Raw genomic sequence first — 57,313 nt, forward strand, 5'->3', positions numbered from 1 at the left:
GAGCTTCTGCCAGAGTTAGGCTGCCGCGCGGAACGGCAGCGGGTTGAAGTAAGCTTGATCCGGGGTGCCGCGGTCAAGGCTCGAGTGGGGGCGCCGGCCATTGTAAAAGTCGAGGTATCGGCCGATCGAGGCGCGGGCGTCGGACACGGTGTCGTAGGCGCGCAGATAGGCCTCCTCATATTTGACACTGCGCCACAGCCGCTCGACGAACACATTGTCGCGCCAGGCGCCCCGGCCGTCCATGCTGATGGCGATGCCCTGACTGGCGAGCACGCCGGTGAACGCGGCGCCCGTGAACTGCGAGCCTTGGTCGGTGTTGAAGATTTCCGGCTTGCCGTGGCAAGCAAGAGCATCCTCCAGCGTCTCGACGCAGAATGCGGCTTCCATCGTGATCGAGACGCGCCACGACAGCACCCTGCGGCTGAACCAGTCAAGCACCACCGCGAGATAGACGAAGCCGCGCGCCATCGGGATGTAGGTGATGTCCATTGCCCAGACCTGGTTCGGTCGTGTGATCTCGATCCCGCGCAGCAGATACGGATAGATCTTGTGCCCGGGTTCGGGTTTGGTGGTGCGCGGACGGCGGTAGAGCGCCTCTATCCCCATCCGCCGCATCAGCGTTTTGACATGCCGGCGGCCGATCTTGCACCCCTCGGCAGCCAGCAGGTCTCGCAACATTCGCGAACCGGCGAAAGGAAACTCCAGGTGCAGCCGGTCGAGCCGGCGCATGATCGCGAGGTCGGCGGGCGACACCGGACGTGGTAGATAATAGACACTGCCACGGCTGATCTTCAAAACTTCCGCCTGTTTCGTGATCGGCAGGCCGTGCTCACGGTCGATCATCGCTTTGCGCTCAGCAGACCGGCTTTGCTGAGCGCGCCTTCTAAAAAATCGTTCTCCAGCGTCAGCTCCCCGATCTTGGCGTGCAGCGTTTTCACGTCCACCGCCGGCTCGCTCGTTCTGTTGCCACCGCCAGCACCAAATACCTCGGCCGCCGCTTCCTGAAGCTGGGACTTCCACTGCGTGATCTGGTTCGGGTGCACGTCGAAATGCTCAGCCAGCTGGGCCAGCGTCATCTCGCCCTTGATTGCGGCTAACGCTACCTTGGCCTTGAATGCCGGTGCGTGGTGCCGGCGGGCTCGTCTGCTCATCGTCTCTCCTGATTCGCGGGACAATCTTGCCCGCCGTCAGGCAGAAACTCCACTTATCGCCCTGTCCAGATTTCCGGAGCCAGCTCTTGCCTTCAAAACCAATCTCGAGGTACATGTCTCGGTTTTGACCAGAACGAACCACCGTCGCCATATGCGAGTGTGAGTCCGGTCAACTACCAATCTTGGCAATTGATCGAGAGGGCAGGCCGGTGTCACGGTCCCAGACCATTTGGCGGACCTGGGCTGAAGAGCGTGTCAATCGATGGATCAAGCACCGCTTATCTTGACGGATGCCGCGTCAGGTCGCGTCTCAGGCAACCGGTGATTCTCGCCAACAAACGGCAAGCTCGGAGAATGCCAGCGTGAATAGAGCGGTCGCGATCGATGCTGTTATTCCACCTGCCGATATCGTCAAGCGCGCAGGGCGCATCGGCGCCGAAATCAGGAACATCAAGCTTTCGGGGGCTTTGCCGGACCAGACGATCGCCGCGATCAACACCTTACTGATCTCACACAAGGTCATTTTCTTTCGCGACCAGGGGCATCTCGACGACGTCGAACATGAGCGATTCGCTCATCGTTTCGGAAAGCTTGTCCCGCATCCGACGCTCGGTGCCATCAAAGGAACAACGTCGATCATCGAACTTGACTCCACCCGCGCCGCGAGCCGGGCCGATCTGTGGCACAGCGATGGAACCTTCCTTGACGCCTATCCCAAGATCGCGGTGCTGCGGGGCGTCGTGATGCCCTCATTCGGGGGCGATACGATCTGGTCGAACACGGCAGCCGCTTATCTCGATATGCCGCCGCCGCTGCGCAGGCTTGCCGACGAGCTCTGGGCCGTTCACACCAACGCCTTCGACTATGCCGTAATGGCCCGCGCCAGCCAGGAAGACAAGAAGCATTTCGATGAAGTCTTCACTCGAACGATCTATGAGACCGAGCACCCGGTTGTACGCGTTCACCCAGAGACTGGCGAACGTACACTGGTTCTTGGTGACGTGGTGAAGCGGTTCGTTGGGATCCCGAAATATGATGGCCAAAAACTATTCGATCTATTTCAGTCCCACATCACCGCTCCCGAGAACACGGTGCGCTGGAGCTGGAAAGAGGGCGACGTAGCGATGTGGGACAACCGCGCCACGCAACACTTTGCAGTCAATGATTACAATGGCCAGCACCGGGTCGTGCGCCGGGCAGCGATCGAGGGAGAGGTCCCGGTCAGTATCGACGGTCGGCCCAGTGTCACGCGGACAAAAGTCACCAAGCAACTGCTTGCGGCGGACGCCTAGCAGCTTTGCGCTGCGGCTGCATTTACTCCCTTCGCTTGTCCCACTGATCTGGCTCGGCGCCCAACGAGCCGTCCGCTCCGTGCGCTGGACCGCTGTCGATGTCCTTTCTTCCGGCAGGTCCGGATCTGTACCAATCCGCGTCACGACGGCAGATCGGCCAATGATACCCTGTCGCGAATCGCGAATTCGGAGCGGCTTGATCCAGCTTCGGAGATTGAGAGTGCTTTTCCGGAAGCGCAATTCTATGGAACACGACGCGTCTCGGCAGCCACTTCGCTCCCGCCTTCTTGGGTAAGCGATGGCGGCGGCAATCTCGACCGCCCGCTTTGTGCGGCCGCGTATCCGTCGCAAAGCCCATGTCCTGTCCATTCATCCCGCCACGTACTTCGGGGTAAGAGCCCTCGCACATCGCACCAGCTGAACTTGGCAGGCAAAGCAAGCTCAATCCGTCGCGTGCTGCCCGCTGCGAACGCCTGGCGGGCGCCAACGACCTCAGCCGCACGCAGCGAGACTCAGCCCCGCGGACCTCGTCAACTACCAACCTCGGCAATTGATGAACGAGGCGGCACATGACAGTCGTGGGCCCATGAATAGCGAGCCGCTCGGGCGCTGCGTTCGTTCGCAAGCGGTACAAATCTGGGCGTCAATCGCTCCTGTCCTGTCGAACATGCGGTCTCTTGAATCGGATGATCAGAATGAGCGAAATCTTTAGGCCGACGACTGAGATGGGTCGCTCCCGTTCATGAACGGCGAACACGTTCGGGTCGCCGTCCATGTCTCTCGCGCGGAAGTACTTATCGAGCGATCGACATATGCGCTCATGCGCATGTCCCGGCTCCAGTAGCCGATAGAGCGCGAAAACCGTGAACGAGTATGGGTCGGATAGACGGGGCTGGTGCCTTGAGCGTCGCCGGCGTGACCTCCTGACAATCAGACGCTCCGGACCGATTTGCTGGAGGGCCTGGTCCAGTAAAGCTGAGAAAAGGGAAGCGGGGTTCACCATGTACGGTTGCGTGGTCGCGGCATCGATGCGGATACATTCGGCAGCGGCGACGCTTTGGAGCATCGGAACAGCCAAGCAGGATCGATCGCTTGCCATCGCACTTTCTCTTGCCGCGAGCCTTGGCGTCAATTCGGCGCCGGCACAAGGCACCAGCGTGTCTCAAAGGATCGATACTCCCGATGAGCTTTCCGAGAGCAGGGTTCGAAAGAAGCCGGCTGGCGGGGCGAAAGTCCGCGTCCGAGAGCTTAGACGAGCAGCGAGCGTCGTCGGCGGCTGTGCGTCGGCGCAAGCTGTTAATCGCTCGTCTCCGCAATGCTCCAGCACAAACGAGGTGACCAACTACCAAACTCGAAAACCCGCCGACCCATTCGCCAAGTTCGAGGCTCTTCGTGAAAGGGGAATGTGGCTCAACATTCCTGGTCCTGCCGACACTATCGATCAGGATAGCGGCGGCGTGAGATCTGCATTAGCAGAGGTGGGAATAGGCTATGTTGGCTGGACCCAAAACACTTTCATAGACAATCAACTGCCCAATGCGGCTAGAAGCACCATCGCTGATCAGCGTTATATGGGACAAAACCCGACGTTTAACACCGCGAATTTCTTGATCGTGACCTACGATCTGAGCCGGTTTGGAATTCCCGATGGTCAGATTATTGTGGGAGCCGAGCAGCAATACTGGACATGGAAGCCGGGTGGGCCAGATCGGGTGGGCATCAATACGATTGCCTACTATCAGACGTTTTTCGACAGGAGGGTCGAACTCAAGCTGGGTTATCTCAGAAATCAAAATGAGTTCGCCGGCACAGTGGTTGGCGGCAATGCCGGAGTCAATGTTTTTGGACCCTCATCGAACATCCTATACCAGGCAGGAATGAGCAACAATCCGGCGCCCACGCCGGCTCTCAATGTGAAGTACAATTTTGATGATCGCATCTATAACAAGTTTTCAATCCAGCGCTCGCTGAACCCCGACGGTCAAGCGGCGCAGATAGCCGAAAATCCTACAGGTCTAAACTGGAGTACGACTAACGCCGGTATCCTTCTGCTTGACGAGTCTGGTTACAAGAACAAAGCGGCTCCCGGCGCGCCTGAGACATGGTTGCGGGCCGGCCTCGGCTTGAACAACAGCAGCTACACGAATTTGCAATATCCGGGTCAGCCGAGAAACAACGCGAACAGCGTCTACTACGTCGCTGCGGACAGGCAGCTCTGGCAGCTCGATATGGAAACCTCGCCATCTCGCGGTATCTATGGCGGGTTCTCTGCAATGTACGCTCCGCCCGACCTGAACAAGGTCAGCCAGTATTACGAAGTCCGTCTTTATGCAAAGGGGTTATTTGACAGCCGCCCGCATGATCAAATGGCAATTGTTGCCACCAACACCGCGTGGAGTGCTTTTGCAGTTAACGCTGCGCTCGCTGGAGGGCATCTTGCGCATCGCGATAGTACTGCGATATCGGGGACGTATACCGCGCATGTGGCGCCCGGAATTTACACAAGTATTGGACTGACCTATATCAACAATCCGACGAGCATCACATACACACGTCAAACCGGCCACGCCTTGAATCTGTTGGTATCGACGTCAATGTTCTTCTAGGGCGCGTATCCCATAAATCACGGCGTACCTGATGCCAGCTGTGCTCCCGACAGCAGTGGTGAAGCGGATGCCGCCTGACTTCGCTTGTGGGCCAGGAGCTGCCGAGCGTGCATCTTCAGTCCAGATAAATCCGTCTTCATGCGCTCAGCTCGCCGGCGACGTCCACCAGCGATGTGGAGGTTGGAGGAGCGTCATCATGCACTGTCATTGGGTACTTGCTGCTTTGTAGCGCCGGCTCCGCCCAAGCGAAAAGGGTTGCACCGTCGGGGACGGGTAACTGTCAATTCTGGAAACCGCGCCAAAGATCCTGGGCCCGCGCAATGGTGTCGTCGTGCCCCGCGGTCCGAGGAACTGAGTTTCGAACAAGTCTGCGTCGCAACCGTGCTGCAACGGCCATCATCAAGCGGAACTTCTCGGCCGCTGAGAACGTGCTGACGGCCGGCAGCAGCTCCGCGCAGATGGGAAAAGGTACTGCGTTTGTGGCGTCGTCTTCATGGAAGTAATTGTTTTCGCTGTAGATTTTTAGTGCTTGACGGTTTTGAGATTGGTAAAAGCGACTTGGTGCATAAATAGGCCACTAAGACGTTTTTGCTCTATTTACGGATCATGAAATCTTGCAATAGAATTCTGTCCGCCCTATATAGTTGCCATAAAGTCATTTTACGATCTATTTATGAACCAGAGGTACGACCATGGCCAAGGTCCGTCACCCGATATCCCCCTATGCAGCGGACGCTACGATGCTGCTTGGACAGCTCCTGCGAAAGTCTCGCATCGAGCGGAAGATGAGCACACTCAATGTTGCCGAGCGGGCAGGGATCTCGCGCGGCCTCTTGCGCCGTATTGAGGCGGGAGATCCGCGCTGCACGATCGGTGCGGTCTTCGAGGTTGCCGCGATTGTTGGTGTCAAACTATTCGACGCGGAACGCGGAGCCATGTCTCGCGCGATCGAGACCAATCGTGAGGTGATGACGCTGCTGCCCAAGGCCGTTCGCGCCCGCCGAATGCAAGAGGTCAAGGATGACTTCTGATCCTGCCCATGCCGAGGCTTATGTTTGGACATGGCTGCCGGGCCAGACGAAGCCCATCGTTGCGGGACTTTTGTCCAGGAATGGCGAACAACTCGTCTTCAATTACGGCCGGAGCTATCTCGAGCGTAACGATGCCCATTCCCTCTATGAGCCCGAATTACCCCTGCGGAGCGGCGTCCTTCCGCTCCTGGAGGGGCTCAGCATGCCCAATTGCCTTCGCGATGCGGCCCCCGACGCGTGGGGCCGGCGCGTCATTCTCAACCGAAAGTTCGGTGTGCGCGGCAAGGAGATCGACGCGGGAAGTCTCGATGAGCTGACCTTTCTCCTGGAGTCCAGCTCGGATCGTATTGGCGCTCTTGATTTCCAGGCGTCGCCCTCGGTCTACGTCCCGCGGGAGGGCGAGGGCGCATCCTTGAACGAGCTCTTGAATGCGGCAACGCTCGTTGAGCAAGGTACGCCGCTGACGCCTGAACTCGACCGCGCACTCTTCCATGGTAGCTCCATCGGCGGCGCTCGCCCGAAAGCAGCCATCACGTCTGATCACAAGAAATTCATTGCGAAGTTTTCCTCGCAAACCGACCTGTATAGCGTCGTCAAAGCGGAGTTCATCGCGATGCGCCTTGCGGCGGAGGCTGGACTGCGCGTCGCCCCCGTAAGCCTCCAGCGTGTTGCGGGAAAGGACGTCCTGTTGATCGAACGGTTCGATCGCGAGAAAGTCACGGGCGGCTGGGCCCGCAAGGCCATGGTTTCGGCGCTGACGCTGCTGGCATTGGATGAACTGATGGCGCGCTATGCCAGCTACGAACAGCTCGCAACCATTATCCGTCATCGTTTCGCGGAGCCGAGGGAAGCGCTGCGCGAGCTCTTTTCACGTCTCGTTTTCAACGTGCTCTGCGGTAATACCGATGATCACGCTCGCAACCATGCCGCGTTCTGGAATGGTAAGGATCTCGCGCTCACATCTGCCTACGATATTTGTCCGCAGGGCCGCGCAGGCGGCGAGGCGACGCAAGCGATGCTTATTCTCGGGCAGGACCGGCACAGCCAGATTGCGCTCTGTCTCAAAGCCGCGCCTTCCTTTCTTCTCAACGAAGCGGAAGCCGTCGCCATTGCGGTCTCACAGATCAAGACCATCAAGGAACGTTGGTCCAGCATCTGCGACGAAGCGGCGCTTGCAGAAGTGGACCGTAACCTGTTCTGGCGGCGTCAGTTCCTCAATCCTTATGCGTTTATCGGCGCGCCGCAGCCGATCGTCGACCTGGTTGGATAGGTTGGATTTTGGTGCGAACGGCCGACCGGAGGGACGTATGAAAAGAACACCACTCGGCGGTCCCTTCACTAAGGTCAACCTCTGCTGATTTCCACGTCCCAGGCGCGCCCCGTCGCTTGTTCAAGGCGACGGGCCGGCGCTCGTTCGCTTTGGTTCCTCGAACATGGCGTCGACGATCTGATAAAAGGCCATCGGGCTGTTGGCGACTTCCCACACCGCGAGAATGACGTAGTAGCCGGTGCGCTTCGGCAGCTCACACACGTGAACGGTAGGCGCGCTGGGCATCAGGTTTGCATTCGGGTCCCAATAGGGCTGACCTTCGTTCTGGATCGTGCAGAACGGCCTTACATCGAACTGGGCGCGTGTGAGCGGAGCGGATGGATTCCAGCTTATCCGGGTGATGAAATAGTTCCAGCGCCGGGTCAGGTGAACTGCGCCGTATTCCCATTTGAACGTTTGCTTGGCGCCGGAGTGCAGGCGAATCTTCGTCCAGCGCGTCGGCGTCTGCTCATCGAGCAAGGGGACATTCCCGCGCACACTGCTGCCGGCGATGTGACCGTCCTGTGGCGGCACCGCGCTCTGGATATCAGTCGGCGCCGTCATATCCAGCAGCCCGCCCTTGACTGCAGGGAAGAACTTCCCGCTCTCCATCGCGTTGGCCCTCCACAGGTCAATTGGACAGTCCATATTCCTGTGTTCGGTACATAGAACGACGCGTGAAGCGGGCTCGGTGAGGCGCCCTTGCGCATGAGCGCCTGCAACGACGACCAGCGAGGCTGCTCCGCCGAACAACGCGCTGAACCCGTATCGAAACCTATAGGGGATGTACATCTCGCAAATTCCGGTTGGGTATTGGAAGAGTGCTCCGACCCCACAGATTTAGTCCGTGACTTGCTAGCTCTTGCAATCGACATGCCGTAAGCGGAGCCGCCCAGCCTCCGATGGCGCTGAGACGACGTGCTGCGAGGGTTTTCAAATAAGCGAAATCATTTGGTTGCCCGGACACTGCGGAATGCGGCGGAGCAGGATGTTTGTCCAAAAGCCTACATCGGCCAATCGCAACGCTGCGAACGCGTCGCAAAGCCGACGTCCAACAATGAAATTCCGCAGGGCTTAGCTTACGAGAACTGGCTCAGTTTCTGCATGACCGCAGGCATTCACGTAGCGGAGATGCGTTTTAACAAACCGATTAGCAACGCAAATGAAATCGGTGGCGGGCATCGAGAGAATCGGGGGCCTCACATGATGCGCAAGGTATCTGTTGCCAGCATTCTGGCGCTAGTCTCATCGCAGGCTATCGCGCGAGACGATCTGATGATGTCCGCCAGGCAGATTTTCAGACCCATTCCCAAGGTCCTGCCCGCCATTAGGGACAATCCGGTCACTCCCGAGAAAGTCGAACTCGGCAAGAAGCTGTTCTTCGATCCTCGCATCTCGGTGAGTGGAATTATTAGCTGTAATACATGCCATAATCTTGGCACCGGCGGCGTCGATGCCGGTCCAACCTCGGTTGGTCACGGCTGGCAAAAAGGACCGCGCCGGGCCCCAACCGTTTACAACTCGGTCTTCAACGTCGCCCAATTCTGGGACGGACGCGCGCCAGATCTCAAGGCTCAAGCTAAGGGCCCCGTTCAGGCCAGCGCCGAAATGAACGCAACTCCGGACCACGTGACGAAAACGTTGAACTCCATGGATGACTATGTCGGTATGTTCAAGCAAGCCTTCCCCCGCGATACGCCGTCAGTCAGCTTCGATAACTTTGCGAAGGCAATAGAGGCGTTTGAATCAACCCTCACCACGCCGGCTGCCCCCTTCGATCAGTACCTGAACGGCAATGCCAGCGCTCTGAACGACCAGCAAAAGGCAGGATTGAAGCTGTTCATGGACAAGGGGTGCTCCTCTTGCCACAGGGGGATCAACATTGGTGGGCAGGACTACTTCCCGTTTGGCGTGGTCGGAAAGCCGGATGCAAAACTGCTTCCCACAGCCGATAAGGGCCGGTTCGTCGTGACTAACGCTGTCGGCGATGAATACGTGTTCCGGGTAGCTCCCCTTCGAAACGTAGCCTTGCGCGCTCCGTATTTCCATTCGGGTCAAGTGTGGAGCCTCGAGGAAGCCGTCGGCATTATGGGGGAAGTCCAACTCGGGACAAAGCTCGACGACAAGGAAAGAAGTGATATTGCCGCATTTCTGAATGCATTGACGGGGCATCTACCCAACATCGAGTACCCGATGCTGCCAACTCGTACAAACGAGACGCCCCCACCGTCTTTAGGGCGATAGGATTATTCTGCCGCGAATAGAACTCTCCAGGTCGTTATAGTTCGCATTCGTCGCGACCTTCGCTCTTCAGGCACTGAGCGCGTCTGGACTGACATGGTGGTGGTCCGGACTTCCGAAACCTGCCCGGTTAGCTAGCACGCAGGTACGTGCGATTTGGCGGCCAAGCGAAATGTGATCGGTAGAACGCGATCCTGCACCGCTTCGCGTGAGCTGTGCGGGCAGCGCGATCGCCATGATCTCGCCAGGCAGGGCTCAAACGTCGTTCCAAGACCCGCCTGATTGAGGATGAACAAGTATGATCGACTCAGTGCTTGCTAGAATGCCGCCATCGCCGTCGAACAGAGACGACGCGGAGCGGCAAGCTGTTGCTGATAGCAGGCTGTTGCGAGAGCAGTCGCAGACGTCTGGCTCCCGCGGGGGCTTGTTCGGCGCCCCGTAAGCGTGTTTTCCTTGATTTCGTTTCCCGTGACGAACTCTCCGTTGAAAAAAAGGTGAGAGACTCATCCGCACCGAGCAGCCGAGCTTTTTTGGCTAACAAACTTGCCGACTGAAAATCCGCCCTCGTCTATTGCAGGTCAACGGGCGGCAAACGGAGAGAAAGAGCGGTGCTGTGAGATATCAAACGAGCGCACCCTTTGAGTTGAAGATGTCGGTCGTCACCGGGCCTGGCTGACGGCGAAAACGACTTCATTTGCCATGGATTTCCGAGGCTTCCTCAAGCGTTCGGACGAGGTTGTCGACGGTATCGTAGTCGGATCTGCCTGCGCTGGGGCTGAAGTGAACTGTCGTCCGTACTAATAGTCGTCCGCGTTCAACGAGCGTCAATGTAGCCTTCCTCACTGACAGTCCATATTGCCATTCGACTTGCAGCTGTCCATTGGAAGCCTCGGAAGCTTGCGTCCGGGCGATGCCCCAATCGCAGTTGTTCGGACGACATTTCCCCCACGCATGAACGAGCGCTTTGTCGAATTGCTGATCGATAGATATGCGCGTGATCATACCCGTGTTTTGATTCTCGTTCGACCACGTGCCGGCAAAGTCCGCCATTGTTGAGGAGCCTAGATCGCACGGCCCCGGAGTTTCCGGTGTTGCCTCCTCGCCAAACGCTGGTTGGAGAAGCACGAGCACAAGCAGCGTGAGTGCACGTAATCGGAGCATTGCCGTCCTCCTGTTGGCTTGACAATCAGGAAGTTGGCAACAACCGTGCCAGCCAGTTGGAATGGGAAATGAGCGCCGCCTTTACAGTAAATGCCGAGGCGCGGCCTCGCATACGTTCGTCGCGAGCCCGACAGTTCAGCGCAGCTATAGGCGTGCGCGTTGGATTCCTTACATTTGCCTTTCGACTCGAATGCGTGCTTCGTTGCGAAGCTGCTCATCTGATTGCTGGACTTGTCGCTCCAGCCATCACGCGGCCCGCGCCCGCCGATCATCGCAAAGGAGGGAGTCATATCGCTGCAATATCTTTCGCCATAGAAGCAAGGAATACCCGAATGTCCGACGGCAGGCCCAATATCGATCCGCATCCGCTCAGCGCTTATGTAGCTTGGGCGGGCAACCGCAATAAGGACGCGATCTTGAAAGCGTTCGAAGAACTCTTTCCCACGAAGGGTGATGCGCTTGAAGTGGCTACTGGCGCTGGATTGCATATCAATTACTTCGCCCCGTATTTTCCGAACGTTCGATTTCAGCCTTCCGACTATGATCAAGGTACTTTTGAGGCAATCAAAAGGAAGCGTGTCGAAGGCGACAACAATAACGTTGCTGATCCCATTCTGATCGATCTCACTGCTCCGGCGACCTGGCCGGATACCGATGAGCGGCTCTACGACGTCATCTTCGCCATCAACATCTTCCAAGTTGCCCCCATCTCGATCGCGGACGGCATTGCTGCGCTTGCCGCAAGGCTGCTGAAACCAGCCGGTTTCATCGCAATCTATGGTCCCTTCAAACTTGACGGGAAATTCACCACACGATCGAATGAGGCATTCGACAGGGAGATCCGTGCGGCCGGCATGCCCGAATGGGGTCTCAAAGACGTGCGGGATCTTGAAAGGGAGGCCAGGAAGCATGGGTTGGCGCTCAAACGGCAATTGGATTTGCCGGCCAGTAACTTCATTCTGCTCTTCGCTAGGTCCTGAACGGCGGCTCAACCTTTCCAGTATATGACGCTGGGAGTCTCGCCATTTCGCACTCGTGGCGCGTTCTAAACCTAACGAGTGCCAGACGCTTGGCGATGAATGACCACCCGGCCGAGAGTTCGCGACGAGCACAGGGCGCGCGCCAGGCCCAGGCGTTTGGCCGTCATAGTAGGTGTTGGCGCTTCAACAGAACCGGGAGCGACGCTAGCTAGCCGCTTAGCGCGGAGAATGACCCCGTGGCTCCTCGCCGGCCGAACCGGATCCAGGCTGGAACACTGGCAGCGGTAACCCGAGTTGACGGACCACGCGGAACCGGGCCAACCGACGTGACCAGAGAAAAAGCTGCTGCCGCTCACCAACGCCGGCAGCACTAGCGAAAGTCGACCGTCTCTATCGCCACTAACATTTTAAGGTCGGTCTGTAACGCAATCATCGGACACGCCGAAGAGTCGGCGGTACCGTCGAAAGCGTCAGGTCCGGTCCCGGGAATAAGCATTTCGCGATTGTAGCGCCACCTCATGATCGGGGGCTGACGAGAGAGACATTCGCGGCGCGCGTCGACGCTTCTCATGCGCGAATGTCTTGTCTGACGATAGCCGCTCGACGGCTTCCTTCCGGTTCACGCGCGGTGCGAAAAGCACGCAATGATGCACCGGTCAGATCAAGCACAGCGCAGTTGAGGAAGGAAAATCAGTCGATCCTGGGAAAACGCGCCATGCCGCTCAGGAAGATGGTGGGCGCGGCTGCTCGGATTTCCGAAGCTTTAGAGCCCGCCGCTTCATCGTTGCGGTCATTTTTTTGATCTTTGGTCGACGGGGTATTTTGAATGCGGCGCCGTTGCCTGTGAGATCCGCCACACCATCCGTTTTGACTTGCTTCATAGACATTTCCCAACGAAGAGATTGATGCGGCATTCGAGCTGCGACAACCACCTTCCTATCAGCTCGCCACGTACGGCGCGCTTAGCAGTGGCAGAAGAGCGCGATCTTTGTTTGAAGGCACGACCGGTCGGTTGCCTGTCCGACCTAAATGTCTCGTCGGGCAGGCGGCCTCCCGCCTCAGAACAATATCAATCAGTAAAAATCAGAGAGACGTACACAACTATACGCCCTTTCAAGAGTCACGTTCCTCGTTAGAGCGCAGATAAATCGCAAGTTTGCACAATGGACCTGATGAAATCCGTCGAAAACGCCACTCGAACACAGAATTTGAGCGTCGAGCTAGGGCTTGTGGCACGTGCGGTGCCGGCATATCCCTATTGCACGAGTTGCATTTGTGACGACCGATTGCAAGCGCGGCGCTGCCAATGACTAAGCTGCACGCACGCCGAGGAGGAAGGAGAGAGGAGCAAGAAAGCCGCTCGAGGTCGCTGCGGGACGGGGCGGGCGACTAGAAACTGATTTTTGGAATCTCCGGTTGATCGAGCAATATGAATTCAGCAATGTGAGGCGTGTTATCGTCCTTGATCATGGGGGAGATTTCCAAAGTTTGGACGTGGCTGCTGCCACACCAACGCCTGCGATCCTCAATGAGGTCTGCGCGAATTGTTGGAGGTAAGTCCGGCATCCGCGTAGATGTCACCGGCGGAGCCTGGGAGACGGCAAGGCCGAAGGGAAACGCGAGTGCCTCAAACGGATCGGCGTCGATGCGACTTGCCGGGCGCCTACTAAGTAGCCTGAGGCGACAGGCTGTCGTGTCGCTCAGATGAACTTCCAGGTCACAGTCTTGAAAATCCTGGTAAGCTATCCAGGCGGGTTCGCTCCCTTGGCGGAGCTGAAACGGGACATGGCTATCCTGGCAACGAGCGGCCGCGATTGGGCAGAGCGCACCAAGAGAATGGCAACCCGTGCGCCGGATCTGGACATCTTCTCCCAGCGTCTCATCGAACGCGTAAATGGAGGATGGCGCATCACGGAGAAGGGGCGAGCTGTGCTCAATGTGATGGAGGCGCGCTCGATACCTACGGAGATGCAGCCGGAGATGATCGCGCCCGCTTCAGAACCGGCAAAGCCGACGCCAGCTGATACACTCCCCGTCAGAGTAGCTCCTCGACCGAGTGAGCGGCGCCGGCGACGTCGCGTCTCCGGAAGCGGATCGCGAGCGAATCGGGCTTAAGTCTCGTTCTTCCTCCAGTGCGCAAGGCCTGCAAGGCTGACACCGCCCGTCGGAAAAGCAGGCGATGAGCGTGATGCCGGGAGAGGCACTAGCGAGGTCGCTCGCTGTCCCCGCGTCGAAAACGATCAAACAAGGCGTCAGGACGCGGAATTTAAGCGCGAGCGCCGCGCTAGTTGCACGAAATTGTGCAGCCCAGATGGTTAGTATCCCAAACGTCGCAATGTTTTGACGAGCCGGCCGTTTCAACCAAGCCCGATCGAGAGAAGGGCCGTTGATCTGGCTGCAGGACGACCAGAGGCGCTTTCGACCCGAGCGCCGGCACTTGGTGCGGTTCGCGGGATCGTTCGTTCAGGGCCACAACCAGCGAGGCGCGATGGCCCTCAACGGCAGATATTTGTGCGTGTCGACCCTGATGCTTGCGAGCGCCGCGACAGCGTTGATCGCAGCTGCCCCGCCGGAAAGTGCGCCCGCTTGTGCGCGCAAGGATGCGCTCGGTACCTCACGCGTCCTCGCCATCGATGCCAGGACCTATCCGCGGGTTGGGCTCAACAGCTTTCCGCAGTCGCTGCCGCTCGCCGACCACGAGGTCGTGCTGACCTTCGATGACGGCCCCCAGCCGCCCTACACGCAAGAGGTGCTGGCCGCGCTCGCCCATGAGTGTGTGCGCGCCACGTTCTTCCTCGTCGGCAAGTCGTCAGCCGCCTTTCCCGAGCTCGTGCGGGGCGTGGCCGCACAAGGCCACACCATCGCGCATCACACCTGGTCCCATCCGATGCTCTCGAAGATCAGCGTCGCGCAGGCGAAAGAGGACATTGACCTGGGCATCGCGGCCGATGAAATGGCACTCAATGGCGCGTCGAGGACGACGCCCTCGACCCCGTTCTTTCGCTTCCACTATTTCGCCTCGACGCCTGCGACGCTCGATCTTCTGCAATCACGCGGGATCATCGTGTTTGGGGCGGACGTATGGGCCAGCGACTGGGAGGAGATGACCGCGGATCAGGAGCTCAAACTCGTCACCAAGCGCCTGGATGAGTCGGGCAAAGGCATCATCCTATTCCACGATCCCAAGGCGCATACGGCCGCCATGATGCCTGCCTTCCTGCGGTACCTGCATGACAGCGGCTATCGCGTCGTCCACATCGTCCCGGCGGCGACGCCGCAAAGAAACGCCGATATACATTGATGGCGAAAGGTGACCTCGCCAAGGAAGGGGTGATTTCGAGACAACTCCCAATGGGTCCGGGGCCGCTTTGATGCCTCTAGCCGGCGCACGGGAGGGGCTGGCCGCGCCAATGGCGAAGACGAACCAAACCAGCCCGGGCGGACGAGATCGCCCGTGTCGCTGGGATGTCTGTCGACCAAACACCGAATTGCGGGGTCTTTCCGAGTCGCACAGCCGAGTTTTGGTCGCTCAACAGATCTCTCGAGCAAGCACCAGCGCGTAAGAGCCCTAGACCTTGCCAGATCCTTGCGCGACAGAAAGGGAAGGGCGCGGTAGTGGGCGCGGGCCAGTGCCAGTGAGTGGTGGCGCGCATTTCGCGTCATATCTGTCGGCCAATTGCAGCAGACGGGCCCTTGTGAACGGATCCGCCGTATCTGCCATGGCCCGAACGCGTACCGCCATGCCCCTGTAGAATTCCTGCTCCATGACGCAACTCCACACCACTGAGAGTACATTTCAGTACGTCGAAACACACTCGTCAAGCGGCCCCCAACCGGCTTATCGCCTTCGCTCGAAGCAATTTTTGTCGATACGCTTGCCGCGGCCCCCAAGATGAAACTATCTTTCCGGGCAGGGAAATCCGACATGTCGCTACTCCACCCGATCCGAAAGGTCTGTCCCGCATGCGGTAAGCCGATGAAGCTGGTCCCGGGGAAGCCTGGGAAGGGTAAGGCTGGGACGGGCAAGGATCGGTATGGCTGCACGGAATGCGAGGGGGATCCAATGGAAAACCCAACCGCCCGAAAATGGCTCGAAAGCGCTTTGAAGCCGCCAAGCAAATCGTAAACGATCTACCGCGCCCTCCGCGCAGAGAGGTCTCGTCGACGCGGGTTCATCCGATGGAGCGCCGGGGAGCGTATCGAATCCATCAAGAGCTTGTGCAACTGGCTGATAGCCGTTTCGCCGGCAGCTGCCTCGACCAGGTCGTCATCTCGCAGACCGAGAACGAAGCCTTCATCCGGTCGGACGCAGCTAAGCGCGGAATTAGCCCCAACGTCGCCATGGCTGCGGCGAAGAGCGAGGGCTTCGACGAGTTCACCGGCGATAACAGCGCATCCTTCGGGCATTCCAGCTGCACGTCACTCCCAGCGACCGCGGCAGAGCCGTGGGGGACCCAGTCTGGTCGGTAACAGGGCTCGACCAGTCAGACCCGGCGAATGAGCGGCCCACGATCATCTTTGCTCTAGAGAATGGGCGCACAATAAGGAAGACAGGCACGCGTGCGCCGCGCTGGCAAATTACTACAACAAGATAGACGGTCTTGAGAAGATCGATTGGAAGATACTGCGAAACAGCGATTTCAGCAGAGACAACGACGATCCCGACAAGACGAACAGGTACATGGCAGAAGCGTTGGTACATAAACACATGCCAATCGACGCTCTTCTCTACGTGGCATGTTGTGATGAAAAGCAAAATCGTGGGCGAACGAGTTGGTGTCTAAGCGCAGGCTAAACCTAGAAGTCCACACCAAACGAGAATGGTACTTCTGATGATTACCTTCACTGAGGGTAACCTGCTCAAGGCTAACACTGAGGCCTTGGTCAACACTGTGAATACGGTCGGCGTGATGGGAAAGGGAATTGCCTTGATGTTCAAGGAAGCATTCCCCGAGAACTTTCGCGCGTATTCGGCTGCCTGCGAGAAGCAGCAGATCAAGGTCGGTCAGATATTCGCGACTGAGCGAAAAGATCTGATGGGAGGACCGAGGTGGATCATAAACTTCCCCACTAAGCAGCATTGGCGCAATCCTTCCAAGATTGAGTGGATCAAGGAGGGGCTGCAAGATTTGGTGCGGTTTCTTGGCGAGCATAAAATCAAATCGATTGCTCTCCCGCCACTTGGGAGTGGCAACGGAGGCTTGGATTGGAAGAGCGTTCGGCCGCTGATTGAAGCGGCAATGGGTAATCTTGACGTGCAGGTCGTCGTTTACGAGCCGACAGCGCGCTACCAAAATGTCGCAAAGCCTTCGAGAGTCGAGAAACTGACCTCTGCGCGGGCGTTAGTTGCAGAGTTGGTTCGCCGTTATTCTGTCCTGGGATTTGAATGTACGCTCCTGGAAATTCAGAAGCTCGCCTATCTTCTTCAAAGAAAGATAGTGGCAAGTGGGCTGGTGAGCCCGCTTAGGCTTGAATTCCAAGCCGACAAGTTTGGCCCGTACGCTCCGACTTTGGGTCATCTGCTAAATAGCTTGGATGGTAGCTATCTTCACTGCGAGAAGCGGATGGCTGACGCAAGCATTCTCGATACGATCTGGTTCGAGAATGCAAAGAAAGATGTGGTAGCCACCTATCTCAAGGCAACAGAGGCGAAAGAATTCGCCAGTGCCCTGGATGAAACAACGGACCTGATTGACGGTTTCGAGTACCCGCTCGGGATGGAGCTATTGGCTACTGTCGATTGGTTGCTCAACCACGATAAGGTCGAGCCAACACTAGATGGTGTGAAAAATGGGCTCGCCAAATGGCTCGGAGGCGGTGAGGCGTCAGAGCGTAAGTTGAGGCTTTTCGAGGACTCGATGATTGAGCTGGCCCTTACGCGCCTCAAGAACTGATCCGATAAAGCGTGCTCGTTCTGAGTGAGCGCGCCCCCTCGATTGAAGTGTCCTCGACTGAGGTCTACGACCCGCGCTGCATCGCGAATCTGATGCTCGATGAGAGTGCTCGGATTGGCCAGCACTTGACCAACTTGGCGCTTCAGAAGCTTCTGTGCACGCGATGTTTTTGATCGAACAAGGCCGGCCATTGGTCTCCGGCTACTTCGAAGCGTGGGGGCGGACCCGTTCATCCGATCGTCGGGTCGTCGCAGCGCCGCAGGCGGCGGCCTGTTCTCCTAATCTGCTGTATCGTCGCGTTCGGCTTTACGTCACGTCCACAACAAGTGCTCGCGGCCGAGATCACGATGGTGGGTGGCCCGCGCGTCTAAGTGCGCTCAGCAATAGTCGCATGCTCGGGCCGTAACTTCCCCATTTCTCGGGGCTCGCGTTAATTCGCACTCTAAAGCCAATCTAATGGCGCCGAGGTAGGCTGGCTGCCGCGCGAAAGATGCCTCTCAGATCGGCACAGCCTGACCGCCCGTTCGTTCATAAGCGCGAGCACATGGTGTTTCCGTGCCCACCAATAAGGCGTTTCCCAAGCATCTTTGTCTGTACCGCAATTCAGTTGCTCGAATTCGGCCCATAGTTGCTTGAAGAGCGGACGGACCATCTTAAGATATACGCCCCGTTTTAGTTTTCCGCTCAAGAATCTGCCCTTCACGCCAACTTCCCAGTAGAAAGTGCAGGCAAATGCATCGTCCCGATTGAGGAAGGTCGCACAGTAATGGTTCAGACCTTGATCAATGTTGTCCAGCCCGCGCACCACTACGTAAATGCCGGCCGCTAGTGTCAGAAGCGTTTTTGGATCGCTCATGAAGCCGATGTTGTATGTATTTGTAACCGTGAATACGCCAATGACGACTTCGACGAAACCGTAGATAGATCGTTGAAATACTCTCAAGATGAAAAACGCCCATGCGACTGGCAAGGCAATGAGCGCGAACCAACCTAGTCCAATCACTGGATAGGCATTGATGAGAAGTCGACCTGCCCAGACTACGGCCGTGGCAATGATCAATAGCGAAAGTAGGGGCCCTAAAATGCCTTGGACCTTATCATAGGTTGTTCGTGCTTCTAAGTCAGTAACTTGCGGTGGTTGTGCGCTCATTTGAAGACCTTCGAAGATTCAGAACGCGGGTCAACTCGCCAATGGCACGCAGAAGCCTGGAGGACTTTCTCGGAACGAACGAAGCTGCAGTCCCCGCGGACAGCCGATTATAGCATGTACAAGCATTCGCCCGCGAGGTCAGCGATAGTCTCCGCAGACTGAAAGCGGCAAGCCTGGAGGCGGAGACCGGCAGGCGGGCATACGAGCTTTGGGAGAACGTGGGACGACCCGAGTGCATGGGCCTTGAATTCTGGTTGCGGGCGGAGCGAGAGGTGGCGATGCGTCCCTAGTGCGAGAGGGTAAATTGATTTCATGGCGCCACTAAAACTGGGGCTTTGAATTTGCTCGAAACCTTCCGGGGAAGTTTTCGATGATGCGACCGTGCGATAGCTCGCAAATCAGAAAGAGCGGAGCATGGCCGCGCTAAAGCTTCGCGGATCAATCTGGCGGGCGCGAGGATCGCGACCGCATTAGATGAATGGCTCTCTTGATCCGAGTCAGGAGGTAAGCGCTCCAAATGACAAACATATCCGCGACACAATCTGCTGATCGCGCGAAATGGACTGCTAGGGCGCGTTGACCGGGGGCATGGAGGCGGTCGGTCGCAGCACAAAGTCATCCCGGTGCTGGCCGCGTGCCGCCAAGATGATTGCTAAGACCACCAGGAGGATAAGGGATCCGCGCATGCCGGAAGATTACTCCAGAAGCCGTGTCGTAATTATGATGGGGCTCACATCCGGTGCGTTCGAAGTCATCGCAGGCGGCCGCACCGCAAGTGTCCTGCCATTGGTCGAGCCTGCCACCTCGCCATTGCAGGTGACGAAGGACTAACCAACCCTGCTCGCCGCAACACCGCAAGGTATCGCGAGATCCTGCTGGAAAAATGCGTTCTGTCCCGACAACAGCAGAATTTGTGCGCCCGTTTTGAATAATGATTTATGGATGGCCGGCGAGCCGAAGCTGCGACCGTTGCTCTATTTCACGCCAAATTGAGGCCGTCATGCGCAATCACGATCTCGTCTCCAGCAGCTTCCTGGGACTGACCGCGGCCGGAGTCGCGCTGCTCTGCTCAAGTCTGCTTGCCTTTATATTCATTTAATACCATCGCAGCAGAGATGCTGTTGCGCCCTGTGAAAAGCGATCGGTCGCTTCGGCTTTTCCCGAGCCGCGCGCGCCGGCCAGTCGCTGCACGAACTGACGAATTGTCGGCCTCTCGCGATCGACGATGTCGACCACCAGCTTGAAGCGGGTGGCAACTCGGAGCGCGCTGCCGGTGTCGATCTGATGACGCGGAAAAGGGCCGTCGATCGAACCCACATGATTTCCCTATGGCTGCTCGCCTTCGCTGCTGCGCTACGCGTTAAACAAACGGATACGATGCCGGAACACGTCGGATCGATCCTTGCGTTTTGGCTTCCGATAGGTTTTAAGCCCGTCACTTCATGACCTCAGCGTGAACGGATGCGATTCGTGCGGTTTTGCCGCGCTCGAACAAAAGTAGTGGAATCGGCGTAGTTCACGCATTTGAATCGTTCTGCGCCTCTTAAAGGAATCCATCATGGCCAAGATGACCAAGAACCAACTAATTGACGCGCTTGCTGAAGGAACGCAGATTTCCAAGACTGACGTAAAGGCCGTCATCGAGCAACTGGCGACGGTAGGCTATAAGGAGTTGAACCAGTCCGGTGAGTTCGTCATTCCCGGCTTCGTCAAAATGTCCGTTGTGAACAAGCCCGCTACTGAAGCCCGCAGCGGAGTAAATCCTTTCACGAAGGAGCCGATGGAATTCGCGGCAAAGCCGGCCAGCAAATCGGTTAAAGCGTCACCGCTCAAGGTTGCTAAAGACGCAGTGGCGGTATGACGAGGTCGCTGCTCTCGGTGGATAAATTGCAACCGGGCTAGACGGCGTGGGTCCTCGGCGCATTAAGGTCGAGGCAACTCTCGAGAGAGCCAAACGGTTACAGACCAAAAGGCGAGCAAGTCCGACATACCGACATCGTTCTTCAGCATCGCAAAGTGCAATTTGACGCTGTGGAGGAGAGTTTAGGCCTCAGGTGGTGGTATCTCGCCGCGGCATAGTTGGCTGCGCTGCACGCCTTTGGCGGCCAGTGAAGCGGGCCGGACGTTTCTCCTGAAACGACGTAAAGCCCTCTCGGTAGTCAGCGCTCTGATTGAGTTGTGGCTGAACCATCAACTCATAATCAAGGAAGTCCTCGAAGCTCGGGACGAGCGCAAAATCCAAGAATTTCTTAGCCATGGCGAGCGCAAAGGTTCGATCTCGATGCGCTTGCCAATGCCATCGCCGCCCTTTCGCGCTTCATGGCGGCGCAGGGCGACGAAGTGGAGAGCGTCGAGATCAATCCCTTCATTGCTTTGCCGGAGGGCGGCGTCGGGGGTGGACGCACTGATCCCATGTGAAGTCCGACTCCGCCGGTACAGCGTCGCCTGTTCCAGCCCGGTAGCCGCCGGAGAAGAGCCACGCTGCGCCACCGTTCCAACCGATTGGCCCTTCGCCCGGACCGAGAAAGAGATCTTCAAGGGGAGCGGGCCGTCTTATTTGCCGCTCTATCAGTGGAGAGATCGGTCGCTCTAGTCTTGTACAGACTGTAAAGATTGGATTCGAAGGTGGCCTCCGCCACCCTGAACCATGTCACGATATCATCGCGAAACTTGAGCCACTCGCGGTAGATCCTGCGGAATTCGGGATTCTTCTCGGCTTCCTCCCCGTAGAGGCCGAAGGCCGCACGATATCCGCCTTCCATGATCTCGCGCGAGAACGGCCTGAGCTCGGTACCGCCCGCGATCAGCCGGCGCAGCGGAGCCATGTTGCTTGAGTCGTAGTGCGCGAGCATGTCCCAAGATGCTTCCGCTGCTGCCACTTCGAACGCGCGTTGGTAGTGTGCCGGCAGCGCAGACCATGCCTTGGCGCCGACATAGAAGGCCAACTGACCGGTGCAATCCCACCAGCCGGGGTAGTAGTAGTATTTGGCGACCTTGTTGAAGCCAAGTTTCTCATCATCGTATGGTCCGACCCATTCGACGGCGTCGATCGTGCCGCGTTCCAGCGCCGGATAGGTGTCGCCGCCGGCAATGTTCTGGGGGACGACGCCGAGTCTGGCGACGACATCGCCGGAAATCCCGGGGATGCGCATCTTGAGGCCCTTGAGATCATCGAGAGTATTGACCTCGCGGCGAAACCAGCCGCCCATCTGAACGCCAGTGCTGCCGCCGGGAAAGTTCACGATGCCGTAAGCCTTGAAGAACTCCCTGAAGAGCTCGAGCCCGCCACCGCGATACATCCATGACAGGTGCTGGCGCGGTGTCATGCCGAACGGCAGTCCGGTGTCGATCGCGAAGGCCCGATTTTTGCCGCTGTAGTAGATCGACGCCGTATGTCCCATCTCGACCGTTTCGTTCTGCACAGCATCGAGCACCTGCAGGCCGGGTGCGATCTCGCCGGGACCGAACACCTGGATTTGCAGGCCGCCCTCGGTCATCTCGGCAACGTGCTTTGCGAGACGAACGGCGATGCCGTGGATCGTGTCGAGGTTCTTGGGATAGCTGGAGGCAAGGCGCCAGCGGATCGTGGCCTTCTCGGCCCGGACGACGGACGGCGCTGCGAGCGGCAAGATGCCGAGCGCGGCGCCTGCAAGGACAGCGCGGCGAGTTTTCATGATTTCCACCCGGATTTGTTTTTGAATTGAGTGCAGTCAGTACAGCGCGTTCAGTCCATTGTTGCGTTCGGCATTGTTCATGAGCGCGGTTGCGTGGGCATCTAGAGCTCCCGCTCCATCACCGCATCGAAATTGGTTACGGGCGGAAATGCTTCCTTGTCGATCACGACGTCGATGACGAACGGATCGGATGCCTTCATCGCCGTCGCCATCGCTGTTGCGAATTCCTCGCGATTGGTCGCGCGCGCGCCTCTGGAGCCGAGCGCGATACCGGTGGCGGCAAAGTCCACCCGCCCGAAGTCGTTGGCCTGAGCGACCACGTTTCCGTTCCAGCGATATTTCTGCTCATGGTATTCGAAAGCGAGCGCGCTGTTGTTCATGATGATGATGACGACGGGGAGGCGGTATCGTACCGCCGTCTCGATGTCGGCCAAATGATAGCCGGCGCCGCCGTCACCGGTCACGCACACCACCTTTTCGGCTCGCGCCATCTGAACGCCGAGCGAGGCGGGCAGCGCCCAGCCGAGCGAGCCGACAGCACGGAAGAACGAGTCGTAACGCAGGCTCGGATACAGCACCCCAGTCCAGGCCGCCATGTAGCCGGTGTCCGCGACGAGGGTGATCTCGCCGGCATAGCGGGAGAGCTCGTCTAGGACCGAAAGCGGCGAAAGCACGGCATTGCCGGACGCCGCGGCAGTCAGCTCGCGGTGGCGCGCGGTCCATCTGTCGGCATCGGCGCGGCAGCGCGCGAGCCAATCGGGCGCGGCCTTGACGCTCTCGCGCTTGGCGAGGTTGAGCAGATCCGTGAGGAAGACCCTGATGTCGGCGAGAATTCCGAGACGAGGCGCGTAGGTATTGATGAGAGCGACGGGGGCGTGATCGATCTGGATCACGGTCGCCCGGCGATTGGGCAGCGTATAGCCGTTGGTCGCGAGGCCACCCAGTCTGCTGCCGAGCGCCAGGATGCAATCGGCCTCTGCCACGAGGCTGTTGGCGGTCACGGACGAATAGCGGCCGACAATGCCGCAGAAGTTCGGATGCGAGGCCAGAATGGCGGGCTTGCCGCCGGCCGTGGCCACTAGCGGGATGCCGGCGAGCTCCGACAGGAGCGCAAGCTCCGCCCACGCGCCTGCCAGTCTCACGCCTTCTCCCACGAACAGCACCGGTCGCTCTGCTGTCCTCAGCAGATCCAGCGCCGACGCGAGGTCGGACTGATGTGGCGCTGCCTTGTTCGCCGCATGTGCGGGACGCCGGTCGGGCGGATTCGGAATCTGCGAGGCGCCGGGCAGGGCGAAGAAATTCTTCGGCACGTCGAGATGTGTCGGCCCGCAGGTCGGCGTCGCCGCAATCTGCAGCGCCTGCGACACGAGGCTGCCGGTCATCTCGGGCGCGGCGACAGCGCCGTTCCATTTGGTGACCGGCTGGAAGATCACGTGCTGGTCGAGATCCTGATACTCATTCATGTGCAAGGCTTGCGTGGCCGTCGCGCCGGTCAAGGCGAAGACTGGCGATTGCGCCCAGACCGCGTCCGCAAGCGCCGCGGCGACATTTGCCGCACCCGGCCCGGCCTGTCCGTAGGCGGGCGCCACGCGGCCGCTCGCGCGGGCATAGCCGTCGGCCATGTAGACCGCGCTGGCTTCGCTGCGTGCCACCACCATGCGGATGCCGGCATCGCGAAGCGCGATCCACAAAGGCTGGTCGCCGCCGGTCAGGAGAAAGAATTTTTCGACGCCGGCACTCTTGAGTGCGACGGCGATGTCGGTGGCTACGTTCCTCGTCATTTCTGCTCCCGGCCTGCAGGGCTTTGTCATTCGCCCTGCTATAAAATTATGTAATACCGTATTATGATGGGTGGCTATTTGTCAAACCGACAGGTTGAGCCTGAGGCCGTAGGCAGCCCGTTTTCGAAATCGCTCGACGATCATAAAAAATAGCTAATACGATAATACTAGATGGATTGATTTATTTACCGGCGACGAGGTGCTCATGAAGAAGTATCAGATGTACATCGGGGGGAAGTGGGAGGATCCAGCCTCGGGCGAGTGGTTCGAGACTCTCAATCCCTACACCGCCGAGCCGTGGGCTCTGATCCCGCGCGGCAATGCCGAGGACGCTGCGCGCGCGGTTCAGGCCGCGCATCGCGCGATGCATGTCGGCCCGTGGCCGAAGCTCAATGCCACCCAGCGCGGCGCCCTGATGCGAAAGCTGGGCGATCTCATCGCGGCCAATGCGGAGCGGCTGGCCGAGATCGAGGTGAAGGATAACGGCAAGCTGATCAGCGAGATGCGCGGCCAGCTCAACTACATTCCGCAGTGGTACTATTACTTCGGCGGCCTCGCCGACAAGATTCAGGGCTCGGTCATCCCGATCGACAAGCCCAACATGTTCACCTACACAAAGCACGAGCCGATGGGGGTCGTGGTCGGAATCATCCCCTGGAATTCCCCGTTGATGCTGGTTGCGTGGAAGCTCGCTCCGGCGCTCGCGGCGGGAAATACCTTGGTGCTCAAGCCATCGGAGTTCACCTCGGCGTCACTCCTCGAAATGATGTCGCTGGTGGAGGAGGCGGGCTTCCCGCCCGGCGTCATCAACGTCGTCACCGGCTTGGGCAACGAGGTTGGACCAGCGCTGGTCGAGCATCCCCAGGTCGCCAAGGTCGCGTTCACCGGCTCCGACGCCACCGGCCAGAAGATCTACGAAGGCGCCGCGCGCGGGCTGAAACGCGTCAGCCTCGAGCTCGGCGGCAAGTCGCCCAACATCGTCTTCGATGATGCCAATCTCGACAATGCGGTCAATGGCGCGATCGCCGGGATATTCGCGGCCGTCGGCCAGGCCTGCATTGCCGGATCGCGGATGCTGGTGCAGGAATCGGTTCACGACGCCTTCGTCGAAAAGCTCCTGAAGGCAGCGTCCACGATCAAGATGGGCGACCCCATGCGCGACGACACCCAGGTCGGGCCCGTCGCCAACCTGCCGCAGTTCGACAAGGTGCTCGCCTATATGGAGATCGCCAGAAAGGACGGAGCCCATCTGGCCCTGGGAGGCGATCGTGCCCGCCGGCCGGAATGCGGCAAGGGTTTGTTCGTCGAGCCCACGGTGTTTACCGGCGTCAGGAACAACATGAGGATTGCGCAGGAAGAGGTGTTCGGTCCGATTCTCTCCGTGATCCCGTTCCGGGACGAGGAAGATGCCATCGAGATCGGCAACGATATCCTGTTCGGTCTCGCAGCTGGCGTCTGGACGCAGAACATGCAGCGCGCCCATGTGATGGCCGACCGGCTGAAGGCGGGCATGGTATGGGTCAACACCTACCGCATGGTGAGCTACATGGCTCCTTTCGGCGGCTACAAGCGCAGCGGCCTCGGCCGCGAGAACGGCATTGAAGCCATCAATGAATACATGCAGCCCAAGACCGTCTGGATGAGCAGCGGCGACGAGCCCTATCCGTTCGTTCTCAGATAGGCCGTCCGAGCGCCATGATGCTGGCGCGACGCGCCAGGATCAATTGCCAAATATCCGTATTAGATACGATCAAAATTAATGACCGCTTGGATCAACCCGGCGGCGCCAAAAGGGAGTGGAACCCATCATGAGAGCCGCATCGGCCGTTGCCTTGGCCATTTCGGGCCTGTTTCTGTCTATACCCGCTCAGGCGCAAAACAAGGACGTCTCAAAGCCCGTCGTCCTGACTGGCGCCACGCTGATCGACGGACTGGGTGGCAAGCCGGTCGCGGATTCCATTCTCGTCATCGAGGACGGCCGCATCTCGGCGGTTGGCGATGCGAAGTCGGTGAAAGCGCCGGCCGGCGCGGAGGTCATTGACCTCAAGGGCAAGACGATCATGCCCGGCATGATCTCCGACCATTCCCACATCGGAATCGTCCGGGGACTCAAGGCGAGTCCCGATAACTACAATCGCGACTACATCCTGTCGCAACTTCGGCAATGGGAAGCCTACGGCGTCACCACGATCACGTCGTTAGGCTTGAACGCGCCGGAGTTCTACGACCTGCGCGCCGAGCTGCATGCGGGCAACGTGCCCGGCGCGGATATTTTCGGTGCCGACCGCGGCATTGGCGTCGCCATGGGCGCGCCACCGGTGGCGATCGTCCCGGTCGGTCCGAACCAGATCTACCGCCCGGATACGCCGGAGGCGGCGCGGGAGGCCGTGCGGGAGATGGCGGGGCGCAAGACCGACCTGATCAAGCTCTGGCTCGACGATTTCGGCAAGCTGCTGCCGGTCAAGGTCAAGCCGGAAGTCTACACGGCTGCCGTCGACGAGGCCCACAAGAACAAGCTTCGTGTCGCCTTCCACATCAATGATCTGGAAGATGCCCAGGCGGCCTTGAAGGCCGGCGCGGATATCCTGGCCCACGGCATCCGGGACAAGGAGATCGATCCGCCAACGATCGACCTCATGAAGACGGGCGCTGCCTGGTACGTGCCGACCCTGGCGCTCGACGATTCCAATTTCATCTTTGCGGACAAGCCGCAGGTCACCGCCGATCCGTTCGTGAACAGGGCGCTCGATCCTGCTGTCAAGACGCAGCTGGAAGATCCGGCATGGCAGCAGAAGGTTCATGATGCTCCCGGATCGGAGCGCGCCCGGAAGGCACTGGCGATGAACCAGAAGAACCTGATGACGCTCTATCGAGCCGGCATCAATATCGGGTTCGGATCCGATTCCGGCGTAGGCCTTCGCTTCCCCGGCGTTGCCGAGCATCGTGAGCTCGATCTCATGGTCGAGGCAGGTCTCACGCCGCTTCAGGCGTTGACGATTGCGACTAGCGGCGCTGCGAAGCTGCTCAAGCTGGAGGACCGCGGGGTGTTGCAGGCGGGCAAGCTCGCCGATCTCGTCGTGCTCGATGCCGATCCTTCGGTCGACATCGCCAACGCCCACAAGATCTCGGCCGTCTGGCATCGCGGACGGCCGGTTGCCGGGGCGATCGCGACATTCGCGCAACGATAACGATCATGGATGGCGGCGATCGGACGTGTGTTCCGGTTGTCGTCTTCGGTTCGGCCGCGACCCGAGCAGGCCTCGGCCGGACACGCTGCTCTTGATAATAATCCGGGGAGAGACGCATGGGAAAGCTCACTCGACGTGCCATCGTTGCGGCGGCGCTCGCCGCGCCGTTTGCGGCCAGAGCCCAGGAATGGCCCGCGGGCCAGATGAAATTCATCGTGCCGTTTCCCGCCGGCGGAACGCTTGATGCGATCGCGAGGCTGGTCCAGCCGGGCTTGCAGCAGCGGCTTGGCACCACGATCATCATCGAGAACCGTGCGGGAGCCGCGGGCAGCATTGGCGGCGCGGCGGTCGCAAAATCGCCGCCGGACGGCCGCACCTGGCTGTTCGTGTTCGATACCCACGCCACCAATCCGGTGACCCAGCCGAGCCTGCCGTACAATTCCGAGACGGACCTCGATCCGGTGATGCTCGTGGGTACGGCGCCGAACATCATCGCCTGCCAGCCTTCACGGCCGTATCAGACGCTGGCCGAGCTGATCGCGGCGTCGAAGGCGAAGCCGGGCGGATTCGGATTTGCGTCGGCCGGCACTGCGAGCCTTGGCCACCTGACCATGCTGCTTCTCGCCAAACGCTCCGGCGCGCAGTGGGTGCACGTGGCCTATAAAGGGGCCGCTCCCGCCGTCAACGACGCGATCGCCGGACATATCGACCTGATCATCGCCGCAACCACGGTGCTCAACAGCCAGATAGAGGCCAAGCTGCTACGCCCGCTCGCCCAAACTGGCTCGACACGGCACCCGACCCTGCCCGATGTGCCGACGCTCGTGGAAAGCGGGTTTCCCGATCTGGTTGCGACGCCATGGTGGGGCCTGTATGCGCCAGGAAAGACGCCAAGGCCGATGATCGAGCATTTCCGCGCCGAGATGAGCGCAGTGCTGAGGGAGGAAAACGTCACGGAAAGGATAAACGCGATGGGTTTGACGATCGTCGCCAGCGATCCCGACTACATGCGAAAATTCTATACGGAGCAATCCCGGATCTGGGGACAGGTGGTGCGCGACAACGGCCTCAGCGTCGATGGCGGCTAGCAGGCCGGCACACGAACTGGCTTGAGATCATTGCCTAGGCTGTTACGCGCCCCACGGGATTATCCGGCATCGCATCGCGCCTGGGCCGTCCTCGCGGGCGTTTTGCCCGAAGCGCGGCCTCGGCATCCAGCGCAGCCTGGTGTGCCGCCGCCGCCTCGAGCTGCTCAAGCACTTTGAGCGTCGCCTTTGCACCCATGTTGACGTGGTTTACGGCGGCCTGCCAGGCTGCCTGAGGCTTCCGGGCCATGATGGCGTCGATGATCCCATGGACCTCGACGGCATTCTCTTTCAGGCGTTCGGGCTGCGCCAGGACGATCGGACGAAGATAGCTCAATCGCGCGCGAATGACGCTGACGAAGCCCTTGATGACGCTGTTCGACGAAACGCTCATCAGGAATTCGTCGAGCTCGTTCTTGCACGCGAGCACCTTGGCGATGCTGCCGGACTTGAAGGCGCGGTCCAATTCCCGCTTGAGCTTCTGCAAGTCCTTGATCTGACCTTCCGAAATCTTCTCGGCGGCCGTCCTCGCGGTCAGCCCTTCCAACATGGCCCGGACCTCATAGTGCTGCCGTGCCTCGTCGGGCGACACCCGAGCCACGACGGGACCTTGATTGGGAATATTGTCGACGATGCCTTCTGCCTCGAGCTGTCTCAGGGCCTCGCGCACGGCCGTTCTACTGACACCGGTCCATGCGCACAGCTCGCTTTCTTTCAACCTCTCCCCCGGTTGAAATCGACCATCAATGATCGCCGTACGAAGGTTGCTTGCGACTTGCTGTCGAAGCGGGGCAGCCGTGACGGGCACGCGCTGAACTTTGGAAGCTTTCACCCAAGGAAGTCCTGATTCTGATCGAACAAATGCGATGATACAATACTATGTGGTTTTGCCTTTATTTGGCAACGGACATGAGCACGGCCAAGGCCCCTCCCAGCCAGACGCGCAGGCGGGATGGGTGCAAGCTATTTACCGGGGGCGCGGCGTTCGACGAGACCGACAAGGGAACAAGGCGCTGCCGCCACGGCCGGGCGTGATGCTGCGCGAGGAGCCGCTGTCGGCGCAACCGGCGATCACGAAAGCGGCTCTTGCGGAGCGCATTCTCTACAGTTCGACTGACTTTCGCTGGCACGCCGGGATCGTGCCCGTGAGCGGAACGCTCTATCTGCCGGCGGGAGCACCGCCAGCAGGCGGCTGGCCCCTGCTGGCCTGGGCACACAGTACCCTGGGCGTCGCGGACAGCTGTGCGCCGTCCTGGACCGGGCACAAGCCGCGCGATGCCACCTACATCGCGCGATGGCTGGAGAGCGGATTCGCCGTCGTCGCGACGGACTATCAGGGGCTCGGCGGACCTGGGCCGCATCCCTATCTCAACTGGGCAGCCGAAGGGCGCTCCGTGCTCGACGCCGTCCGTGCGGTGCTCGCCGCGCATGCCGACAAGCTCGCGACGAAAGTCTTCATCACCGGACAGTCGCAAGGGTCGGGCACGGCGTTGGGCGCAACGACCGTTGCACCAAGCTATGCCCCCGATGTGCCCTTGCTCGCCACCGTCGCCACGGGACTTGTATCGACATTTCCCGACGGTCCTTGCCCGCCGGCGGAGCCGTTCACGATCGGCTCGCCTATCTATCTCACGCTCATGATGCTCGGCGGCTCGCTTCCAGATGAGACCTCCGTCGACAAGCTCGTAACGGAGAAGGGCGGACTCGTGCTGCGCGCCGCACGCGAGAGCTGCACCGGGGAGATGCGCGCCATTGCGCAGAAGGGAAGCGTCATGGCCGAGAATGCCTCCGAGCTTTCCGTCTCCGACGGACATGAAGCCCGGCCTACCGGTGCCCGTTCTCCTGGGAACAGGACTTGCCGATTCCGTGCTGCCGCCGCTTCGGCAATCTGCCGCCGTTGCCGCCTTGTGCGGGGCCGGCAATGACGTGGTTTGGAAGACCTATCCAGGCGTCACCCACAATGGCGGCGTCAATGCCGCTTTCCGGGATGCGCTGGCGTTCTTCAAGGAGGTGCTGGCGGGACGAAGCCTCGAGGTAGTTGCGCGGGCATGGCCGAGCCGGGCCCTCCGACTGATCCGGCGCAGGGCATGCCGTTCAATGATTGACGACGATCCTCGATAGCTTGAGGATCAGCTTCTCATGCAGGTCATCCGCGCATGAGAACTCGCGCCACCCTGCAATGCTAATCGTTCGCCCCTGCCGCGATGAGTGAGATCGTTACGGAGCCTTTCAGCGCGTCTCCTGGTTCGAGAACGACAGTTCCGGTGCCACCATGCCCGTCAGCGAACAGATTGAATCCGTCCGCAACGTGGCTGACGGGCTCTGCACAGAGATGCCGTGCATCCGCCGGCCGATGCAGCACGAAGTGAGAAAATATCGGATCCGCCCGCATCTCGATCCGGTCTCCGTTCGTCCGATCGATGACGCACAGTCCGCGCCATCCACTGCGATAAAGCGTCACCTCACCGGGTGGAAACGGACCAGCGCTGGCCGGGGCAGAGCGATTCTGCGGGAGCGTGGCGCGATAGTCAGAAGTCACCGGCCAGTCGATCGGGGCGTCGAACGCGACGCGGTCGTCCGGGTCGTGCTGGAAATAGGGATGAAGGCCGATCCCACCCGGCATCGGCGTTTGCCCCTCGTTCCGAAGCGACAGGGCAAGGAAGGCGCGGGTCGGTTCAAGATCGATGTCGAGCGTCGCGCTAAACGGCCAAGGCCATTCGGCGCCTGCCGCATGAACATGCCGCATCGTTACGTGTGATTGGGTCAGCGATATCGTCTCCCAGACCATCCGGTGGGCATGTCCGTGCAAGGTATGCGGACGGGCATCGGGATGCGGCGGCAGCTCATATCGCTTACCTTGGAAGAGAAGGACCCCGTCCTTGATGCGGTTACTGTAGGGGACGAGCGGATAGATTCCGCCCTTGGGCCAGTGCAACAAGTGCGCCGGCCCGATCCCGGTCGGAAACGGCCGCAACACATTTCGCGCAACGTCGTCCCGATCGCAGCTGCACAGCCGGAGCAAAGTTATGCGTCCGCCCACCGCCGCAGAGAAGCCGAGACGAGCTGCACCCGCCATCAACTGACGCGTCGCATTCATGAAATCTCCCTCAAACTCTCGGGCCTGATTTCCGGGTCGATCGTCATCATCCTTCGTCATGCATCGCCGCTAGCAATACTGCGATTGGCGGAGTGTTGCACGCGCAGGAAGCGACGGTCTTGACGCGCGCCGCCTGTCGTTTCAGTGCTCCGCCGACTCCGAGACAAACGCGGCTAGCTCTGGAGTCGCCGGAGTGCGCAGGATGTCCGAAGAGCCCATCTCATGTACCTTGCCGTCCCGCATGTAGATCACTCGGTCCGCCACCTTGCGGGCGAAGGCCATTTCATGCGTCACCAGGATCATGGTCATGCCGTCGGCTGCGAGCTGCTCCATGACGCGCAGCACCTCCCCGGTGAGCTGCGGGTCGAGCGCCGATGTGACTTCGTCGAACAGCATCAGTTTGGGTTCCATGGCAAGGCTGCGGGCAATGGCTACGCGCTGCTGCTGCCCGCCGGAGAGCTGCTCCGGATAGCAGTCCATCTTCTCGCGCAGCCCGACCTTGGCGATCACCGTATCGGCGATCTCGCGCGCCTGCCGCTGCTTCATGCCTTTCACCATGCGCGGAGCCAGCATGATGTTCTGGGCGACCGTCAGGTGAGGGAAGAGATTGTAGCTCTGGAACACGATTCCGACGTCGCGCCGGAGCGACTTGAGGTCGACGTCGTCATCGTGGAGCTCATGGCCGCAGATCAGCATCGATCCGCCTTGAATCGTTTCCAGGCGATCCATGCAACGAAGCGCCGTGCTCTTGCCCGATCCGCTTTGGCCGATGATTGCGGCGACCTCGCCCCTGTTCACGTCGAAGGTGACGCCCTTGAGGACTTCCAGATCGCCAAAGCTCTTGCGAACATCCTTGAGTTCAACGATTGGCGACATTGAGTTTCCTTTCGAGAGCTCTGCTCTGGACCGACAGCGGATAGCAGATCGCGAAGTACATCAGCGCCGCGATCCCGAAATAGAGAAATGGCTCGAACGTCGCATTGTTGATGATCTTCGCATTGTAGGAGAGCTCGGCGTACCCAACGACGAGTGAAGCGATCGATGTGTTCTTGACGATCTGGACCATGAAGCCGACCGTCGGAGGAATGGCGATGCGCAGGGCTTGCGGCAGGATGACCGCCCTCATGCGCTGCCAGCGGTTCAGGCCGAGGCACTCGGCGGCCTCCCACTGAGGTCTAGCCACCGCCCGAATGCAGCCGCGCCAGATCTCGCCGAGATAGGCGCTGCTGTAGAGCGTGAGCGCGAAGGTGGCGGCCGGCAGCGGAGACAAGGAGTCGTAGCCCAGGATGCTCGGCCCGTAGAAGCACAGGCCCATCAGGACGAGCAGCGGAAGCCCCTGCATGATCTCGATATAGGCTGCTGCCCCGCGTGAAATCACCCATGTCGGTGAGGTGCGGGCGAGCCCGACGATGAACCCGACGAGGCCACCGAACAGGAAGGTTAGCATGCTCAAGACGACGGTCGCCCATAGTCCCTGGAGCAGCGAGAAGGTGTAAGCGCTATTCATTTGCCATCTCCCATCACTCAGAGAGGGGTCCCGAGCCTGCGGCGACGGGGAAACATCGCAAGTCCCAGCAGCGTAAAGCCAGCACGCACCACCACGGCGAGGAGCAGATAGATGATGCCGAGCACGACGAAGATCTCGAAATTGCGATACGTCTCGCTCTGGATGCGATTCGATATGCCGAAGAGCTCCTCGACGCCAACGGATGAGACGATGCTCGAGGCCAGCATCAGGAGAACATATTGGCTCGACAGCGCGGGATAGACCCGCTCGAGCGCCGGCCGAATGATCACGTGCAGATACGTCTGGGTGCGCGACAGGCCGAGGCACGTCGCGGCCTCGAGTTGACCACGGTGAATCGATTCAATGCCCGCCCGGACGATCTCCGTCGTGTAGGCGCCGATGTTGACGGTCAGGGCGAGGGTCGCGCCGAGCAGGATGGGCAATCGGATTCCCATGCTCGCAATGCCGAAGATCAGGAAGTACGACTGGACCAGCAGAGGCGTATTGCGGATGAACTCGACGTAAAGCGAGACGACCCACCGGGCCCCGGCCGGTCCGTCGGTCCGGGTGATGGCGCAGAATGCGCCGATCAAGATGCCGAACACGGTGGCGAACAAGGTGAGGCGCAGCGTCGTCCAGACGCCCTCCAAGAGGAGCGGCCAATACGCCAGCACGGCTCCGAAGTCGAAATTGTAGGTCATCGGGCTGCTCGCCTCATCCGGGTCGCGACATCATTGAGACGCTGCAATGACTTCCTTGGGCATATCGACGCCCTGAAACTTCCTGAAGATCGCCTGGAGTTTTCCGTTGGCGATGTTCTTCTTCACCCAGCCATCGACCCATTCCTTCAAGTCCGTATCCTCCTTGCGCATACCGACTCCCATGGGCGCGGTCCGCAGGGGCAGCTTCAGTTCGAGGTCCTTCGCTGGGTTTTTCTTGTTGATGAGATCGACCAGGGTCGGAACCTGGGCGACCAGATCAAGCTGGTTGGAGACAACCGCCGTCATGGTCGTGGCCTCATCCTCAAATCGCACGATTTCCGCGTCACGAGGCGCGGCTGCGGTCACATCCGCATCGTTCGTCGTGCCGCGCGTGACCGCAATGCGCTTTCCTGACAAGTCGGCGAAGGTCTTGATCTGCATGCTCTTCGGCGCCGCGACGTAGGAGGTGGCGCCCGAATAGGGCAGCGAAAACGCGATAAGCTTCCTGCGCTCGTCGGTGATCGACAATGCAGAGATGACGGCGTCCGCGCGATGCGACATCAGAAATGGAATACGGTTGGCGCTGTTCGTTCCAACGATTTCCATCTTCACGCCGAGATCGGAGGCGAGGAGCTTGGCAGTCTCGACCTCCGACCCGGTAGGATTGAGGGTTTCGTCCTTGAACGCCCACGGCGGCACGCTGAGGTCGATCGCAATACGAATGACCCCTGCCGATTTGATTTTCTCAAGCGTATCGGCTGTCGCGGCTTGTCCCATGACAGCCAGCGCGATCGCAGCTATGGCCAGATTCTTGACAAAAATCCTCATTCAACCCTCCCGGACGGAATTTCTCGATCAATGTGGTGGTGGATGCACCTGCCAGTTTTGTCGCGATGTAACGCGAGCCCCTTCGGGCTCACTTTGCGCTGGTGACCTCAGGCGGGAGCTCAATGCCGAAATAGCTTTTGTAGATGGCGTTTAGGCTTCCATCCTGAAGGCTCTTATCGATCCATTGATTGATTTTTGCCTCAAGCGCGCCTTCACCTTTCTTGAAGCCAACGCCCGTGACGTTAGTCTTGAGAACGATTTTCGGCTCAAGAGCGATCGCGGGATTTTTCTTGTTAACGGTCGTCAGCAAGGCAGGAGCGGTGGCGTAGCAGCTCGCCTGGCCGCTCAGCAGCGCCGTGATCGACGTCGCGTCGTCTTGGAACCGCACGATCTCGGTGCCGGGCAACGCCGATTTCGTGATCTCGGCATCATTGGTGCTTCCTCGCGTCACCGCAACGCGTTTACCGATTAGGTCTGCGAGCGTCGATACGGGGGCCGCCTTGGGGGCTCCCACCACGATCTGTATGGCGCCGTAAGGTTTCGAGAAATCGATGACCTTCTTGCGTTCGTCGGTGATCGACAGCGTTGAGATCACGACGTCAGAGCGCCCGGCGATGAGATGGGGAATTCTGTTCGCGGGCGTCGTCGGGATCAGCTCGAGCTGAAGCGACCAGTCCTTTGCCAGTTTTTTCGCAATCTCGACCTCGGAGCCGGCGTACTCGCCCTTTTCGTCGACGATGGAGTAGGGCGGCGCTGCAGGGTCGATCGAGATGGGAATCCTGCCTCTCGCCTTGATGTCAGCGAATAGATCGGCCCTGCTCGGTGCTGCGGCGAGGCAAACGCACACGGCAATCGCGCCCGTTGCGATGGACGTGACAAGTCGAAAAGGCGTTCGCAAGGCGATCCTCCCAGAGACTGCTGAACGTTTTTGATTGTTCGTGACGTTATCGGGTGTCGGCGTTGAGGAGAAGCGCATCATTCTTGTCCGAAAATCGCTGTCTCACCTCGTGAGACTGCCAGTCATGGCGGCTCGGATGCACTGTCGCGATAAAGGGAGACCGTCGCTTGCGTTGACACAAGGCAAGCTTTCACTGTCCTTGCGAGCCGACCGTTCCGTCAGCGGCCGTCCGTCATGAAGGAGAATAAGAGCCCGATCTGCCCATCCAGCATATGCGTGCCGTCTCGCGTGGCACAGCCGAGCTTGGTGGCCTCTACAAGCAGCCTTGTCGGGACCGGATCTGTAATGACGTCGGCGACGACCATGTGCGTCGCAAGCTGGGCTGGATCGACGGGAAGGGGATCGCTGTCCCGCAAGCCTGCCGAGGTCGCATTGACGACGATATCGCACTCTCGGGGAACGGCGGTTGCGATGGAAACCTTGCCAGGATAGGCCGCGCTGAGCTTGTCGAACAGCGTATCTTGGCTCTTGGAGTTGATGTCGTGGAACGTCAGGTGGCGGGCGCCTTCTTCGAGCATGGAGACCCCGATCGACGATCCCGCGCCGCCGGCGCCGACCATGAACACGTTCTTGCCGGCGATGGTGTGGCCCGCTTTTTTCAAGCCGGCAGTGAGGCCCGCCCCGTCGAAATTATCGCCGTACCAACGTCCGTCATCCTCGCGTCGCATCGCGTTAATCGCGCCAAGCACCTTGGCGCGGTCGGATAGCCGATCGCAGTGCGCGAGCGCGCCAAATTTATGAGGTAAGGTGATGAGAATGCTGTCGATGTTGGGCATCGCCTTGAGCACAGGGAGCGCCGTGTCAAGGTTGTCCTTTTCGATGTGCAGAGGCACCAGAACGCCGTCGTAACCGGTCTCTTGCATTCGCGCCGTCAACCAGCCCGGCGCGAGAACCTGCGCAATGGGCGAACCGATCAGCGCGTGCACGCGCGTCTTTCCCGTAAGTGCTGTCGCCATGGAAGGAGACCCAAACTCGTTTCTGCTGCTCAGGACAATTTCGGCGCCGCCGAGGGCGGTGCCATGGCATAGCCTCTGCCCTCGTAGTCGAAATCGTGCAGCTTGTTGACTGGCTCGGCCTTGTTGACGGGTGAGGCATAATAGGCGCGGATCTCGGCGATCCGCGTGGTGTCGTCGTTGAAGACGTACCATTCGTCGCCGCGGAGCACCTCGCCGGTAGCCGTCTTCCAATGCGTCCATTCGATCACGGCCTCGCGCCCGCTCTCGCCTGCGAGCACCTTCTCGATTGTCCAGCGCGACCCTAAGGTCTTGACGCACCACACCCAGCCGTCCGCGATCGCCTTCGCGCCGCGCCAGGGCGCGCCCGGCAGGCCGGGTGGGAAGTAGTGGACGGCGTCGCTGGTGAAGCAATCGAGCAGAGCCTGATGATCTGCAGCGTTGCAGGCGTCGAAGTATCGCCGAACGAGAGCTTGCGCTTGCTTGGCCTTGGTGGGTGCCGTCATGGGGTCACTCCGCCGCTTGCCGGGCACGCCATTCGGCATATTCCTTTAGCGTTGCCTCGTTCGGTGGATACGTCCCCCAAAGCGGCGCGCCAGCGTCGATCTTGGTGAATAGGAATTTTTCGCGCAGCTCCTGCTCATTCGAATCCGCGGCGAGCTCGTCGGCAATAGAGCGGGGAATGACGACGACGCCGTCGCTGTCGCCGACGATGATGTCGCCGGGATAAACGGCAACGCCGGCGCAGCCGATCGGCAATTGCATGTCGACGGCGCGGTGATAGGCCGGACGCGTCGACGCTGTGTTGGCCGTGCAGTAAGCCGGAAAGGGCATTTTTGAGATCTCCGTGCCATCGCGAAACGCGCCATCGGTGACAGCGGCCGCCACACCCTTTCGCATCATGCGCGTCATCAGCATGTTTCCGGCCGAAGCTGCCCGGGGGTCATTGCGGCTGTCGATCATCAGCACCTGGCCTGCGCCGATCGCTTCCACCGCTTCCCACTGCATGTTGTCCTCGCCGCGCTTTCTCAGGTCGGACAGATCCCAGTCCTTGTCTTCGCGCGATGGAATGAACCGAAGGGTAAAAGCTTCACCAGCGAAGGATCCGGCATCCCGATTGAGCGGCGATACGCCGACGAGAAACTGCTGGCGGTAGTTGCGTTTGAAGAGCTGCGTAGTGAGCGTCGCTGTAGAGCATGCCTTGAGCTTGTCGAGGGTTTGTTTAGCAATCGGAGCCATGTGGGTCGTTCTCTTTAGGGAAGTTTGCGATCAGGTGTCAGGAAATGGCGGCCACGGCCTCGTCGACCATGTCGAACATCGAATATCTGGGCGCGTAGCCGAGGAGGGCGCGCGCCTTGGCTGAGCTGCCGTGTGTTCGTCCCAGTTCGACCGGAATTCTGGCCTCGACGACGCGCCGGCCTGTTTTCCTGGCAAGATATGGAATGAACTCGCCGAGGCTCACCGGGCTTGTGGGCGCAAGGTTGAAGGTTTCGCCGATGGCTTCGCGTTTGTCGAAGATCAGCAGCAGGCCCTGAACGATGTCACGGACGTCGACCAGTTCCTGCGTATGCGGAATGTCGTTCGAGTCCTTGGCCAGAAGCAATGGCTCGTCGGGGCTGACGAGGGGCTCGAGCACCGCCAGCACCTACGCGAGTTCGCTGTTCGACGTGGTTCCGGCGTGATGCGTGCTGCTCGCCTTGAGGCTGCGGACGCGGCTGTTGACGTAGAATGCAGGGCCCGAATATTCGCCATTGGGATCAATGATCTCCTTGGCCGCTTCGGTGTGGGAAAACACGGCGGTCGAGATATCGAGCGACGTTTCGCTGCGGTGATAGAACCTGATCATGTCCTCACCGAGCACCTTGCTCAAGCCGTAGAATGTGTAGGGCTCCTTGGGATGGTTCTCGTCAGTCGGCCGGTAGCGCGCAAAGCGCGTCGGATAGACTTGGTCGCTGGATGCGAAGACCATGCGAACATAGCGCTTCAGTGCCTCCGCGCTCGCCGCCCGCAGCACGTTGTAGGTTCCGACGACGTTGACGTCCCAGAGGAGATCGCGCGCCGACGGTTGAAACGAGATGACTGCCGCCATGTGAAAGACGGCCTCGACGCCGTTCATGACATGGGCAACGTCCTCGAAGCTCGCGAGACTGCCGGTGTGGCAGGCTATTCCCGACGATTCCGTTGCGATGCGGTTCGGGTCGCCAGGGACGGCGATGGTGCGGATGTTGTGGCCGCGCGCCTTCAAGGCAGCGGACAGCACGCCGCCCACTCTTCCAGTCGCGCCGGATACGAAGATTTCCATGTTTCCATCCCTGCAATATCCTCGATCGCGCTCCGCGTGGTGGACGGAACACTCGCTGAGAAGGGCATCGGAAGGCTCGCCTAGCTCAGTGCCAACACCATAGCTCTCGTTGTCGTCGGAGAAAGGCGAATAAGTGGAGAGGTGAGGCGGACGTCTCACATCGTGAGATCATGCGTGCGCCGCGTATCGCCCGATGACATCATGATCAGGTTCAAAGCCGATGCCGACGCTGTGCGATGCGCTCACGACTCCCGTTGTCGGCAGTGGGGTGGCTGCGAGCCACGCCACTGGCTCCACGAACAAGAATTCGACCAGCGTCTTCTCCGACATCAGGGGCATCATCGCCAAGGTGGCGAAGTACCCGGGCCCGAAATATGGCGTATGCGGCATGGCGATCTTACCGCTGCGTTCACAGGCAGCCAAGACTTGCGCGAACTCGGAAATGCCCCCAACCTTGGTCATGCTCGGCTGCGGATAAGTGACGGCGTTGATGATCCGCCTGAAATCGAAGGCCGTGCTGGCGTTCTCCCCAGTCCCGACAGGGATGCCGGCCCTCTCGATCTCCGCCATGCTCTGGTAATCATCGGGCGGGAAAACCGGCTCCTCCACCCACAGAGCATTGCAGGCTCGGAACGTCTCGCGCAGGCCGATTGTCTCCTGCATCGACCAGGCGCAATTGGCATCGATCATCAGCGAGATGTCGGGTCCGATAACTTCTCGGGCGTGCTTGATGACCTCAGGCGCGATTTCGTGCAGCTTGATGTGCCGGTAGCCGAGATCGAGCGCCCGCTTGCACTGTTCGGCCACCAAGCCCCTGTCGCCATACCTGACGAGGCTCGCATAGGCCGGGCGATGGGCGGGTGCGCTCGCCCCCAGAAGGTGCCAGAGCGGCACGCCCTGCCGCTTGGACTTCAAATCCCACAGGGCGATATCGACCCCGGAGAGCGCGAACAGCGTAATGCCATAGCGGCCAAAGAGATGAAGCTTCTTTTGCACCTCCAGATTCCAGGCAGTAACATCGTCGATGCGTGCCATGGTCACAAACGGCGCGATCATGTGATCGACGGCCGCCTTCACCGCCTCCAGGCAGAAATAGGCAAAGGCGTCACCCCAGCCGACATGCCCGTCCTCATCCTCGATGCGGATTAGCACCATGTCGAGGGTATGCCATCGAGACGGTGTGCCACCCGTGCCAGGCCCGCCATCGGTAAATGGGATGCGTATCGGAAAGGTTTGTAGTGAAACGATCCTTGGCACGGAGTTGCTGTCGGTCATGACGCGATTGGCTTTCCTCAGAGCGTTGCGATCGGATCGGCGAGGCCCCGCTCGCCGACATCGATCGAGAGCAGGTGTCCCGACAAGGGGGCGTTCGCGAGGCTTTCGCGAGACAGGCCGGTGCGCGCGCTCGTCACGAAGAGCTCCGACAGAGACGCCCCGCCGAAGGCGATGCCGGTGGGCCTTGGAATGGGGAGCGCGACGGTTCGTTCGATCTCTCCGCTGTCATTGAGCTTGATCACGCTCCAGCCATCCGACAAGCCGATCCACGGGTTGAAATGTTCGTCGACCGCGAGGGTGCAGGGAGCGCCCGCAACCTTCGGGATATCGGCGAATTTGCGCTTCCGACCCGTCTTCCGCTCCAGCAAATAGACGCATTGGCGGGATGGTTGCGTCGCGAACAGTCCGGCATCGTCGGCAAAGGCGATATCGGTCACCTGGCCCTGTATCTCGAAGATCGGCTCGATACCCGAATGCCTTCGCCACGGGCCGATCCGGCTGAGATTGGGCTCGGCACCGTAGGCTGCTGCCCAGATCTCGCCGTCTCGACAGACGCGCAGCACTTTGAACGAAAGACCCGGCTTTCCTTCAATCCGCTCCTGATTGCCCGACAAATTGTCGATCACGATGTCATTGCCGACTGAAAAGGCAACGCCGCGCTCGACAAGGCACAGCGAGTTGATGCTCTCAGACAGAGCCTGCAGCGAGATCACGTAGGGATGTCCGCCCTCGGCCCGTATGGCAGGAGCCAACAGGTCAGCCCAAACCAGGGTGTGCGCGCGTGCATCCCAGCGCGGCGCCCCCCCAATGAAGGCAGCGCTCTTTGTCCATACTTTGTAACCGCCCGGATCATGCCGGGCGCTCTTAATGGCAGGCGCCAGCAGGCTGGAAATCCGCTTGGCGACATCGACGAGTTCCTGCCCCAGTCGTTCGGCGCGCTCGGCCGTAATACGAAATGTCGGGCCCGCCACGCTGATAGCCGCGAGCGGCTTTCCGGAAGGATCAAGGATGGCCGTTCCGACGCAACGAGTGCCGAGGATAATCTCTTCGTCATCGATCGCGTAGCCTCGAGCGCGGACAATGGTGAGATGGGCCTTCAACTGCTCGGGATCGCAGATCGTCTTGTCAGTGAATTTGCCGAGACCATTGCGCAGCGCAAGTTCGACCTGCGCGTCGGATAGATGAGCGAGGATCGCTTTGCCCTGACTCGTGCAGTGCATCGGTTTCAGCGCACCGAGCCTGGCGTTGGATCGTTCGGAATGTGCGCTCTCGAAGCGGCCGAGGGAGAGAACGTGATGACCTTCTTGAACTGCAAGATAGGCGGTCTCACCGGTCAGATCGCGCAATCGCCTCAATTCCACGGTCGCGATCGATGCCAGATCCGATGATGACCAGGCGTTCTGCGCGAGATCGAGGAAGTTGAAGCCGAGCGTGTACGCTTGCGTGCGTGGGTCGGCCCGGATCAGTCCGCGCGAGATCAGCGCCGCAAGGATGCGGTATAGCGTCGCCCTGGGGATGCCCGTCTGCTCGGCGAGGCGCATCTGATCCAGCAGGCCCGGTGATCTGCCGATCAACTCGAGGATGTCGCAGGCCTTACCCAGCAGCGCCGTTCCGGCGACGTTCTTGGGATGGATCAGCTCTGGTGACCACTCAAGCTCATTTTCGGGCATGGCGCGATTTTAGTTTCATTGGATGAGACTATCCAGCCTGCGGCAGGCGGAATACCACCCGGTCCGGCCGAAATGCCCACATACTGAGACTCGATGAGTTGAGCCGAACCGGCGCGTCGTCAAGCTTTTGCTAGCGGCGCCGGCTGCCGGCTTCGTCTCGGAAGGCTAGTTCGCGCAAGCGCTGGAAACCAAGGGTCGTCTGTACGTCATCTCGGCCGACATTTAACCCGGCTATCTGTGCTGATAACTTGGCTATCTGTGCGGCGCCGGCCATACGCGAGTTAGAGGACTTCAGTCAATTCAGGCCATGCAACGAGGTAAGCAGGCGCAATGCAATTGCGAAGAGTTCGTTTTGAGAAGCAATACCTAGCTTCCTGTAGGCACGCTTCCGATAAGTCAATGTCGACTGCAGGCTGATGGCCAAATCGGCAGAAATCGCCTCGGAACTGAAGCCCGAAAGAATGCGCAGGCACACTTCTCTTTCGCGGCCCGTCAGGTGTGTCAGCGGGGCGATCGTTGAGAACAGAAGTTCAAGTTTATGGAAGGGATTGTGATCCGGTGCGATCTGAGCCTGAAAATGACGCGCCACTGTGGCGCCAACGCCAGGCGCGATCCGGTTCAGCCGCGCGACCTGTTCGGAGTTGAAGCGGCCCTGCGATATCGTTCGGTAGAAGTTCGCATAGAAGCAGGTATGCTCGACCCAGATCGCCGTTGCGAACTTGTCGACAATATCGGCATCCTCGAAGAAGATCTTGGCGTATCTTGCGCTGTACATCCGCCGCGCAAAGGTCGGCAGCACGATCGGCGAGACACTCGCCCGTTCGCGAAAGATCACATCGCGATTTGGATCAGCAAGATGAAAGTGGCTTGAATAGGCCGCACCGAGATCGGGGCCGATCGGGATATTGCCGATATCAAGAAGGCAGCGTGCCGTCCGCTCGTCAGCGAACGTAAAGACCATGCAGTGATCGACGCCTGCGATGCGTCGCAATGTATCGATCAGGGCTTGGGGGAATACGGGTCGCCCAATCGCCAGCACTGCAGGCGCGATGTCGCTCTCGCCCGGCCCTTCCATGGTTTCCTCCATATTAATCTGCTTCTTCCGCAAACTTATCAGCCACGTTCCGATCCTGGAAGCGGCACCCGCTGTCGGTGGATTACCGCACTATCCGGACGTGACGCTGGACGTCGAGTTTCACCTTCATTCGTTGTCTGGCTCCAACCTCCCTCGGACTCGGCTCGAAAGGCTTTGACGGATTCCGATCCGCGGCGTCCTTGACAATACGAAACGTATTGTATTGTAATTGGCTCGCCATCCATCGAGGATCACATCCAATGAGCGATTTGAAGGACGAGAAAACCGTCGGGCTTGCGGCAGAACGCAAATACAAGCCGGTGCGACGGATCGTAACCGGAGAAGACAGCCAGGGGCGCTCCATGATCGTGACGGATGGGCCTACGCCGAATGTCACGATAACGAGTTTTGCGTCGGTGGCGCAGGTTCCTTGGGCCACGGGCTTAGCCGCAGCACCTGGAGACGATCCGGCGCCTGCTGGTCACTCCTTCGGGTTTCACTCCGAAGGCGGCTCGTTGCTGAGGATCGCCGACTTTCCGCCGGATGAAGAGATCGACACCGCTCGGCTCGCTGAATTCCTCGCCAAAAATGAGGTTCTTGGAGAGCGGCCCGGTCGGCATTTCTGGTTTCACAAGACCCATTCTCTCGACTACGCGATCGTGCTGGAGGGCGAGATCTTCGCCATGATGGACAATGGTGAGACGCTCATGCGCGCCGGCGATGTCCTGATTCAGCGCGCAACAAGCCATAGCTGGTCAAATCGATCGGGCAAGCCATGCCGCATGGCCTTCGTGCTTCTCGCACTTCCGGATGGTGAAAGCTGAGTGACGGGTCCGTCATCTCGACGGACACGTGATCACGTGGCGAGGCGACTCTCGCCCGCCCGCGAGGTGGGCGAAGTCCGTGCGAGTGGAGGATGTCAAATGCCGCGTCGTTTTCGACAAGATGCTGTCAAGCTCCCGAATGGACTTGAAATGCACTACCACGAATGGCCGGGACAGCAACCGACGCTGATATTCCTCCATCCCTCCCTTGGCTATGGCCGGATGTGGGAATTCATGGCGGAAGCGATGGGGGATCGGTTTCACATCTACGCTCCCGACCAACGCGGGCATGGTCGTACCGACAAGGTCGACGGCGACTATTCGGCGCAAGAATACGCCGAAGACCTTGCGATCTTCATGCAGGAATTGGGAATCGATCGTGCGGTCCTTGTCGGGCATTCCCTCGGAGGGCGTGTTGCTCAGGTATTCGCGGCCCGATATCCGCAGCGTGTGTCGGCCCTTGGGCTGATTGCCGGCCCTCATCTCAGCAACTTTTATGGTACGCGCGACAGTGCGCGAAGTGTCCTCGAAGGCGCGTACGGCACGATAAGCCATCCTGATGAGTTCGGATCGAAGGAGGAGGCCTATGCCTTCATGAGGCCGATAAAGCCTTTCACCCACGATCCGGATGCCGCGCTCCATCATCGAATTGAGCATAACTATGTGCATACCGACGATGGTCGGTTGATCCCGCGGTATGACAAGATTCGAGTCGCGCAGGGGCTTGCGCACCTGAGCTATAATCTGCGTCCCTACGCGGCACGGGTAGAATGTCCCGTCCTGATCTTGCGGGCCAGCCTGGGCGCCGCGCTTACGCGCGAACAAGCCGATGAAATCGCACGCTTCTGGCGAAACGCGCATGTGGTGGACGTCGAGGGGCACTACGCCCTTCAATTGGAAAACCCCGCGGGCGCAGCAAAGGCCATTACGACATTCTTGTCGAATGCTGGGGTGCTCTAAGTCGCTTGCACGTTCACTGATCCCGAGGCCGACAGAGAGGCCGAATCTCTTCGGAGCTCACCTTTCGAACGTCGTTGCTCTCATAAAGCGTGCGGCATCGGGCCGCCGTGGCGAAAGGGCCTCCCGGAATGGCGAAGCCCACGCCCGGTGCAGGCCGCAGAAAGAGGAGGTCAGGTGCACCGAGCCGGAATTCTCTCGGGCGCAGCGTTTTCAGCACCACCTCGGTTGCTCAGTCGGGATGGGCGCAACCGCCACGGTTCTTGCGAAGGGGAGTGGCCTCCTCGCTGGATGCGTTAGAGAAATGGTTGGCAAGCAGGTAATCATAGACTGCATCTATCGATAGTCTCCGCTACGAACCGCATTGGAGATCACGCCTTGCAGCATTTCGACGTCGTCATTTCAGGTTGTGGGCCGACCGGCGGCGTGCTGGCAAACCTCCTGGCCGCGCAGGGCCTGAGCGTCTGCATCGTGGAACGGTTCCCGGAGGTGTATCCGACTCCGCGGGCCATCGTTCTGGACTGGGAGGCGATGCGCGCGCTGCAATATTGCGGCGTTGCCCACACCCTCTTCCCCAGCACGCGGCCACATCCTGGAACGGACTTCCTCGGCGTCGACGGCGAGATTATCAAGCTGTTCGATCCGGCCCCGCCACCCTACGCGCTCGGCTGGCCGTCGACCTCGACCTTCATCCAGCCGGAGCTCGAAAAGATGCTCCGGCGCGCGCTCAGCTTGCGGGCGAACGTCACCATGAAGCTCGGCTGCACGGTCGCGGACTTCACGGAGGATACCTCTCGTGTCATCGTCACGATTGCTGACAGCGCGACCGGCGCCCGTGAAACCGCGACTGCCGCGGTCCTGGTCGGCTGCGACGGGGCCAATAGCGAGATTCGCAAGCGTCTCGGTTTCAGTCTTGAGGACTATCGCTTCGACGAATGGTGGATCGTGGTCGATGCCTGGCAGCTTTGCGACACCGAGCTGCCGCGCAAGACCACGCAATATTGCTGGCCGTCGCGGCCGGCGACCTATGTCGTCGGCCCCCGCAATCTGCGCCGATGGGAGATCAAGCTCCTGGCGCACGAGAGCCCGGCCGATTTTGACGATCCGGCGCGGTTGCGCGCGGTGATGGCGAATTATGTCGACATCCGCTGCTTCGACATCTGGCGCAGCGCAACCTACCGCTTTGCGGCGCGGGTTGGAGATCGTTGGGCGAGCCGGCGCGTATTCCTGGCCGGCGACGCCGTCCATCAGACGCCACCTTTTCTTGGCCAGGGTCTCTGCGCGGGTCTGCGCGATGCCTTCAATCTGGCGTGGAAGCTCGTCTTTGCGCAGCGTCACGGCTGGTCCGATGCCCTGCTGTCGACCTACGAGACCGAGCGGAAGCCACATGTCGCAAAGGTCATCCAGCACGCCAAGGAGTTCGGCCTCATCATCGGCGAAATGGACGAGGCCCGTGCGCTCGAGCGTGACCGGACGCTACGCGCCGAACTGCGCGAAGGCCGGATGACGACGACGCGCCAAGCCTTCATTCCCAATCTGGCGAACGGCATTCTCGTCGATGATCCATTGTCGGGAAGTCTCATGGTTCAGCCGGAGATCGTCAGCCAGGACCGCGCCCGGCTGATGGACGACATTTGCCCGATGGCCTTTCTGTATGTGACTGCCAATGCGGCCGCGCAGGCGTGGATGGAGCCTCACGCGGATGCTTGGCGGCGCATCGGTGGCCAACGGATTGTCATCCAGTCGTCGGCGCAGCCGGCGCCAGATGGCGTCACCGCGCTCGTCGAAGCCGGCGACATTTTTGCCAAATGGGCCGCCGCCAACAGCACGGCGGCGGTGATCGTCCGCCCCGATCGCTATGTCTATGCCACGGTCCAGGACGAGAACGATCTGGCGTGCAAGCTCACGCGTTTGGATGCCCAATTGGGGCTCGCTGACTGAAGCAGGAGAGACGAATGCTGCCGCAGTGGAATCGAAAGCCGACCTTCAACATCACCAGGGCGAGCCATGTCGTCCTGACTTGCCGCGATATCGGCGCCAGCCGTGATTTCTACGCCGGCGCGCTCGGTCTGGTCGTGACCGACGAAACAAAGGACGCGCTCTATCTGCGCGGCCTCGAGGAGGCGAACTATTGCTCGATCGCCTTGCACAAGGACGAGGCCCCGCCGAAGGCACTGTACATCGGCATGCGTGTCGAGGACGGCAGCCATTTCGAGCCGCTCACCGCTTACCTCAAGCGGAAGGAGATTTCGTACGAATTCGCCGATGTCGCCCACCAGGGCAAAACGCTTCGCTTTCGTGACCCCGCCGGGCTTCCCGTCGAGTTCGCCGCTCGCATGGACATCGTCGAGCGTCGGATGCAGGACTACCATACGTTTCGCGGCGGTAGCCCACAGCGCTTCGATCACTACCAGGTCGTGACGCACGATGTTCAGGCCGCCACCGATTTTTGGAGCGAGTTGGGCTTTCGGCTGGCTGAATATACGGCACCGGCGAACTCGGACGAGCTTTGGGGAGCTTGGCTGGAGCGCAAAGGTAACACCCACGACATAGTCTTCACCAACGGCAAGGGGCCGCGATTACATCACTTCGCCTTCACCGTTCCCGATGTGACGACGCTCATCCACGCCTGCGACGTCGTGTCGAGTCTCGGCTATCTCGACGTGATCGATCGCGGTCCCGGCCGTCATGGCCTCAGCAACGCGCTCTTCGTCTACTTTCGAGATCCGGACGGCCATCGCATCGAGCTATTCAACACACACTATCAGGTCATCGATCCCGAGACGCCGCCGATACGGTGGGATCTGTCCAACCCGCGCCGCGCGCAGTTGTGGGGCATGCCGGCTTCCAAGCGATGGTTCTTCGAAGCCAGCGAGTTCAAGGATTGTGCGCTGTTCGACCCGCTCCTGGTCGCCGAGCCGCTCACGCTGGAAAAATACCTGGAAGCGCAGGGCTGACCACAACCGACCGACGGTCCATCGCCATTGCCGGCTTCGCACACAAACTCCGGTACCGGCCGCATGCCGTATCGGCAACCTGCGAGGTCGTGCACATCATCGAACGGCGGATCGTGTTTGAGCAGCATGTCGAGGCGATCGTAGAGGCCGCCGGCGGGACGAGCGGCGACTGGGCGGGGTCGTTGCCGGGGCCTGCCTCAGCAGCGAGAGAAGCGGGTTGACCGGGTCTCTTCTTTATGAAACGATCCGTACTGTAATAAAATGACAAAGGTGGGAAAGCAGGGGAGCCCGGATGGACACTCAAACGAGTTTGCACGGCGAGCTATGGCGCGGTCGCAACGTAATTCTCGGCTGCCTGCTCGGCATGACGACCGGAGTGACGTCGATCTTTTTCTATAGTTCGGGGCTGTTTCTAAAGCCGCTCGCAACCGAGTTCGGTTGGACTCGCGGGATGGCGTCCCTCGGCGTTTTGATCCCCATGCTGACGATCGGCATCATCAGCCCCCTTTCCGGGCAACTGGTTGACAGGTTCGGCGCTTTCCGAATGGCACTTCTATCCGCAGGTGGATTGGCGCTGTCGTTTCTTTTGCTCGGCATCGCAACGACGGGATTGCTGAGCTTCCTGGTTCTTACATTCCTTCTTGCCATCCTTAGCAACGCGACAACCCCGGTCTCGTATGGGCGCTTCGTCCTGGCCAATTTTCCGAGACATTTGGGACTCGCCTATGGAATCGTCTATTGCGGACCTGGTCTTGGCGCGTTGCTGTTTCCATCGTTGGTCAACAAGCTGTTGACTGCCTACACTTGGCGCGGCGCCTACATCGGACTATCCGTGCTCGTCCTTGCGGCCATCCCGATCGTGGCCTGGCTGCTGAAGAACCAGTCTGCGCGTGACCCTGCCGAAGTTGGTGCCACACAATGGACGTGGAGGTTGTACGCCAACAAGCGCTTCATGCTATTGGCAGCAACTTTCCTGTTGGCCTCAATAGGGATATTCGGAACGATCGTTCACCTTGTTCCCATGCTGACAGATCGTGGCTTGTCGCCGGCCGAAGCGGCGCAGTTGGCCGGGCTTATGGGCTTCGCCGTCATTGTCGGGCGGTTGATCACCGGGTTTTTGCTAGACCGCTTGGAGGCGAACCTGCTTGCGGCGACCATCTTCGGACTGTCTGCTTGTGGTGTCGTCATGCTGGCATTGGGCAACTCAGAATTGATCTTGCCGGGAGCCTTGGCGGTGGGCTTCACCATTGGATCTGAACTCGATCTGGCCTTCTTCCTGATCGGTCGACGCTTCCCATCGAAGCATTTCAGCTCTCTCTTTGGCGGCATCATGCTTGCCGTATCGATCGGTGGCAGCCTGGGTCCGCTGGTGGCTGGCCTCGCATACGATGCGGCAGGCAACTACCTCCCGTGGTTCGCCCTGGCAGCATGCAGCATGCTGAGTGCTTCCATTCTCAGCCTGATTGGACGCTTGTCGGTCTTTCGAGCCGATCTGGCCAACCATGTCGGCGAAAGAGCGGGGGCTGCATCGAAGATCGACGCTGCCGTTCATACGATCGCGCGGTCTGAACACTAGAGCATGATCCGGACAAGTGTGCAGCGGCTTTCCGAGACGATCATGCTGAAATGCGCGACGACGATTCAACCCAACCTCATCGCGCTTAGTTTCCGCATGGGCACGCCGAAGATGCATGATCGGCTTTGGCGTAAGCCCCGCGAGCCGCAGATCGAAAAGACGACGTCTGAATCCAAGCTGAGTGGCGTCCGCCTTCAAGACGGAGTGCATCTGAAGTCAAATAATGGACGCGACGACAATATCCCTAACGCCAAAGCGATCATGAGGAAGCGCACTGATGAGGACTTTTTCCCTTTTCATTGGAGGCCACCCCGTCGACGGGATTGGGCGCCGCGACGTCATCAACCCGGCGACCGGCGGATCCATGGGAACCATGCCGGTCGCAAGCGCGGCCGACCTCGACAGGGCAGTCGAAGCCGCTGCCGCGGCGTTTCGCGGCTGGAGTACCCGTTCAGACACCGAGCGCGCGCAGGCACTTCGGGCTTGCGCCCGTGCGATCGAGGCCCATTCCGAGGAACTGGCCCAGTTGCTCACGCTTGAGCAGGGAAAGCCGCTTAACGGGCTCGGCTCCCGGTTCGAGATCGGCGGGGCCGTCGCTTGGACGGACGCGACGGCGCAACTGAGTCTGCCGCCGGAACTCGTGGAGGACGGGCCGCAAGGGCGAGTCGAAATTCATCGCAAGCCGATTGGCGTCGTCGGGGCGATCACGCCCTGGAACTGGCCCGTCATGATCGCCTGCTGGCACATCATGCCGGCGATCCGTGCCGGCAACACCGTGGTCATCAAGCCCTCGCCGTTGACGCCGCTATCCACCATCCGCCTGGTCGAAATTCTCGGCGGCGTGCTGCCGCCCGGCGTCGTCAACGTGATCACCGGCGAAGATGCGTTGGGCGCGCTCATGTCGGCCCATGGCGGCATCGGCAAGATCACCTTCACCGGCTCGACCCAGACCGGGCGCAGAGTCATGGCAAGTGCCGCCGAAACGCTCAAGCGCCTCACGCTCGAACTCGGAGGCAACGATGCGGGCATCGTCCTGCCCGATTGCGATCCGAAGAAGATCGCTGAAGGCCTGTTCTGGGGCGGCTTCATCAATTCAGGTCAGACCTGTGCCGCCCTCAAGCGTCTCTATGTGCATGACAGCATATACGACCCCGTGTGCGCCGAACTCGCTGCTTTTGCAGCCGGCATTCCGGTCGGAAACGGGCTCGAGGAAGGCTCGATCCTGGGGCCCGTGCAAAACGCCCGCCAGCGCGACATCGTCGCTTCCTGTGTCGAGGACGCCGTCGCCAAGGGCGGACGGTTGCTGCTCGGTGGACGGCCCGGGAACGGCCCCGGATATTTCTATCCGACCACGCTGGTGGCCGACGTCGAGCGGGGTTGCTCGCTGGTCGACCGCGAGCAGTTCGGCCCGGCTCTGCCGATCATCCGCTATTCGAGCACCGAAGAGGCGATAGCATTCGCAAATGACTCGCAGATGGGGCTCGGAGGCTCGGTCTGGAGTTCGGACATCAATCGCGCCAAGGAGGTCGCATCCCAGTTCGAGACTGGCTCTGTCTGGATAAACCGGCATGGAGCAATCCAGCCGAACGCGCCGTTCGGCGGCGTCAAGCAGTCCGGCATCGGCGTCGAGTTCGGCCAGGAGGGGCTAAAGGAGTTTACCACGATCCAGACGATGTTTTGCTGATCACGCAGCGCGATCTGATGGCCGCCGCTTGCAGCGTGCGACCATCGTGATCGGCGAAAAGGCTTCGGACATGATCCGGGAACGCAAGCTCGGGCCGGCCACGAACGTGTCAGTCGGTCGAGCGGAAACACACATCACCATCGACGGGAGGAGATAGGACGCATGCGCAAGATCGTTGTACTCTATGGGCAACCGAAGGATCCGGATCATTTCCGGAGCTACTACGAGCAGAACACCTTCCATTGGCCGCTCAACTGCCCGGCCTCAGAGCCAGCCGGCACAGCTTCGATATTGCCGCGCCCGAAGGCCCCGCGCCCTTCTTCTGCATGTGGGAGGGCGAGTTCGACAGCGGCGAGGCCCTGGCCGGTGCGATGAGCTCGGAGATCGGCCGGCGGGTGGCCGCCGATACCGCGAACTACGCGACCGGTGGAGTGACCCTTTTCCATTGCGGACCAGTCGAGGGCAAAAAGAGTTGATATGGGCTGGGGAAAGTCGGGCGAACAAACTCTAGCACAAATCGGTTGGGAAGAACGGATGCGCTGGCCGAGCAGACATCGAAGACGACCGACGAGATCAGCCAGCAGATCAGCGGAATTCAATCCGCCACGCAGGACTCCGTCGGCGCCATCAAGGAGATCGGCGATACCACCGCCAGGACGTCGGCGATCGCGTCCGCCGTGGAAGAGCAGGGAGCTGCGACAAGCGAGATCTTCGCAACGTGCAGCAGGGCGTGCACGGAACTCATCTCGCACTGTACATCCGGCGCGCAAACATTGGTCGGGAGCCAGGTGCCGCAGATCGCGGAACGGGTGAGGCGGGGCGGCTATTTCTTCGAGCCCGGCCGCGGCGCCTTCGGTTTCGCGTCGGTGGAGAACAGGGAATCCACGCTCTTGCAGAGCAGCCGGATGAACTCGTCGTCGAGCGGCTGACCGAAGATCAGACGGCGGTAGATCGGCGAATATAGCATCTCGACTGCCCACGCCGCATCGATATCGAGTCTGAACAAGCCCTCCTGCTGCCCGCGCTGAAAAGTCTCCTGTACGAGGCGCCGGCGGTTCTTGGAGAACCGTTCATTGAATTCGGCGAGCAGTGCATTGTTGTTGTGGCCTTCGCACAGGATCTGTACGACCAGCTTTCCGGCGCGCCCACTGAAATATTGCACGAGCGAGGTGAGATGCCGCTTGAGAGCAGTCCGCGGATCGACTGCGGTTGGCATCGGCGTATTGCTGAAATGGGATTCCATGAACGCGTCGATCACGAGTGCGCCCTTGCTGTCCCACCAGCGATAGATCGTCGCCTTCGAAACGCGCGCCTCGCGCGCGACCGCTTCGATCGCAAGGTCTGTGACCGACATGGTCTGGAGCAGGCTCATCGTCGCCGACAGGATCGATCGCCGCGAGGCGAGATCGCGCGGCCGTCCGATCGGCCTCGGATCAGCGGCGTCGGCGTCTTGAGAATTCATCTCTGCTTCAGTGGCAGCTCCCCTAGAAGTGCGTTTTGCTTGGATTGATGCCATGGCGGGTTCTGAGCGCTTGAATTAAAAATCGAGCCGGTTCGCCTCCGTAGCACAGCGTTACGGCTTTCGACAAACGCCCTTGCCTTGCTTCCATAGCCTTGCTGACGAACTCCCACTCCTTGACAGCTTCCATTCCATAGATACGATACGATACGTATTATTACAATATTCCAATCGCATTTGCGTGGTTGCGTTCGTGCCGATCGATGCCGCGCACGCATGGCAGGGACAGGTCGGCAGGTTCGCCAATATTCGCCGATAGCGACAGACATGGATGCGCTTAGGCACCGGTTTAGCGCAGATGGGGACGAATCCTGCACGAACGCCTCGTCTCGTCGGCGACCGTATTACCTCTCGACCGACGACGTTTGCGTGCCAAGACATAGCGGATCGCCGAAACGGAAGCTCGATAGCGACCAGCTCCCGAAAAAATCGTCCTGATGGAAGACGAGTGCGGCGGATTCCTCATCGGCTGCGCCGAGCGCCACCATGAGCGGGATAAGATGATCCTCGCGCGGATGAGCAGTGCGCGCATGTGGTGCCTGCGTCCAGGCGACAACGCGCCGACGCCGTTCGTCGATCAATGTCGCAAGGAGCGTCTGCTGGAGCCAATCGTCGAACTGGCGGGAGGGCTCGACCGCGGCGGGGCCCCTGAGGCCGAGATTGTGGAAGCTCGAGCCACTGCCGATAATCACGACGCCTTCGTCGCGGAGCGGAGCGAGCAATTGCCCGACCGACAGGTGCGCTTGTGGATCGAGGTCCTGCTTGATCGACAACTGAACGATCGGCATCTCGCCGTTCGGGCAGAGCGGCTTCATCAGGCTGAACGAAGCCGCGTTCGGGGTCGCTTTCGCAGGCAAAGCCGCCAGCCTGGAGCATGGCGAGCACCCGCACCGCAAGCTCCGGCGAGCCGGGCGCATCGTACTTGATGTCATAGAGATGCTCGGGGAAGCCGTAATAGTCGAACACCATGCCGGGCGCGGCCGCCGAAGAGACGGCAAACTCCGGCGTCTCCCAGTGTCCTGAGACGATCAGGGCAGCCCGCGCGGCGCTGCCCCACTCGTTCCGGATTGACAGCAGGGAAGCCTCGAGCTTGTCGAAGCGGCGGCGCATGTTGTCGTCCATGTACGGCCAAGGACCGCCGCCGTGCGAGATGTAGTAGGTCGGAAGCCGCCGCGCCGTCATGGTCATGCCCTCGCCAGACCCTGCCGCGAGCCCGACCACAAGCCGTCGATGCTCCAGGCGCCGGCCCCCGCAAAGACGAGATAGAGGAAGACGAAGCAGTACAGGATTGCGGCGTCGCCCTGGTTAACCGCGGGCCAGAAATTCTGTGGCATGTGGAACATGAAATAGGCAGCCGCCATCTCGCCGGAACAGATGAACGCGGCGCCGCGGGTGAACAGTCCGACCGCGATCAGCGCGCCGCCAATGACCTCGATCAGCGCCGCGACCAGCATAATGGCGGGCAGCGGGGTCGGCAGGCCGGGGATGGCGGCGGGGAAAGCGAAAAGCTTCATCAGCCCGTGCTCGATGAACAACAGGGCGGTGATGATCCTCAGCGCGGCGAGCGCGCGCGGCGACCAGGTTTCGAGGTCTAGCATCGGGTCTTGCTCCGGACGGTTTCGAGACCTAGCAGCTAGGGTTTTCCTCTGATTTGATCATTGGCTGATTTATTGAATGATCGTTTCCTCTGGATTGACGATAGGGAGTGAGGCTGGAAGATAACGATGGACGAGTATCCGGGTGTCCTGCGCCATCGCGAGAGCTGCGGGAGGCCGCCGAGCGCCTCGGACTGTAGCCGGCTATGGCGAGCAAGCACGTCATGCACACCGAGGCGCATCCTTCGGTGCGGCTGCTCAGCAGGACCAGCCGGCGCGTCAGCCCGAGCGAGATCGGGAAGCTCCACTTCGAGCAGCCGCGACAGATAGTCGACAGGTTTGACGATCTGGACGCCGCGGTCAGCCAGGCCACAGTCACGCCGAAGGGGCGCCTGCGCCTGACTGCGCGGGTCTGGCTCGCAGGGTCCGCTGTTTGCGAGACTACTGGCCGATTACCGCGCGCGCTATCCGGACGTGACGCCGGAGGTCGACCTCAGCGGCCGGCTGATCAATCTCGTCGAAGAGGGCTTTTGATCTCGCGCTTCGCACCTCTCCCGATTCCGACTTGATCGCGCGCACGATTGCGCCAAGCCGTCAGGGCGCCATCAGTCGGACGGTTCTGCGGCGATCGGATTGGACAGCACGCCAACACCGGATATGTCGACCTCGATCGTGTCTCCCGCCCTCAACCAGACCTGTGGGTTGCGGAATGCGCCAACACCGCCGGTCGTGCCAGTGATAATGACGTCGCCCGGATTGAGAATGGTGAAAGTGGAACAATAAGCGATCAGTTGCGGCACGTCGAAGACAAGATCGGAGATAGACGCCTTCTGCATCACCGCGCCATTGAGCCGCGTCTCGATGGAAAGCGTCGCCGGGTCAGGAATTTCGTCGGTCGTGACCAGCCAAGGCCCGAAGACGCGCCGAAGTTGATCATGCTGCATGGGATGGGCGGTAGTTGGGAGAATTGCTTCGCCAATTTTCCTGAACACGCAAAGCATTTCGACACTTACGCAATAGACATGCTCGGCCACGGCTTCACGAACAAGCCGAACCGCCTCATCACAACCGCGGAGTATGTGAATCATCTAAAGAACTTCATGGACGCGCTGAAGATCAACAAGGCGTCTTTCTTGGGCATCTCTCTCGGTTCTTGGGTCGCAACAAAGCTGGCGGCCAAACGCCCTGCGCTTACGCCAAGCATCTACGCGAATATCGAACCGACACGATGCGGCTCCTCTGGCGTATCATGTTCACGAGCAGAGGATCGCGCGCATGACTGTGACGAGGCGCCGACGCATCTGATCGTCGTTTCCGGCGGCCGGCACAAAGCGCGCGATTTGCTCGCGAGTAACCAGCGTCATCGCCATCGCGCCTATCGCAGCAAAGAACGCGAAGTTCGCATCAAACCTGGGATCGCCGACCTCGCGATGGGCGGTCTCGATCAAGGGCACCAGGATCTGACGCAGCGGATCGGTCAATGCGCTGTGAAGCAGCGCCACTTGCTCGCTCTCCTCGCCCTTGACGAGCTCCTTGACAATGAACTGCGGGAATTGGGGCCTTTGGCAGGCCAGGGCGATCAATTGCTCGATGGCGAGGTCAAGGCGGCTGCCCGTTGAAACATCGGCATGATCAACTTGCAGCGATGTTAGGGAAGCGATCGTCTCGCGCGAGAACCTTTCGACCACAGCCTTCCACAATTCGAGCTTGGATCCGTACCGGTAGGCAATCAGCGCCACATCAATATTCGCCGCGGCTGCGATTGAGCGCAGGCTCGTCTTGTCAAAGCCATGTTTGGCAAAGGCATCGAGGGCGGCCTCGAGAAGTGTCTCCTCGTTGCGTTCCGTCCCCTTGCGTGGCCGACCACGCGTTCTCGTCACCTCACGGGTTTTCAAAAGCACCTCCATCACGTGCTGCATGCTTGACCCTAACGCCATCCCTGAATATATTCAACATATGTTGAATTTATGGTTCTGAAGCGCCACCGGCCGTCAGGACCATCCATGACGGTGAGGGGCGACGTCCCTTTTCGCTGAAAACGTTCAATAATTCAGAGGCTTGTGGGTATGCCGACCAACGACGATGAGCCGCGTGTACTCGCCATGCGACGCGGCGCGAGCCTGAAGGTCTGTATGGCATCTGTGGCGCTTGCACTGCTGGCGAATGGAGCGGTGCGTGCCGCCGATCAGCCCACCGGACTCCTACGCGTGGCCGCTGCAATGCCGCGTCGACAGTACCTGGTCCCCGATCTGCCTCTCACGGGGACCATCCAGGCGCGTGTCTTGTCGAATGTCGCCTTCCAGACCAGCGGGCGCGTGACACGGCGGAACGTCGAGGTCGGCCAGCATGTCAATGCAGGCGACATCCTCGCGCTTCTCGATCCAACTGAGTTGCAGGCTGATCTTGTCAGTGCCGAGGCGGCCCTGAATTCAGCCAACGCCCAACTGACGGAGGCGCAGAAGAACTTCGACCGGCAGCAATCTCTGCTCAGCAGCGGCTCGACGACCCGCGAGCGCTTCGATCAGGCTGTAGCGGCGCTTCGGACCGGAGAGGCGCAGGTCAACAGCGCCCAAGCTGCTTTGAATACGGCCCGTGAACGGCTCACCTATTCGGAGCTGACAGTGGGGCGAGGCGGGGTCATCGTGTCGCGAACCATCGAAGTCGGTCAAGTGGTGCAGTCCGGACAGACCGTCTTCGGCCTCGCGGAGGATGGTCCTCGCGATGCTGTCTTCCAGGTGCCAGAGGTCGCGCTGACCAAGCCGCCCAAGGACAGGACTGTCGATATCACCTTGCAATCAAGGCCGGGCGTCACCGCAGTGGGCAGCGTACGCGAGATATCCCCGATCCTTGATCAAACCACCGGTACCGTAACTGTCAAGATTGGCATCGAGCAGACTCCGCCGGGGATGACGCTTGGTTCGGCGGTCATCGGACGAGCGCGCTGGGAGTCGTCGCCGGCTTTCGTCATCCCATGGAGCGCGATGTTTTCCGCAAATGGCAAGCCTGCGGTCTGGGTGCTGGACGCCGTCAACACGGTTTCGCTCCGTGAGGTTGTCGTGAAGGATTATCTCACCGGTATGGTGGCCTTGACTGATGGTCTCCAAGAGGGCGAGCGAGTCGTCACGTCGGGCGTTCAACTGCTCTATCCGGGGCAACAGGTCGTAGTTGCCGTCGATGGAGCCGCGCCATGAGCTTGCGCTCGACCTCTGTCGCTTCGCGGCTCATTGCCGTCGCCTGCCTCGCGGTGTTCTCCGGATGCGAAAAGAAGTCGTCCGAGGCACCAGTACTTCGT

Annotated in this window: 50 protein-coding genes and 6 pseudogenes (1 of these 56 cut by a window edge); 28 read left to right on the top strand and 28 right to left on the bottom strand. The window is 60.1% G+C overall.

Features of this window, described 5'->3' with window-relative positions; genetic code table 11:
* Nucleotides 1–15: 15 nt before the first annotated feature.
* Nucleotides 16–1,151, bottom strand: a protein-coding gene (locus AYJ54_RS22590) for an IS3 family transposase (protein ID WP_136623864.1) whose coding sequence is annotated in 2 segments (ribosomal slippage) — nt 16–893 and nt 893–1,151 — 1,137 coding nt in all. Because the reading frame shifts where the segments join, the coding sequence is not laid out codon by codon here.
* Between the two features lie 362 nt (nt 1,152–1,513).
* On the opposite strand from AYJ54_RS22590, the gene AYJ54_RS22600 reads away from it, so the two are divergent.
* The 4 genes from AYJ54_RS22600 (at nt 1,514) to AYJ54_RS22620 (ending at nt 7,350) form a co-directional block, all read left to right on the top strand.
* Nucleotides 1,514–2,443, top strand: coding sequence for a TauD/TfdA dioxygenase family protein (locus AYJ54_RS22600; RefSeq protein ID WP_063702309.1), 930 nt, complete (start codon nt 1,514–1,516; stop codon nt 2,441–2,443).
* Nucleotides 2,444–3,444: 1,001 nt separating this feature from the next.
* Complete coding sequence (locus tag AYJ54_RS47625) at nt 3,445–5,049, top strand: carbohydrate porin (RefSeq protein WP_136623869.1); 1,605 nt, start codon at nt 3,445–3,447, stop codon at nt 5,047–5,049.
* A 692-nt stretch (nt 5,050–5,741) separates the two neighbouring features.
* Nucleotides 5,742–6,080 carry a helix-turn-helix transcriptional regulator gene (locus tag AYJ54_RS22615; protein WP_063702312.1) on the top strand — a complete coding sequence of 113 codons (339 nt, stop codon included), beginning with the start codon at nt 5,742–5,744 and terminating at the stop codon, nt 6,078–6,080.
* Nucleotides 6,070–7,350 (top strand): type II toxin-antitoxin system HipA family toxin, encoded by a 1,281-nt coding sequence (locus tag AYJ54_RS22620; RefSeq protein ID WP_063702314.1) that lies wholly within the window; start codon nt 6,070–6,072, stop codon nt 7,348–7,350. Before AYJ54_RS22615 ends, AYJ54_RS22620 begins: the two co-directional genes overlap by 11 nt.
* A gap of 120 nt (nt 7,351–7,470) precedes the next feature.
* Here the strand turns inward: AYJ54_RS22620 and AYJ54_RS22625 are convergent, their stop codons facing one another.
* The gene (locus tag AYJ54_RS22625; RefSeq protein ID WP_063702318.1) at nt 7,471–8,181 is read right to left on the bottom strand and encodes a lytic polysaccharide monooxygenase; all 711 of its coding nucleotides are present in this window, start codon (nt 8,179–8,181) and stop codon (nt 7,471–7,473) included.
* Nucleotides 8,182–8,595: 414 nt separating this feature from the next.
* Here AYJ54_RS22625 and AYJ54_RS22630 point away from each other — a divergent pair, with 414 nt between their 5' ends.
* Nucleotides 8,596–9,633, top strand: coding sequence for a cytochrome-c peroxidase (locus AYJ54_RS22630; RefSeq protein ID WP_063677087.1), 1,038 nt, complete (start codon nt 8,596–8,598; stop codon nt 9,631–9,633).
* 687 nt (nt 9,634–10,320) lie between these two features.
* On the opposite strand, the gene AYJ54_RS22635 is transcribed toward AYJ54_RS22630, so the two are convergent.
* Nucleotides 10,321–10,791: a hypothetical protein gene (locus AYJ54_RS22635; protein WP_063702320.1), complete on the bottom strand. Its 471-nt coding sequence runs from the start codon at nt 10,789–10,791 to the stop codon at nt 10,321–10,323.
* A 332-nt stretch (nt 10,792–11,123) separates the two neighbouring features.
* On the opposite strand from AYJ54_RS22635, the gene AYJ54_RS22640 reads away from it, so the two are divergent.
* The 5 genes and pseudogenes from AYJ54_RS22640 to AYJ54_RS52590 all read left to right on the top strand — a co-directional run.
* Nucleotides 11,124–11,771 (top strand): DUF938 domain-containing protein, encoded by a 648-nt coding sequence (locus AYJ54_RS22640; protein ID WP_063702322.1) that lies wholly within the window; start codon nt 11,124–11,126, stop codon nt 11,769–11,771.
* Nucleotides 11,772–14,298: 2,527 nt separating this feature from the next.
* Nucleotides 14,299–15,072, top strand: coding sequence for a polysaccharide deacetylase family protein (locus tag AYJ54_RS22645; protein ID WP_063702392.1), 774 nt, complete (start codon nt 14,299–14,301; stop codon nt 15,070–15,072).
* 1,260 nt (nt 15,073–16,332) lie between these two features.
* Nucleotides 16,333–16,566 (top strand): annotated as a pseudogene (locus tag AYJ54_RS54045) (DarT ssDNA thymidine ADP-ribosyltransferase family protein); the annotation flags it as partial.
* Nucleotides 16,567–16,603: 37 nt separating this feature from the next.
* Nucleotides 16,604–17,665: a type II toxin-antitoxin system antitoxin DNA ADP-ribosyl glycohydrolase DarG gene (gene darG, locus AYJ54_RS22655; RefSeq protein WP_063702394.1), complete on the top strand. Its 1,062-nt coding sequence runs from the start codon at nt 16,604–16,606 to the stop codon at nt 17,663–17,665.
* 92 nt (nt 17,666–17,757) lie between these two features.
* Nucleotides 17,758–17,916: pseudogene (locus tag AYJ54_RS52590) on the top strand (type VI toxin-antitoxin system SocA family antitoxin); the annotation flags it as partial.
* 191 nt (nt 17,917–18,107) lie between these two features.
* Here the strand turns inward: AYJ54_RS52590 and AYJ54_RS22660 are convergent.
* Complete coding sequence (locus AYJ54_RS22660; RefSeq protein ID WP_136623870.1) at nt 18,108–18,815, bottom strand: hypothetical protein; 708 nt, start codon at nt 18,813–18,815, stop codon at nt 18,108–18,110.
* A gap of 173 nt (nt 18,816–18,988) precedes the next feature.
* Between AYJ54_RS22660 and AYJ54_RS53510 the strand changes: the two genes are divergently transcribed.
* On the top strand, nt 18,989–19,105 hold the full coding sequence (locus AYJ54_RS53510) for a DUF2934 domain-containing protein (RefSeq protein WP_283808704.1): 117 nt from the start codon (nt 18,989–18,991) through the stop codon (nt 19,103–19,105).
* An 874-nt stretch (nt 19,106–19,979) separates the two neighbouring features.
* Here AYJ54_RS53510 and AYJ54_RS53740 read toward each other — a convergent pair.
* Nucleotides 19,980–20,123 (bottom strand): annotated as a pseudogene (locus tag AYJ54_RS53740) (LLM class flavin-dependent oxidoreductase); the annotation flags it as partial.
* Between the two features lie 250 nt (nt 20,124–20,373).
* Between AYJ54_RS53740 and AYJ54_RS22670 the strand changes: the two are divergent.
* Complete coding sequence (locus AYJ54_RS22670; protein ID WP_063702330.1) at nt 20,374–20,676, top strand: HU family DNA-binding protein; 303 nt, start codon at nt 20,374–20,376, stop codon at nt 20,674–20,676.
* Between the two features lie 189 nt (nt 20,677–20,865).
* On the opposite strand, the gene AYJ54_RS22675 is transcribed toward AYJ54_RS22670, so the two are convergent.
* From AYJ54_RS22675 to AYJ54_RS22685, 3 genes are all read right to left on the bottom strand, one after another.
* Nucleotides 20,866–21,072, bottom strand: a complete 207-nt coding sequence (locus tag AYJ54_RS22675; RefSeq protein WP_063702331.1) for a Clp protease/crotonase-like domain-containing protein — start codon at nt 21,070–21,072, stop codon at nt 20,866–20,868.
* Nucleotides 21,073–21,349: 277 nt separating this feature from the next.
* The gene (locus AYJ54_RS22680; RefSeq protein ID WP_063702333.1) at nt 21,350–22,489 is read right to left on the bottom strand and encodes a TRAP transporter substrate-binding protein; all 1,140 of its coding nucleotides are present in this window, start codon (nt 22,487–22,489) and stop codon (nt 21,350–21,352) included.
* A 101-nt stretch (nt 22,490–22,590) separates the two neighbouring features.
* Complete coding sequence (locus AYJ54_RS22685) at nt 22,591–24,270, bottom strand: thiamine pyrophosphate-binding protein (protein ID WP_063702335.1); 1,680 nt, start codon at nt 24,268–24,270, stop codon at nt 22,591–22,593.
* Between the two features lie 205 nt (nt 24,271–24,475).
* On the opposite strand from AYJ54_RS22685, the gene AYJ54_RS22690 reads away from it, so the two are divergent.
* From AYJ54_RS22690 to AYJ54_RS22700, 3 genes are all read left to right on the top strand, one after another.
* Nucleotides 24,476–25,951 carry an aldehyde dehydrogenase gene (locus tag AYJ54_RS22690; protein WP_063702336.1) on the top strand — a complete coding sequence of 492 codons (1,476 nt, stop codon included), beginning with the start codon at nt 24,476–24,478 and terminating at the stop codon, nt 25,949–25,951.
* Nucleotides 25,952–26,078: 127 nt separating this feature from the next.
* Complete coding sequence (locus AYJ54_RS22695) at nt 26,079–27,458, top strand: amidohydrolase family protein (protein WP_063702396.1); 1,380 nt, start codon at nt 26,079–26,081, stop codon at nt 27,456–27,458.
* A 116-nt stretch (nt 27,459–27,574) separates the two neighbouring features.
* Complete coding sequence (locus AYJ54_RS22700) at nt 27,575–28,546, top strand: Bug family tripartite tricarboxylate transporter substrate binding protein (protein ID WP_063702337.1); 972 nt, start codon at nt 27,575–27,577, stop codon at nt 28,544–28,546.
* Nucleotides 28,547–28,580: 34 nt separating this feature from the next.
* Here the strand turns inward: AYJ54_RS22700 and AYJ54_RS22705 are convergent, their stop codons facing one another.
* Nucleotides 28,581–29,375 carry a GntR family transcriptional regulator gene (locus AYJ54_RS22705; RefSeq protein WP_082905807.1) on the bottom strand — a complete coding sequence of 265 codons (795 nt, stop codon included), beginning with the start codon at nt 29,373–29,375 and terminating at the stop codon, nt 28,581–28,583.
* A gap of 124 nt (nt 29,376–29,499) precedes the next feature.
* Between AYJ54_RS22705 and AYJ54_RS22710 the strand changes: the two genes are divergently transcribed.
* Nucleotides 29,500–30,468, top strand: a complete 969-nt coding sequence (locus tag AYJ54_RS22710) for a lipase family protein (protein WP_245329101.1) — start codon at nt 29,500–29,502, stop codon at nt 30,466–30,468.
* On the top strand, nt 30,356–30,664 hold the full coding sequence (locus AYJ54_RS54330; RefSeq protein ID WP_245329102.1) for a prolyl oligopeptidase family serine peptidase: 309 nt from the start codon (nt 30,356–30,358) through the stop codon (nt 30,662–30,664). Before AYJ54_RS22710 ends, AYJ54_RS54330 begins: the two co-directional genes overlap by 113 nt.
* Before the next feature lie 61 nt (nt 30,665–30,725).
* Here AYJ54_RS54330 and AYJ54_RS22715 read toward each other — a convergent pair whose 3' ends face one another.
* From AYJ54_RS22715 to AYJ54_RS22780, 14 genes are all read right to left on the bottom strand, one after another.
* On the bottom strand, nt 30,726–31,700 hold the full coding sequence (locus tag AYJ54_RS22715; protein WP_063702340.1) for an aldose epimerase family protein: 975 nt from the start codon (nt 31,698–31,700) through the stop codon (nt 30,726–30,728).
* 81 nt (nt 31,701–31,781) lie between these two features.
* Nucleotides 31,782–32,516, bottom strand: a complete 735-nt coding sequence (locus tag AYJ54_RS22720; protein ID WP_063702341.1) for an amino acid ABC transporter ATP-binding protein — start codon at nt 32,514–32,516, stop codon at nt 31,782–31,784.
* Nucleotides 32,500–33,147, bottom strand: a complete 648-nt coding sequence (locus tag AYJ54_RS22725; RefSeq protein ID WP_063702342.1) for an amino acid ABC transporter permease — start codon at nt 33,145–33,147, stop codon at nt 32,500–32,502. Before AYJ54_RS22725 ends, AYJ54_RS22720 begins: the two co-directional genes overlap by 17 nt.
* A gap of 17 nt (nt 33,148–33,164) precedes the next feature.
* Nucleotides 33,165–33,848 (bottom strand): amino acid ABC transporter permease, encoded by a 684-nt coding sequence (locus AYJ54_RS22730; protein WP_063702343.1) that lies wholly within the window; start codon nt 33,846–33,848, stop codon nt 33,165–33,167.
* A gap of 30 nt (nt 33,849–33,878) precedes the next feature.
* Complete coding sequence (locus AYJ54_RS22735) at nt 33,879–34,676, bottom strand: transporter substrate-binding domain-containing protein (RefSeq protein ID WP_063702345.1); 798 nt, start codon at nt 34,674–34,676, stop codon at nt 33,879–33,881.
* Nucleotides 34,677–34,764: 88 nt separating this feature from the next.
* A complete protein-coding gene (locus AYJ54_RS22740; protein WP_082905818.1) occupies nt 34,765–35,652 on the bottom strand; it encodes a transporter substrate-binding domain-containing protein in 888 nt (295 codons plus the stop codon).
* A gap of 140 nt (nt 35,653–35,792) precedes the next feature.
* On the bottom strand, nt 35,793–36,560 hold the full coding sequence (locus AYJ54_RS22745; protein ID WP_161491891.1) for a shikimate dehydrogenase family protein: 768 nt from the start codon (nt 36,558–36,560) through the stop codon (nt 35,793–35,795).
* Between the two features lie 59 nt (nt 36,561–36,619).
* Nucleotides 36,620–37,093, bottom strand: a complete 474-nt coding sequence (locus tag AYJ54_RS22750) for a nuclear transport factor 2 family protein (RefSeq protein WP_063702352.1) — start codon at nt 37,091–37,093, stop codon at nt 36,620–36,622.
* A gap of 4 nt (nt 37,094–37,097) precedes the next feature.
* Nucleotides 37,098–37,826, bottom strand: a complete 729-nt coding sequence (locus AYJ54_RS22755; RefSeq protein WP_063702353.1) for a ribonuclease activity regulator RraA — start codon at nt 37,824–37,826, stop codon at nt 37,098–37,100.
* 37 nt (nt 37,827–37,863) lie between these two features.
* On the bottom strand, nt 37,864–38,232 hold the full coding sequence (locus AYJ54_RS22760; RefSeq protein ID WP_063702355.1) for an NAD-dependent epimerase/dehydratase family protein: 369 nt from the start codon (nt 38,230–38,232) through the stop codon (nt 37,864–37,866).
* Nucleotides 38,233–38,889 carry an NAD-dependent epimerase/dehydratase family protein gene (locus AYJ54_RS22765; RefSeq protein WP_063702357.1) on the bottom strand — a complete coding sequence of 219 codons (657 nt, stop codon included), beginning with the start codon at nt 38,887–38,889 and terminating at the stop codon, nt 38,233–38,235.
* Between the two features lie 168 nt (nt 38,890–39,057).
* A complete protein-coding gene (locus tag AYJ54_RS22770; RefSeq protein ID WP_063702359.1) occupies nt 39,058–40,164 on the bottom strand; it encodes a mandelate racemase/muconate lactonizing enzyme family protein in 1,107 nt (368 codons plus the stop codon).
* Between the two features lie 17 nt (nt 40,165–40,181).
* Nucleotides 40,182–41,834, bottom strand: coding sequence for an IclR family transcriptional regulator domain-containing protein (locus tag AYJ54_RS22775; protein ID WP_063702360.1), 1,653 nt, complete (start codon nt 41,832–41,834; stop codon nt 40,182–40,184).
* 295 nt (nt 41,835–42,129) lie between these two features.
* Nucleotides 42,130–42,921, bottom strand: a complete 792-nt coding sequence (locus tag AYJ54_RS22780; RefSeq protein WP_063702362.1) for a helix-turn-helix transcriptional regulator — start codon at nt 42,919–42,921, stop codon at nt 42,130–42,132.
* A 248-nt stretch (nt 42,922–43,169) separates the two neighbouring features.
* Between AYJ54_RS22780 and AYJ54_RS22785 the strand changes: the two genes are divergently transcribed.
* The 8 genes and pseudogenes from AYJ54_RS22785 to AYJ54_RS52610 form a co-directional block, all read left to right on the top strand.
* The gene (locus tag AYJ54_RS22785; protein ID WP_063702364.1) at nt 43,170–43,733 is read left to right on the top strand and encodes a cupin domain-containing protein; all 564 of its coding nucleotides are present in this window, start codon (nt 43,170–43,172) and stop codon (nt 43,731–43,733) included.
* Nucleotides 43,734–43,832: 99 nt separating this feature from the next.
* Nucleotides 43,833–44,693, top strand: a complete 861-nt coding sequence (locus AYJ54_RS22790; RefSeq protein WP_063702366.1) for an alpha/beta fold hydrolase — start codon at nt 43,833–43,835, stop codon at nt 44,691–44,693.
* A 375-nt stretch (nt 44,694–45,068) separates the two neighbouring features.
* Nucleotides 45,069–46,631, top strand: a complete 1,563-nt coding sequence (locus tag AYJ54_RS22795) for a bifunctional 3-(3-hydroxy-phenyl)propionate/3-hydroxycinnamic acid hydroxylase (RefSeq protein ID WP_063702367.1) — start codon at nt 45,069–45,071, stop codon at nt 46,629–46,631.
* 14 nt (nt 46,632–46,645) lie between these two features.
* Nucleotides 46,646–47,647: a 3,4-dihydroxyphenylacetate 2,3-dioxygenase gene (gene hpaD / locus AYJ54_RS22800; protein ID WP_063702369.1), complete on the top strand. Its 1,002-nt coding sequence runs from the start codon at nt 46,646–46,648 to the stop codon at nt 47,645–47,647.
* 292 nt (nt 47,648–47,939) lie between these two features.
* Nucleotides 47,940–49,223: an MFS transporter gene (locus tag AYJ54_RS22805; RefSeq protein WP_063702371.1), complete on the top strand. Its 1,284-nt coding sequence runs from the start codon at nt 47,940–47,942 to the stop codon at nt 49,221–49,223.
* Nucleotides 49,224–49,500: 277 nt separating this feature from the next.
* Complete coding sequence (locus AYJ54_RS22810; protein ID WP_063702372.1) at nt 49,501–50,907, top strand: aldehyde dehydrogenase family protein; 1,407 nt, start codon at nt 49,501–49,503, stop codon at nt 50,905–50,907.
* Nucleotides 50,908–51,125: 218 nt separating this feature from the next.
* Nucleotides 51,126–51,383, top strand: a pseudogene (locus tag AYJ54_RS22815) (EthD family reductase); the annotation flags it as partial.
* Between the two features lie 60 nt (nt 51,384–51,443).
* Nucleotides 51,444–51,649, top strand: a pseudogene (locus AYJ54_RS52610) (chemotaxis protein); the annotation flags it as partial.
* A gap of 81 nt (nt 51,650–51,730) precedes the next feature.
* Here the strand turns inward: AYJ54_RS52610 and AYJ54_RS22820 are convergent.
* From AYJ54_RS22820 to AYJ54_RS22835, 4 genes are all read right to left on the bottom strand, one after another.
* Nucleotides 51,731–52,369, bottom strand: coding sequence for a TetR/AcrR family transcriptional regulator (locus tag AYJ54_RS22820; protein ID WP_063702374.1), 639 nt, complete (start codon nt 52,367–52,369; stop codon nt 51,731–51,733).
* 401 nt (nt 52,370–52,770) lie between these two features.
* Nucleotides 52,771–53,283, bottom strand: a complete 513-nt coding sequence (locus AYJ54_RS53745) for a DODA-type extradiol aromatic ring-opening family dioxygenase (protein WP_347337226.1) — start codon at nt 53,281–53,283, stop codon at nt 52,771–52,773.
* 327 nt (nt 53,284–53,610) lie between these two features.
* Nucleotides 53,611–54,024, bottom strand: coding sequence for a DoxX family protein (locus AYJ54_RS22830; RefSeq protein WP_063677003.1), 414 nt, complete (start codon nt 54,022–54,024; stop codon nt 53,611–53,613).
* A gap of 602 nt (nt 54,025–54,626) precedes the next feature.
* Nucleotides 54,627–55,022, bottom strand: a complete 396-nt coding sequence (locus AYJ54_RS22835; RefSeq protein WP_082905809.1) for a fumarylacetoacetate hydrolase family protein — start codon at nt 55,020–55,022, stop codon at nt 54,627–54,629.
* Here AYJ54_RS22835 and AYJ54_RS54050 point away from each other — a divergent pair.
* Nucleotides 54,969–55,160, top strand: a pseudogene (locus AYJ54_RS54050) (alpha/beta fold hydrolase); the annotation flags it as partial. The gene AYJ54_RS22835 and the pseudogene AYJ54_RS54050 overlap by 54 nt on opposite strands.
* A gap of 114 nt (nt 55,161–55,274) precedes the next feature.
* Here the strand turns inward: AYJ54_RS54050 and AYJ54_RS52615 are convergent.
* The gene (locus AYJ54_RS52615; RefSeq protein ID WP_063702376.1) at nt 55,275–55,940 is read right to left on the bottom strand and encodes a TetR/AcrR family transcriptional regulator; all 666 of its coding nucleotides are present in this window, start codon (nt 55,938–55,940) and stop codon (nt 55,275–55,277) included.
* A 147-nt stretch (nt 55,941–56,087) separates the two neighbouring features.
* On the opposite strand from AYJ54_RS52615, the gene AYJ54_RS22845 reads away from it, so the two are divergent.
* Complete coding sequence (locus tag AYJ54_RS22845; RefSeq protein WP_082905811.1) at nt 56,088–57,212, top strand: efflux RND transporter periplasmic adaptor subunit; 1,125 nt, start codon at nt 56,088–56,090, stop codon at nt 57,210–57,212.
* Nucleotides 57,209–57,313, top strand: partial view of an efflux RND transporter periplasmic adaptor subunit gene (locus AYJ54_RS22850; RefSeq protein ID WP_082905812.1) — the start only. 981 nt of this gene lie beyond the right edge of the window; 105 of the gene's 1,086 nt are visible here — the first part of the coding sequence; it begins with the start codon at nt 57,209–57,211; the stop codon falls past the right edge of the window. Before AYJ54_RS22845 ends, AYJ54_RS22850 begins: the two co-directional genes overlap by 4 nt.

The sequence above is a fragment of the Bradyrhizobium centrolobii genome, assembly GCF_001641635.1.
Lineage (GTDB): Bacteria > Pseudomonadota > Alphaproteobacteria > Rhizobiales > Xanthobacteraceae > Bradyrhizobium > Bradyrhizobium centrolobii.

Bases quoted from the DNA above. Each gene is read 5' to 3' on its own strand.
- AYJ54_RS47625 (WP_136623869.1), top strand. From the start codon at position 3,445: ATGTACGGTTGCGTGGTCGCGGCATCGATGCGGATACATTCGGCAGCG.
- AYJ54_RS22615 (WP_063702312.1), top strand. From the start codon at position 5,742: ATGGCCAAGGTCCGTCACCCGATATCCCCCTATGCAGCGGACGCTACG.
- AYJ54_RS22620 (WP_063702314.1), top strand. From the start codon at position 6,070: ATGACTTCTGATCCTGCCCATGCCGAGGCTTATGTTTGGACATGGCTG.
- AYJ54_RS22625 (WP_063702318.1), bottom strand. From the start codon at position 8,181: ATGTACATCCCCTATAGGTTTCGATACGGGTTCAGCGCGTTGTTCGGC.
- AYJ54_RS22630 (WP_063677087.1), top strand. From the start codon at position 8,596: ATGCGCAAGGTATCTGTTGCCAGCATTCTGGCGCTAGTCTCATCGCAG.
- AYJ54_RS22635 (WP_063702320.1), bottom strand. From the start codon at position 10,791: ATGCTCCGATTACGTGCACTCACGCTGCTTGTGCTCGTGCTTCTCCAA.
- AYJ54_RS22640 (WP_063702322.1), top strand. From the start codon at position 11,124: ATGTCCGACGGCAGGCCCAATATCGATCCGCATCCGCTCAGCGCTTAT.
- AYJ54_RS22645 (WP_063702392.1), top strand. From the start codon at position 14,299: ATGCTTGCGAGCGCCGCGACAGCGTTGATCGCAGCTGCCCCGCCGGAA.
- darG (WP_063702394.1), top strand. From the start codon at position 16,604: ATGATTACCTTCACTGAGGGTAACCTGCTCAAGGCTAACACTGAGGCC.
- AYJ54_RS22660 (WP_136623870.1), bottom strand. From the start codon at position 18,815: ATGAGCGCACAACCACCGCAAGTTACTGACTTAGAAGCACGAACAACC.
- AYJ54_RS22670 (WP_063702330.1), top strand. From the start codon at position 20,374: ATGGCCAAGATGACCAAGAACCAACTAATTGACGCGCTTGCTGAAGGA.
- AYJ54_RS22675 (WP_063702331.1), bottom strand. From the start codon at position 21,072: ATGGCTAAGAAATTCTTGGATTTTGCGCTCGTCCCGAGCTTCGAGGAC.
- AYJ54_RS22680 (WP_063702333.1), bottom strand. From the start codon at position 22,489: ATGAAAACTCGCCGCGCTGTCCTTGCAGGCGCCGCGCTCGGCATCTTG.
- AYJ54_RS22685 (WP_063702335.1), bottom strand. From the start codon at position 24,270: ATGACGAGGAACGTAGCCACCGACATCGCCGTCGCACTCAAGAGTGCC.
- AYJ54_RS22690 (WP_063702336.1), top strand. From the start codon at position 24,476: ATGAAGAAGTATCAGATGTACATCGGGGGGAAGTGGGAGGATCCAGCC.
- AYJ54_RS22695 (WP_063702396.1), top strand. From the start codon at position 26,079: ATGAGAGCCGCATCGGCCGTTGCCTTGGCCATTTCGGGCCTGTTTCTG.
- AYJ54_RS22700 (WP_063702337.1), top strand. From the start codon at position 27,575: ATGGGAAAGCTCACTCGACGTGCCATCGTTGCGGCGGCGCTCGCCGCG.
- AYJ54_RS54330 (WP_245329102.1), top strand. From the start codon at position 30,356: ATGAAGCCCGGCCTACCGGTGCCCGTTCTCCTGGGAACAGGACTTGCC.
- AYJ54_RS22715 (WP_063702340.1), bottom strand. From the start codon at position 31,700: ATGACGAAGGATGATGACGATCGACCCGGAAATCAGGCCCGAGAGTTT.
- AYJ54_RS22720 (WP_063702341.1), bottom strand. From the start codon at position 32,516: ATGTCGCCAATCGTTGAACTCAAGGATGTTCGCAAGAGCTTTGGCGAT.
- AYJ54_RS22725 (WP_063702342.1), bottom strand. From the start codon at position 33,147: ATGAATAGCGCTTACACCTTCTCGCTGCTCCAGGGACTATGGGCGACC.
- AYJ54_RS22730 (WP_063702343.1), bottom strand. From the start codon at position 33,848: ATGACCTACAATTTCGACTTCGGAGCCGTGCTGGCGTATTGGCCGCTC.
- AYJ54_RS22735 (WP_063702345.1), bottom strand. From the start codon at position 34,676: ATGAGGATTTTTGTCAAGAATCTGGCCATAGCTGCGATCGCGCTGGCT.
- AYJ54_RS22740 (WP_082905818.1), bottom strand. From the start codon at position 35,652: ATGCGCTTCTCCTCAACGCCGACACCCGATAACGTCACGAACAATCAA.
- AYJ54_RS22750 (WP_063702352.1), bottom strand. From the start codon at position 37,093: ATGACGGCACCCACCAAGGCCAAGCAAGCGCAAGCTCTCGTTCGGCGA.
- AYJ54_RS22755 (WP_063702353.1), bottom strand. From the start codon at position 37,826: ATGGCTCCGATTGCTAAACAAACCCTCGACAAGCTCAAGGCATGCTCT.
- AYJ54_RS22765 (WP_063702357.1), bottom strand. From the start codon at position 38,889: ATGGAAATCTTCGTATCCGGCGCGACTGGAAGAGTGGGCGGCGTGCTG.
- AYJ54_RS22770 (WP_063702359.1), bottom strand. From the start codon at position 40,164: ATGACCGACAGCAACTCCGTGCCAAGGATCGTTTCACTACAAACCTTT.
- AYJ54_RS22775 (WP_063702360.1), bottom strand. From the start codon at position 41,834: ATGCCCGAAAATGAGCTTGAGTGGTCACCAGAGCTGATCCATCCCAAG.
- AYJ54_RS22780 (WP_063702362.1), bottom strand. From the start codon at position 42,921: ATGGAGGAAACCATGGAAGGGCCGGGCGAGAGCGACATCGCGCCTGCA.
- AYJ54_RS22785 (WP_063702364.1), top strand. From the start codon at position 43,170: ATGAGCGATTTGAAGGACGAGAAAACCGTCGGGCTTGCGGCAGAACGC.
- AYJ54_RS22790 (WP_063702366.1), top strand. From the start codon at position 43,833: ATGCCGCGTCGTTTTCGACAAGATGCTGTCAAGCTCCCGAATGGACTT.
- hpaD (WP_063702369.1), top strand. From the start codon at position 46,646: ATGCTGCCGCAGTGGAATCGAAAGCCGACCTTCAACATCACCAGGGCG.
- AYJ54_RS22805 (WP_063702371.1), top strand. From the start codon at position 47,940: ATGGACACTCAAACGAGTTTGCACGGCGAGCTATGGCGCGGTCGCAAC.
- AYJ54_RS22810 (WP_063702372.1), top strand. From the start codon at position 49,501: ATGAGGACTTTTTCCCTTTTCATTGGAGGCCACCCCGTCGACGGGATT.
- AYJ54_RS22820 (WP_063702374.1), bottom strand. From the start codon at position 52,369: ATGAATTCTCAAGACGCCGACGCCGCTGATCCGAGGCCGATCGGACGG.
- AYJ54_RS22830 (WP_063677003.1), bottom strand. From the start codon at position 54,024: ATGCTAGACCTCGAAACCTGGTCGCCGCGCGCGCTCGCCGCGCTGAGG.
- AYJ54_RS22835 (WP_082905809.1), bottom strand. From the start codon at position 55,022: ATGCTTTGCGTGTTCAGGAAAATTGGCGAAGCAATTCTCCCAACTACC.
- AYJ54_RS52615 (WP_063702376.1), bottom strand. From the start codon at position 55,940: ATGCAGCACGTGATGGAGGTGCTTTTGAAAACCCGTGAGGTGACGAGA.
- AYJ54_RS22845 (WP_082905811.1), top strand. From the start codon at position 56,088: ATGCCGACCAACGACGATGAGCCGCGTGTACTCGCCATGCGACGCGGC.